The 44901-nt window shown below is 70.5% G+C and carries 44 protein-coding genes (1 of these 44 only partly in view); 15 read left to right on the top strand and 29 right to left on the bottom strand.

All coding sequences use genetic code 11. From position 1 onward, the window contains the following. Positions 1-139: 139 nt before the first annotated feature. Positions 140-1597, bottom strand: a complete 1458-nt coding sequence (locus AB6A66_RS13960) for a PLP-dependent aminotransferase family protein (protein ID WP_371056359.1) — start codon at positions 1595-1597, stop codon at positions 140-142. 120 nt (positions 1598-1717) lie between these two features. Beyond that, on the bottom strand, positions 1718-3109 hold the full coding sequence (locus AB6A66_RS13955; protein WP_371056358.1) for an aspartate aminotransferase family protein: 1392 nt from the start codon (positions 3107-3109) through the stop codon (positions 1718-1720). 420 nt (positions 3110-3529) lie between these two features. Between AB6A66_RS13955 and AB6A66_RS13950 the strand changes: the two genes are divergently transcribed. From AB6A66_RS13950 to AB6A66_RS13940, 3 genes are all read left to right on the top strand, one after another. Beyond that, positions 3530-4528, top strand: coding sequence for an ABC transporter substrate-binding protein (locus AB6A66_RS13950; protein ID WP_371056357.1), 999 nt, complete (start codon positions 3530-3532; stop codon positions 4526-4528). 174 nt (positions 4529-4702) lie between these two features. Then, positions 4703-5509, top strand: coding sequence for an ATP-binding cassette domain-containing protein (locus AB6A66_RS13945; protein ID WP_371056356.1), 807 nt, complete (start codon positions 4703-4705; stop codon positions 5507-5509). Further along, a complete protein-coding gene (locus AB6A66_RS13940) occupies positions 5506-6771 on the top strand; it encodes an ABC transporter permease (protein WP_371056355.1) in 1266 nt (421 codons plus the stop codon). The genes AB6A66_RS13945 and AB6A66_RS13940 overlap by 4 nt, the downstream gene beginning before the upstream one ends. Positions 6772-6783: 12 nt before the next feature. Here AB6A66_RS13940 and AB6A66_RS13935 read toward each other — a convergent pair whose 3' ends face one another. The 9 genes from AB6A66_RS13935 to hmgA all read right to left on the bottom strand — a co-directional run bounded on the left by AB6A66_RS13935 (position 6784) and on the right by hmgA (position 15353). Continuing rightward, on the bottom strand, positions 6784-7554 hold the full coding sequence (locus tag AB6A66_RS13935) for an aldolase/citrate lyase family protein (RefSeq protein WP_371056354.1): 771 nt from the start codon (positions 7552-7554) through the stop codon (positions 6784-6786). Positions 7555-7558: 4 nt separating this feature from the next. After that, positions 7559-8977: an aspartate aminotransferase family protein gene (locus AB6A66_RS13930; protein ID WP_371056353.1), complete on the bottom strand. Its 1419-nt coding sequence runs from the start codon at positions 8975-8977 to the stop codon at positions 7559-7561. A 62-nt stretch (positions 8978-9039) separates the two neighbouring features. Then, positions 9040-9675: a maleylacetoacetate isomerase gene (gene maiA, locus AB6A66_RS13925; protein WP_371056352.1), complete on the bottom strand. Its 636-nt coding sequence runs from the start codon at positions 9673-9675 to the stop codon at positions 9040-9042. After that, complete coding sequence (locus AB6A66_RS13920; RefSeq protein ID WP_371037227.1) at positions 9672-9878, bottom strand: DUF2783 domain-containing protein; 207 nt, start codon at positions 9876-9878, stop codon at positions 9672-9674. Before AB6A66_RS13920 ends, maiA begins: the two co-directional genes overlap by 4 nt. After that, positions 9875-11497: an FAD-dependent oxidoreductase gene (locus AB6A66_RS13915; RefSeq protein ID WP_371056351.1), complete on the bottom strand. Its 1623-nt coding sequence runs from the start codon at positions 11495-11497 to the stop codon at positions 9875-9877. The genes AB6A66_RS13920 and AB6A66_RS13915 overlap by 4 nt, the downstream gene beginning before the upstream one ends. Then, positions 11494-11694: a hypothetical protein gene (locus tag AB6A66_RS13910; RefSeq protein ID WP_371056350.1), complete on the bottom strand. Its 201-nt coding sequence runs from the start codon at positions 11692-11694 to the stop codon at positions 11494-11496. The genes AB6A66_RS13915 and AB6A66_RS13910 overlap by 4 nt, the downstream gene beginning before the upstream one ends. Continuing rightward, positions 11691-12641, bottom strand: a complete 951-nt coding sequence (locus tag AB6A66_RS13905; RefSeq protein WP_371037248.1) for an MBL fold metallo-hydrolase — start codon at positions 12639-12641, stop codon at positions 11691-11693. The genes AB6A66_RS13910 and AB6A66_RS13905 overlap by 4 nt, the downstream gene beginning before the upstream one ends. Before the next feature lie 14 nt (positions 12642-12655). Beyond that, positions 12656-13912, bottom strand: a complete 1257-nt coding sequence (gene fahA, locus AB6A66_RS13900) for a fumarylacetoacetase (protein WP_371056349.1) — start codon at positions 13910-13912, stop codon at positions 12656-12658. An 85-nt stretch (positions 13913-13997) separates the two neighbouring features. After that, complete coding sequence (gene hmgA / locus AB6A66_RS13895; protein WP_371056348.1) at positions 13998-15353, bottom strand: homogentisate 1,2-dioxygenase; 1356 nt, start codon at positions 15351-15353, stop codon at positions 13998-14000. 78 nt (positions 15354-15431) lie between these two features. Between hmgA and AB6A66_RS13890 the strand changes: the two genes are divergently transcribed. After that, on the top strand, positions 15432-15878 hold the full coding sequence (locus AB6A66_RS13890; RefSeq protein WP_371037223.1) for a MarR family winged helix-turn-helix transcriptional regulator: 447 nt from the start codon (positions 15432-15434) through the stop codon (positions 15876-15878). 7 nt (positions 15879-15885) lie between these two features. Here the strand turns inward: AB6A66_RS13890 and AB6A66_RS13885 are convergent, their stop codons facing one another. From AB6A66_RS13885 to ffh, 12 genes are all read right to left on the bottom strand, one after another. Beyond that, the gene (locus AB6A66_RS13885; RefSeq protein WP_371056347.1) at positions 15886-17001 is read right to left on the bottom strand and encodes a BLUF domain-containing protein; all 1116 of its coding nucleotides are present in this window, start codon (positions 16999-17001) and stop codon (positions 15886-15888) included. Between the two features lie 173 nt (positions 17002-17174). After that, positions 17175-17987 (bottom strand): division plane positioning ATPase MipZ, encoded by an 813-nt coding sequence (locus tag AB6A66_RS13880; protein WP_371037221.1) that lies wholly within the window; start codon positions 17985-17987, stop codon positions 17175-17177. 154 nt (positions 17988-18141) lie between these two features. Continuing rightward, positions 18142-18363: a 50S ribosomal protein L31 gene (gene rpmE / locus AB6A66_RS13875; RefSeq protein ID WP_371037220.1), complete on the bottom strand. Its 222-nt coding sequence runs from the start codon at positions 18361-18363 to the stop codon at positions 18142-18144. 11 nt (positions 18364-18374) lie between these two features. After that, positions 18375-18764, bottom strand: a complete 390-nt coding sequence (rplS, locus tag AB6A66_RS13870) for a 50S ribosomal protein L19 (RefSeq protein ID WP_371037219.1) — start codon at positions 18762-18764, stop codon at positions 18375-18377. A 50-nt stretch (positions 18765-18814) separates the two neighbouring features. Continuing rightward, on the bottom strand, positions 18815-19639 hold the full coding sequence (gene trmD, locus AB6A66_RS13865; protein WP_371056346.1) for a tRNA (guanosine(37)-N1)-methyltransferase TrmD: 825 nt from the start codon (positions 19637-19639) through the stop codon (positions 18815-18817). Further along, positions 19636-20142, bottom strand: a complete 507-nt coding sequence (gene rimM / locus AB6A66_RS13860; protein WP_371056345.1) for a ribosome maturation factor RimM — start codon at positions 20140-20142, stop codon at positions 19636-19638. The genes trmD and rimM overlap by 4 nt, the downstream gene beginning before the upstream one ends. Before the next feature lie 12 nt (positions 20143-20154). Then, positions 20155-20526 carry a 30S ribosomal protein S16 gene (gene rpsP / locus AB6A66_RS13855; protein ID WP_371037216.1) on the bottom strand — a complete coding sequence of 124 codons (372 nt, stop codon included), beginning with the start codon at positions 20524-20526 and terminating at the stop codon, positions 20155-20157. A gap of 39 nt (positions 20527-20565) precedes the next feature. Continuing rightward, positions 20566-20880, bottom strand: coding sequence for a chorismate mutase (locus tag AB6A66_RS13850; RefSeq protein ID WP_371037215.1), 315 nt, complete (start codon positions 20878-20880; stop codon positions 20566-20568). Further along, positions 20877-21482 (bottom strand): GNAT family N-acetyltransferase, encoded by a 606-nt coding sequence (locus tag AB6A66_RS13845; RefSeq protein ID WP_371056344.1) that lies wholly within the window; start codon positions 21480-21482, stop codon positions 20877-20879. The genes AB6A66_RS13850 and AB6A66_RS13845 overlap by 4 nt, the downstream gene beginning before the upstream one ends. A 28-nt stretch (positions 21483-21510) precedes the next feature. Then, positions 21511-22065 carry a GNAT family N-acetyltransferase gene (locus AB6A66_RS13840; protein WP_371056343.1) on the bottom strand — a complete coding sequence of 185 codons (555 nt, stop codon included), beginning with the start codon at positions 22063-22065 and terminating at the stop codon, positions 21511-21513. Then, a complete protein-coding gene (locus AB6A66_RS13835; protein WP_371056342.1) occupies positions 22062-22619 on the bottom strand; it encodes a GNAT family N-acetyltransferase in 558 nt (185 codons plus the stop codon). The genes AB6A66_RS13840 and AB6A66_RS13835 overlap by 4 nt, the downstream gene beginning before the upstream one ends. After that, a complete protein-coding gene (ffh, locus tag AB6A66_RS13830; RefSeq protein ID WP_371056341.1) occupies positions 22616-24112 on the bottom strand; it encodes a signal recognition particle protein in 1497 nt (498 codons plus the stop codon). The genes AB6A66_RS13835 and ffh overlap by 4 nt, the downstream gene beginning before the upstream one ends. A gap of 334 nt (positions 24113-24446) precedes the next feature. On the opposite strand from ffh, the gene AB6A66_RS13825 reads away from it, so the two are divergent. Beyond that, on the top strand, positions 24447-25328 hold the full coding sequence (locus AB6A66_RS13825; protein WP_371056340.1) for a LysR family transcriptional regulator: 882 nt from the start codon (positions 24447-24449) through the stop codon (positions 25326-25328). After that, entirely contained in the window at positions 25325-26233 is a 909-nt protein-coding gene (locus tag AB6A66_RS13820; protein WP_371037209.1) for a DMT family transporter, read from the top strand. Before AB6A66_RS13825 ends, AB6A66_RS13820 begins: the two co-directional genes overlap by 4 nt. Here the strand turns inward: AB6A66_RS13820 and AB6A66_RS13815 are convergent. Further along, the gene (locus AB6A66_RS13815) at positions 26224-26574 is read right to left on the bottom strand and encodes an ArsR/SmtB family transcription factor (protein ID WP_371037208.1); all 351 of its coding nucleotides are present in this window, start codon (positions 26572-26574) and stop codon (positions 26224-26226) included. The genes AB6A66_RS13820 and AB6A66_RS13815 overlap by 10 nt on opposite strands. A 206-nt stretch (positions 26575-26780) precedes the next feature. Here AB6A66_RS13815 and AB6A66_RS13810 point away from each other — a divergent pair, with 206 nt between their 5' ends. The 5 genes from AB6A66_RS13810 (at position 26781) to AB6A66_RS13790 (ending at position 29390) form a co-directional block, all read left to right on the top strand. Next, positions 26781-27113, top strand: a complete 333-nt coding sequence (locus tag AB6A66_RS13810) for an AtpZ/AtpI family protein (protein ID WP_371037207.1) — start codon at positions 26781-26783, stop codon at positions 27111-27113. A 50-nt stretch (positions 27114-27163) separates the two neighbouring features. Further along, positions 27164-27871: a F0F1 ATP synthase subunit A gene (locus AB6A66_RS13805; RefSeq protein WP_371037247.1), complete on the top strand. Its 708-nt coding sequence runs from the start codon at positions 27164-27166 to the stop codon at positions 27869-27871. Positions 27872-27950: 79 nt separating this feature from the next. Further along, complete coding sequence (locus AB6A66_RS13800; protein ID WP_371037206.1) at positions 27951-28187, top strand: F0F1 ATP synthase subunit C; 237 nt, start codon at positions 27951-27953, stop codon at positions 28185-28187. A gap of 85 nt (positions 28188-28272) precedes the next feature. Further along, the gene (locus AB6A66_RS13795) at positions 28273-28827 is read left to right on the top strand and encodes a F0F1 ATP synthase subunit B' (RefSeq protein ID WP_371056339.1); all 555 of its coding nucleotides are present in this window, start codon (positions 28273-28275) and stop codon (positions 28825-28827) included. A 2-nt stretch (positions 28828-28829) separates the two neighbouring features. Next, positions 28830-29390 carry a F0F1 ATP synthase subunit B gene (locus tag AB6A66_RS13790; RefSeq protein ID WP_371056338.1) on the top strand — a complete coding sequence of 187 codons (561 nt, stop codon included), beginning with the start codon at positions 28830-28832 and terminating at the stop codon, positions 29388-29390. Between the two features lie 448 nt (positions 29391-29838). Here AB6A66_RS13790 and AB6A66_RS13785 read toward each other — a convergent pair whose 3' ends face one another. Continuing rightward, positions 29839-31050 (bottom strand): hypothetical protein, encoded by a 1212-nt coding sequence (locus tag AB6A66_RS13785; RefSeq protein WP_371056337.1) that lies wholly within the window; start codon positions 31048-31050, stop codon positions 29839-29841. Positions 31051-31175: 125 nt separating this feature from the next. Here AB6A66_RS13785 and AB6A66_RS13780 point away from each other — a divergent pair, with 125 nt between their 5' ends. After that, a complete protein-coding gene (locus tag AB6A66_RS13780; protein ID WP_371056335.1) occupies positions 31176-31472 on the top strand; it encodes a hypothetical protein in 297 nt (98 codons plus the stop codon). Here the strand turns inward: AB6A66_RS13780 and AB6A66_RS13775 are convergent. Further along, complete coding sequence (locus AB6A66_RS13775) at positions 31469-31924, bottom strand: GNAT family N-acetyltransferase (protein ID WP_371056334.1); 456 nt, start codon at positions 31922-31924, stop codon at positions 31469-31471. The genes AB6A66_RS13780 and AB6A66_RS13775 overlap by 4 nt on opposite strands. Before the next feature lie 202 nt (positions 31925-32126). Here AB6A66_RS13775 and smc point away from each other — a divergent pair, with 202 nt between their 5' ends. Beyond that, a complete protein-coding gene (gene smc, locus AB6A66_RS13770; protein WP_371056333.1) occupies positions 32127-35579 on the top strand; it encodes a chromosome segregation protein SMC in 3453 nt (1150 codons plus the stop codon). Positions 35580-35723: 144 nt separating this feature from the next. Further along, a complete protein-coding gene (locus AB6A66_RS13765; RefSeq protein WP_371056332.1) occupies positions 35724-37133 on the top strand; it encodes an FAD-binding oxidoreductase in 1410 nt (469 codons plus the stop codon). 18 nt (positions 37134-37151) lie between these two features. Here the strand turns inward: AB6A66_RS13765 and hemC are convergent, their stop codons facing one another. Further along, the gene (gene hemC, locus AB6A66_RS13760; RefSeq protein WP_371056331.1) at positions 37152-38102 is read right to left on the bottom strand and encodes a hydroxymethylbilane synthase; all 951 of its coding nucleotides are present in this window, start codon (positions 38100-38102) and stop codon (positions 37152-37154) included. A gap of 105 nt (positions 38103-38207) precedes the next feature. Between hemC and hemE the strand changes: the two genes are divergently transcribed. Next, complete coding sequence (hemE, locus tag AB6A66_RS13755) at positions 38208-39242, top strand: uroporphyrinogen decarboxylase (RefSeq protein WP_371056330.1); 1035 nt, start codon at positions 38208-38210, stop codon at positions 39240-39242. 10 nt (positions 39243-39252) lie between these two features. On the opposite strand, the gene AB6A66_RS13750 is transcribed toward hemE, so the two are convergent. Together AB6A66_RS13750 and AB6A66_RS13745 are read right to left on the bottom strand one after the other, a co-directional pair. Beyond that, positions 39253-43392, bottom strand: a complete 4140-nt coding sequence (locus tag AB6A66_RS13750) for a translocation/assembly module TamB domain-containing protein (protein ID WP_371056329.1) — start codon at positions 43390-43392, stop codon at positions 39253-39255. Next, positions 43389-44901, bottom strand: partial view of an autotransporter assembly complex family protein gene (locus tag AB6A66_RS13745; protein ID WP_371056328.1) — the 3' portion only. The gene runs 302 nt beyond the window's last position; only the last 1513 of its 1815 coding nucleotides appear in the window; its start codon lies off the right edge, out of view; it ends in the stop codon at positions 43389-43391. The genes AB6A66_RS13750 and AB6A66_RS13745 overlap by 4 nt, the downstream gene beginning before the upstream one ends.

Raw genomic sequence — 44901 nt, 5'->3', positions numbered from 1 at the left:
TCGGTGGTCATCTTCATGGGGGTCTCTCCTTGCGCGCGGCACCGACGCCGGTCCGGTCCGGCCATGCGCCGCCTGAGCGAAGTTACGGTTGCAGGGGGGCGGCCAATAGGGCCAACGGCGTTCGCCGGATATGGCCAGATCAGCCCAGCGCCCGGGCCAGGCGGGCGACGCCTTCGGGGATGCGTTCTGCCGGGATCGAGGACCAGGCGAGGCGGTAGAACTCGCCCGGCGCCTGCGGGGTGGCGAAAAAGGGCGCCCCGGGCTCGATCAGCACCTCCTCGCGCTCGAGCTTGCGGGCGAGGGCGGCGGTGTCGGTGCCGCGCGGCGCCCGCATCCAGAAGGACGAGCCGCCGAAGGCCCCCCGTCCCGCGATCTCGAGCCCGTGCTCGGCGACCGCCTCTTCCATCACCGTGCGGCGCTCGGCGAGCACGCGGCCCATGCGCCGTATCATCGCGTCGTAATGCCCGAGGCCCAGGAAATAGGCCGTGCTGCGCTGCACGAGGCCGGGCGGGTGGCGCAGGACGGAGGCGCGCAGCGCGCGCGCCTCGCGGATGAAGGGCTGGGGGCCGACCAGGTAGCCGAGGCGCAGGCCGGGAAAGAGCGGTTTCGAGAAGCTGCCGACGTAGATCACCCGCCCGTCCGTATCGAGCGACTTGAGCGCGGGCAGCGGCGTCTGGAGAAACGCCATCTCGAACTCGTAATCGTCCTCAACGATGAGCGCGTCGAGCGCGCGCGCGCTCTCGAGAAGCGCCTGGCGGCGCTCGAGCGGCATGGTGGCCGAGGTCGGGCACTGATGGCTCGGCGTGGTGAAGATCACATGCGTGCCCTCGGGCACCGCGTCGGGCGGCAGCCCGTCGGCATCGACCGGTACGGGCGAGATGTGACACCGCGACTGGGTGAGGATGTCGCGCAGCGCGTGGTAGCAGGGCGTCTCGATCGCGGCCCTGCGGCGCTGGGTCAGCAGCACCTGCGCGGTCAGCCAGAGCGCGTTCTGTGCCCCGAGCGTGATCAGGATCTCCTCCGGGCGCGCCTCGATCCCGCGGCGGGGCAGCGTGTGGCGCGCGAGAAATTCCACCAGCGGCGGGTCGTCCTGGTCGTAGAGATCATGCGCGAGGGCGGGAAAGTCCTTCGCGCCAAGCGCCTTCATCGCGCAAAGCCGCCAGTTGGCGTGATCGAAGAGCGACGGGTCGGCCTGGCCGTAGATGAACGGGAAGCGGAAGCGCGCCCAGTCGGGCCGCTTGCGCGGCGCGGCACCGCCCGAGAACCGCTGACCGAGCGCGCGCGTCCAGTCCACGGCGTCCTCGCGCGGGGGGCGCGCGGCCGGGAAGGCGGGCGGCTCGGGCGCGTTCGCCGACACGAAGTAGCCCGAGCGATCCTTTGACGTCAGGTAGTCGTTCGCCAGAAGCTCGTTGTAGGCCAGCGTCACGGTGATCCGGCTGACGCCCAGATGCGTTGCCATCCGGCGCGTCGAGGGCAGCCTGTCGCCGCGCCTCAGCCGACCGGAGAGGATCGCCTGCGCGATCATCTGCTGGATGCGCGCCTGCAACGTGCCCGTGCCGTCGGGATCGAGCGTGAAGCTCACCGCGGAGATGCCCATGGCCGGAAGCGTATCTGGCCCGGTCGCACCGTGCAAACTGGACTTATGGGCCGGGCCGGGCATTGCGCCCGCGCGCCGCATCGGACCGGGCCCCGGGCGCGCGCGCGCCCGGCCGCCGGGTCACCCGAAGACGCGGCCCAGCGCCTCGTCCACGGAGGCGGCGATGCGGTCGATGTCGTCCGCCGTGGCGATCAGCGCGGGCGAGAAGCAGAGCGTGTTGTTCTTTCCCGGCACCGAGCGGTTGGTCACGCCGATGATGACGCCCTGCGCGTTGCAGTCGCCCACCACCTTCTGGGCCAGCTTCTCGTCCACGGGCTCTTTCGTGGCGCGGTCGGCCACCAGCTCCGCCCCGCAGAAGAGGCCCGCGCCCCGCACGTCGCCCACGACGGCGTGCTTCTCCTGGAGCTCGTGCAGCCGCTCCATAAGCCGCGCGCCCATCGCCGTCGTGTTTTCCAGAAGGCCCTCCTCCTCGATGATGGCCATGTTCTCAAGCGCCGCGGCCGGCCCCGCCGTGCAGCCGCCGAAGGTGGAGATGTCGCGGAAATAGTCGAGCGGATCGTCGGGATCGGCCTTGAACATGTCGAACACCTCCTCGGTCGTGACGAGGCAGGCGATCGCGGCGTAGCCCGAGGCCACGCCCTTGGCCATCGTGACCATGTCGGGCTCGACGCCGAATTGCTGGTAGCCGAACCAGGTGCCGGTGCGGCCGACGCCGCAGACGACCTCGTCGATGTGCAGCAGGATGTCGTATTTCCGGCAGATCTCCTGCACCCGCTCCCAGTAGCCGGAAGGCGGCGGGATCACGCCGCCGCCCGCCGTCACGGGCTCCAGGCAGAGCGCGCCCACCGTGTCGGGGCCCTCTTGCAGGATCACCTTCTCGATCTGGTCGGCGGCCCAGAGGCCGTAATTTTCCTCCGGCGCGCCGTCCTGCTCGTGCTTGCGGTATTCGAGGCAATGCGGCACGCGAATGAAACCGGGCGTGAACGGGCCGTATTGCGCGTTGCGCTCGTCCTGCCCGCCGGCCGACAGGCAGCCGATCGTCGTGCCGTGATAGTCCCGGTCGCGGTAGAGGATCTTGTGCTTGCGGCCGCCGTAGCGCTTGTGGGCGATCTGCCGGACCATCTTGAAGGCCTTCTCGTTGGCCTCCGATCCGGAGTTGCAGTAATAGACGCGCGACAGGCCCGGCATCTTGTCGATGACCCGCTCGGCGAAGCGCGCGCCGGGGATCGTGCCGGCGGCCCCTGCGAAGTAGTTCAGCTTCACCAGCTGGTCGCGCACGGCGTCGGCGATCCGTTCGCGCCCGTAGCCCACATTCACCGTCCAGACCCCGCCCGAGACGGCGTCGAGGTGTTCCTTGCCGTGCTGGTCCCAGACCGACATGCCGCGCCCCTCCACGATCACGCGGGGCGCGCCCGTCTCGAAGGGCTTGTGCTGCACCAGGTGATGCCAGACATGGGCGCGATCGGCCTCGACGATGCCGCTGAAATCGTTCTCTCTGGGGGTGCCGTCCATGATGATGCGTCCTTGGAATTGCGCGGGCGGGCGGCGGGGCGGCGCCGGCGCGCGGGAATTGTCTGCGGCAACGCTAGCCTGAGCTTGGATGATCAGCCACTTTTTTCGCCGCTTGTTAGGGCCAGTTGATCCGGCCCGGTAAGTCCACCCTTTCGCGGAGAGGATCCGCGCCCGGCCCACGGGCGTCATTCAAGGCGGCGGAAAGTCTTGCAAAATTCCTGCAGATCGCGTGGCGGCGGCATGTTCCGGCCGCGCGGCGCGGTCCGGGATTTCGGAAAATCCATTGATCGGAATCGCCTTTTCGGATCGGATTCGGGCACGGGCGCGCCGTCGGGCGCCGCTCCGGGCGACGGTGCCGCCTCAGAATTGCGCCGCGCCGAACCGCCGCGAATCGCGGCTGCCAGCAAGGGATGACGGAAGATGATGACAAGACGAAAGCTGATGGGGGCGGTTGCCGGTGCGGCGATGCTCACCGGTGCGCAGGCCGCGGCGCAGGAGATCACGGTGGCCTATTTCCTCGAATGGCCGATGCCTTTCCAGTACGCGAAGGCCACGGGGATGTACGAGGACGCCATGGGCATCGACATCAACTGGGTCAGTTTCGACACGGGAACCGCGATGTCGGCGGCGATGGCCTCGGGGGACGTGCAGCTTTCCGTGAGCCAGGGCGTGCCGCCCTTCGTGGTGGCGACCTCGGCCGGGCAGGACCTTCAGATCCTCGACGTGGCGGTCAGCTACTCCGACAACGACAATTGCGTCGTGCGCGCGGAACTCGAGATCGACAAGGACTCGGCGGACGAACTCGAGGGCAAGAAGGTCGCGGTGCCGCTGGGCACGGCGGCGCATTACGGCTTTCTCGAGCAGATGAACCATTTCGGCGTGGACATCTCCACGATGGATGTCGTCGACATGGCGCCGCCCGACGGCGCCGCGGCCATCGCGCAGGGCGCGGTGGACATGGCCTGCGGCTGGGGCGGGGCGCTGCGCCGCATGAAAGAGCACGGCAACGTGCTGCTCACGGGCGCCGAGAAGGAGGATCTGGGCATTCTGGTCTTCGACGTGACCTCGGGCCCGGCGAACTGGGTGGCGGAGAATTCCGACATCGTGGCGCAGTTCCTCGCGGTCACGGCCGAGGCCAACGCGATGTGGAACTCGGGCGAGAACACCGAGGAGATGCTTCCGGTGATCGCCAAGGACGCGGGCATGGATCTGGAGGCCACGCGCGAGACCATCGCCACCTTCGTCTTCCCGCCGGTGGACGAGCAGCTGACCGCCAAGTGGCTTGGCGGCGGTGCGCAGGAGTTCATGCAGGGCGTGGCCAACGTCTTCGTCGAGGCCGGCAGCATCGACGCCGCGCTCGACAGCTACGCGAACGCCGTGAACGCCGCCCCGCTGGAAAGCGCCGCCGGCGGCATGTGACCCGGCCCTCCGGCGGCGCCGGAGGAAACGGGAAAGGACGTCCCGGGCCTGCTGCGGCAGGCCCGGGGCCCTTGGGCGCGGGCCCGGACACGCAGGGCGCTCGAGGCGACAGAAGACCCTCGCAGGAGGGCGATTGCGACGCAGGGAGACAGGGAAGACCATGAGAGACGACGCATGAGCGGGCTCGACATCGAGCGGCTTTCGATGCGCTTCGACCTGCCCAATGGCAGCTCGGTCCAGGCGCTGCAGGATGTCACGCTACACCTCGCCGAGGGCGAGTTGCTGAGCGTTCTGGGCCCCTCGGGCTGCGGCAAGACCACGCTGCTCAACATCGTGGCGGGGTTTCTCGCGCCGACCTCGGGCAAGGTGGTGATGAACGGCCACGAGGTCACCGGCCCCGACGCCGAGCGCGGAATGGTGTTCCAGCAGGGCGCGCTCTTCGAATGGATGAGCGTGCGCCAGAACGTGAGTTTCGGCCCCCGCATGGCCGGCCGGCGCGAACGCGACTGGGCCGGCACCGTCGATCACCTTCTCGACGTCACGGGGCTCGCCGATTTCCACGACAAGGCGATCTACGAGCTTTCGGGCGGGATGCAGCAGCGCGTGGCGCTCGCCCGGTGCCTGGCCAACGACCCAGACGTGATCCTGATGGACGAGCCTCTGGGCGCGCTCGACGCGCTCACGCGCGAGAAGATGCAGAGCCTGGTGCTCAGGCTCTGGAAGGAGACGGGCAAGACCATCATCCTCATCACCCATTCGGTGGAAGAGGCGCTGCTGCTCGGCGAACGGCTTCTCGTGATGGCGCCGCGGCCGGGGCGCATCCACACCGAATACCGGCTGCCTTTCGCCGATCTCGGTGTCGGCGCGGACCTCCGCGAGGTCAAGCGCCATCCCGATTACAGCCCCAAGCGGGAAGAGATCCTTTCGATGATCTGGGACATGGAGGAAGAGATCATGGGCCGCACGGAGGCCGCGCAATGATCATCTTCCTCATCTATGCGGCGATTTTCACCGCCTCCTTCTTCCTCGTGAAGCTCGTCGTCCACCAGACGCGCACCGGCCTTACCGCCCGCAAGACGGTGACCTTCGGCGACGAAAGCGCCGTCACGCCGAACCGCATCGCGAGTGTCATCTCGGTGGCCACGATCTTCCTGCTCTGGGGCGCGTTCACGGGCTCGGCCTGGGTGCCGGGCTTCCTGCACGCGCCGGGCCCGTTCCTGGGCGAGACCCGGTTCGACTACACCGTCGCCACGCCCGACGGGCAGCGCGACACGGCGACGGTCACGGTCCTCGTGCATCCGGTGCAGCAGGACGCGGAAGCCCCCGAGGTGGACCCGGGCGAGGGCTGGGCCAAGAACGACAGCGCCACCGTCGGCGCCTGGCGCAGCACGCTCATCCGGGTGGACCGCAACGACGAGCTGGGCCGCGACGCGGGCGCCGAGGTCGTCGAGGTCGACGGCCAGCCGATCGCCCCCGGGGGATCCGTGCGCATCGCCGACGGGCGGGTCGGCATGACGCCCAAGGGCACGCTCAACTTCGAGCCGGCGAAGGGCTGGCAGATGGAGCCGATCTGGCTGCCCCCGCCCGAGGCCGTCGTGGCCCGGATCGGCGAGGTCGCGAGCGACGGCTACCGCGACAGCACCCTCTGGGAGCATCTGGGCTGGTCGCTCTTCCGCGTGATCGTGGGGTTTCTCTTCGGCGCGGCGGTGGGGATCCCGCTGGGTTACGCCATGGGGCTCTCGGACTGGTTCCGCGGCTGGTTCGATCCGATCGTGGAGTTCATGCGCCCCGTGCCGCCGCTCGCCCTCATTCCGCTGGTGATCATATGGGCGGGGATAGGCGAGGTCGGAAAGATCATACTGCTCTTTCTGGCGGCGCTCTGGATCATGGCGATCTCGGCGCGCTCGGGCGTGTCGGGCGTGGCTATCTCGAAGGTGCACGCGGCCTATTCGCTGGGCGCCTCGCGCTGGCAGATCCTGCGCCACGTCATCATCCCGAACTCGCTGCCGGAGATATTCACCGGCGCGCGGGTGGCCATGGGGGTGTGCTGGGGCACGGTGGTCGCCGCCGAACTCGTGGCCGCCGAGCAGGGCGCGGGCATGATGATCATGGTCGCCTCGCGCTTCCAGCTTACCGACATCGTGATCATGGGGATCATCCTGATCGGGATCATCGGCTTCGGCATCGACATGGCCATGCGCCGGATGGAGCGCTGGCTGGTGCCGTGGAAGGGCCGGGCCTGAGCGCGGGCGCGCTCAGCCCGAGGACCAGCGGCGGGCGCGGTCGCGGAGCGCGCCGGCCAGCAGCGTGACGTCGATCCCGACGGCGACGAAGCGCGCCCCGGCCTCGAGATGCGCGGCGATCTCGTCGTCGTCGACCGACAGGATCCCGGGCGCCTTCCCGGCCGCCGCGATGCGGCCCAGCGCGTCGCGGATCGCCGCCCGCACCTCCGGCGCCTGCGGGTCGCCCGGATATCCCATGTCCGCCGAGAGGTCCGTGGGCCCGATGAACACGCCGTCCACGCCATCGACGGCGAGGATGTCGTCGAGCGCGGCGAGGCCCGCCCGCGTCTCCACCTGCACGAGCAGGCAGATCTCGGCGTTGGCGGTGGTCGCGTAATCCGCGATCTCCGAGAAGCGCGAGGCGCGGGCAAGGGCGGCGCCCATGCCGCGATGGCCGTCCGGCGGGTAGCGGGTGGCGCGCACCAGACGCTCTGCCTGTGCGGCCGATTCCACCAGCGGGATCAGCAGGGTCTGCGCGCCCGCGTCGAGCGCCTGCTTGATCGCCCAGTCCTCGCCCATGGGCAGGCGGACCACGGCTTGCGGCGGCAGCGGGTCGATCACCTGGAGCTGCGCGGCGATGGTGGGCAGGTCGTTCGGCGCGTGCTCGCCGTCGATGAGCAGCCAGTCGAAGCCCGCGCGCGCGGCGATCTCGGCGGCGTAGGGGCTGCAGAGCCCGAGCCAGCAGCCGAACCGGGGGCGGCCCTGGGCGAGGGCGCGCTTGAAGCTGTTCTCGGGGGCGGGCATCGGCTCAGTCCTCCTGTCGCAGGCGGTCTGCGGTGGCGGTGATGGCGTCGTAGGCGGCGTCCATGTCCGCCGCGGTCGTGAAGACGGAGCCCGCCTGGAACCGGATGACGGGCCGCCCGTCGATCACCGTGCGGGTGAGGTAGATGCGTCCCTCGTCGTTGATCGCCGCGAGCAGCCGCTCGGTCGCGGCATCGGCGTCCGCGCCCGGCGGCGCATGGCGGAAGGTGAAGAGCGAAAGCACCGGCTCCGTCACGATCTCGAAGCCCGGCGTCTCTCGCAGCCGCTCTGCCAGCCCCCGGCTCCACGCGACATGATCGCGGATCATGGCGCGCAGTCCTTCTAGCCCCTCGGCGCGCAACAGGAACCAGAGCTTGAGCGCCCGGAAGCGCCGCCCGAGCGGGATCGACCATTCAGAGTAATCCACCACGCCGTCCGCGCCCTGGGTCCTGAGGTATTCCGGCCGGATCGCCAGCGTGCGGGTGAGCGCGGCCGGGTCGCGCAGGAAGTGCGCCGAGCAGTCGAACTGCGCGCCGAGCCACTTGTGCGGGTTGAAGACCACCGAATCCGCCTTCTCGACGCCGGCCCAGAGCTCGCGGAACTCCGGGCAGATCATCGCCGCGCCGGCCCAGGCCGCGTCCACGTGAAGGTAAAGCCCCTCGGCCCGCGCCACCTCGGCCACGGCGGCGAGGTCGTCGGACGCGCCCATGCCCGTGGCGCCCGTGCAGGCGACGATCCCGGCCGGAAGATGCCCCGCGGCACGGTCGTCGGCGATGGCGCGGGCCAGCGCGGCCGTGTCCATGGCGCGGCGCGGCCCCGTTACCGGCAGGCGCACCAGGTTCGCCGACCCGATGCCCGCGATCCAGATCGCCCGGTCGATGGAGGAGTGCACCTCGCCCGAGCAGTAGATCCGCAGCCGCGGCGCGCCCGAAAGGCCCTCGGTATTGCCCGCCCAGTCCAGCGCGCGCTCGCGCATGGTCAGCACCGCCGCCAGCGTCGCCGAGCTCGCGCTGTCCTGGATCACGCCGTGGAACGCGTCGGGCAGGCCCACCGCCCGCGCGAGCCAGCCCATCATCCGCGTCTCCATCTCGGTGGCGGCGGGCGAGGTCTGCCAGAGCATGCATTGCGGCGCGACGGTGGCCACGAGGTATTCGGCCAGCACCGAGGCGGGCGCCGCGTTCGCCGGGAAATAGGCGAAGAAGCGCGGGTGCTGCCAATGGGTCAGCCCCGGCATCACGATCTCGTGGAAGTCGCGGAGGATGTCCTCGACGGGCTCCGCCGCCTCGGGTGGGGCTTCGGGCAGGCGCGCGAGCGTCGCGCCCGGGGTCAATGGCGCGCGCACCGGCCGGTCGCGCAGCGTTGCGTGATACTCTGCCGCCCAGTCGGCCACCGCGCGGCCGTGTTTGGGAAATTCGCTCCAGTCCATGCCGCCTCCCTCCGCGTCGCGCCGTCGTCCCGCGCGGGCCCCCCGGTGTCAAGGGCGGCGGGTCAACCGGGCGCGTGCCGGTCGGGATGGGCCGCGGCGAAGGCCGGGTGCGCGTCCAGCGCGGCCTTCACCGTCAGGATGCGCGGGCAGTCCGAATAGTCCGCGCCCCAGCGGTCGGCGTTGTAGAGCTGCGGCATGAGGCAGATGTCGGCCAGCGAGACGGCCGCGCCCGTGCAGTAGGGCGCCTGCTCCCACCGCGCGAGCAGCGCCTCGAAGGCAGCGAGCCCCGGCGCGATGAAACGGCGCATCCACATCTCGCGCGCCTCCTCCCGCCCCGAAAGCTCGACCGCATAGGCCGCGACAGAGACGTTGCAGACCGGGTGGACATCCACCGCGACCGAGTGGGCGAGGGCGCGGACATGGGCGCGCTCGGCGGGCTCGGCCGGCAGGAGACTCAGCCCGCGCGTCTCGTCGAGGTAGTCGAGGATCGCCAGCGACTGGGTGAAGCGGTCTCCGTCGATCTCCAGTACGGGGACGAGGCCCTGCGGGTTGCGCGCGACATGCTCGGGCGTCTTGTGCCGGAGCGTCGGCAGATCGACCGGCACCGGGCGGGTGTCGATCCCGGCGAGGGCGAGCGCTATGCGCAGACGGTAGCTCGCCGAGCTGCGCCAGAAATCGTAAAGGACGGCCTCGCTCACCCCGCGGCGTCCCGCCCGGGCGCGCGGGCGGCGTCGAGCGCCTGCGACAGCACCGCGCGATCGCCGATGTGGTTGGCGAGAAGGAGGATGAGGCGCGCGTTGAGCGCGTCGCTTTCCGCCTTCGTCAGCCCTTCATGGGCGGCGAGAAGCTCGGCGTAGAAATCGTCCGGCCCCGCGATGTTGGGCGCAAGCGTCAGGGTCATTGGCGCATCTCCCGTGCCATGGCGCGGCGGAGCGCGGCGCGTGCGGCGCTCTCGTCGAAGGCGGGCCAGCGCGCGGCGACGTGCTGGTCCGGCCGGACGAGATAGACGGCCGAGGCCGCGTCGCCGAGATAGCGCGCCGCGAGCGCGCCCGAGGGATCGTCGGCGGCGGAAAGCGCGATACACGGGGCAGCGACGCCGTCCTCTTCCAGCCGCTCGGGTGCGTCTGCGTCGATGCAAAGCAGCGCGAAGCCCCCGGTGAGACGGTCGAGCAGGAAGCCGTTGCCGACGGGCGCGTCGGGGCAGGGGCTGCCGGGGCGCGTGCGCGCGGGGCCCTCCGGCAGCGCGTCGGGCGTGTTGAGCGGGGACCCGTCATAGGTGCAGGGCACGGAGAGCCGCCCCGAGTTCACCAGCGGCCGGGCGAAGGCGTAGTGCTCTGACAGATCGAGCACCGCGTCGCGGAAAAGCCGGCTCGTCTCGGATTTCGGCGTGATGAAATCGGTGGAGCGGCTCGAGTTCAGAATGTTCTCGTCCGCGCCGTGGATACGCTCGGCGTCGTAGCTATCGAGCAGCCCTTCGGGCGCCTTGCCCTCGATCACGAGCTTCAGCTTCCAGGCGAGGTTGTCGGCGTCCTGAACGCCCGAGTTCGCGCCCCGCGCGCCGAATGGGCTGACCTGGTGGGCCGAATCGCCGGCGAAGATCACCCGGCCGTGGCGGAACCGTTCCATCCGGCGGCACTGGAAGGTGTAGATCGAGACCCATTCGAGCTCGAAGGACACGTCGTCTCCGAGCATGGCCTTCAGCCGCGGGATGACGTTCTCGGGCTTCTTCTCTTCCTCCTTGTCGATGTCCCAGCCCAGTTGCAGGTCGATCCGCCAGACCCCGTCGGGCTGCTTGTGCAGGAGCGCCGACTGGCCAGGGTTGAAGGGCGGGTCGAACCAGAACCAGCGTTCGGTGGGGAACTCGGCGTCCATCACCACGTCGGCGATGAGGAAGTTGTCCTCGAACACCCGTCCCACGAAGTCGAGCCCCATCATGGAGCGGATGGGAGAGCCCGCGCCGTCGCAGGCCACGAGCCATTCCGCCTCGACCGCGTAGGGGCCCTCGGGCGTGTCGAGCGCGACCGCCACGTGATCGCCCGCCTCCGCGACGGAGGCGACCCGTGTGCCGCCCCGCAGCTCGATCGGCGCGCCCGCGGCCTGCATCTCGCGCACGCGGTCCACGAGGATGCGCTCGAAATGGTATTGCTGAAGGTTCACGAAGGCCGGGCGCCGGTGGCCCTCCTCGGGCAGCAGGTTGAAGTCGTAGACCTTGCGCTCGCCGAAGAAGACCTTGCCGAGGTTCCACCGCACGCCCTTCTCCACCATCGGCTCGCCGCAGCCGAGGCGGTCGAGGATCTCGAGCGGGCGCTTGGCGAAACAGATCGCGCGGGAGCCGAAGCTCACCTTGTCGTTCTCGTCGACCACCACGACCGGAACGCCGCGTCCGGCGAGGTCGATGGCGGTGGCAAGGCCCACCGGGCCCGCGCCGACCACGATCACCGGATGGCGCACCGGCGCGGGCGCGTCCTGGTCCGGCGCGCGGGTGTAGGGGTAAAGCGGCGTCTCGAAGATCTTGTTCATGTCCGGGTCTTCCCTGTGAGCTTCCAGATCGTCCAGAGCGCGGTGCCGCCGAAAAAGGCCCCGCCCACGCCGGCGATCTCGATCCAGGCGGGGCTCGGCCCGCGCAGCAGCAGGGCCGCGGCGATCGCGCCGAGCCCGAAGAGGGAGAAGGCGAGGCGGAACCACAGCTCGCCGCGGGTGGGGCCGAAGCGGCTCATCCCTGCAACGCCTCCCACATCTCCTTGTCGCGCGCGGCGGTCCAGATTCGCGGCGTCTCGATGCCGCGCGCCTCGTCATGGGCGCGGGCCACGTTGAAGGGCAGGCAATGCTCGTAGATCGCGAAGTCCGAGAACTTCGGGTCGCATTCGGCGCGCACGGCGTCCCACGCGTCCTTGAGCGTGCCGCCGCGTGCCGCCACGCGGGCGGCGGGGCGGTAGGTGCTTTCCAGGAAGTCGCGCGTGCTCTCGATGGCGGCGTTGACCATCTCCCGGCCCACCAGCGCGTCGCCGCGGCCGGGCGCGATGGCGTCCACGTCGAACCAGCGGATCGCGTCGAGCGTCTCGCCCCACTCGGCGAAATGCCCGTCGCCGCAGTAGCAGGCGGAGTGGTATTCGACGATGTCGCCCGTGAACATCACGTTCTGGTCGGGGACGTGGATCACGATGTCGCCTGCCGTGTGCGCGCGGCCGAGGTGCATCAGGTCCACTCGCCGGTTGCCGAGATAGACGGTCATCCGGTCGTTGAAGGTGGTCGTGGGCCAGGTGAGGCCGGGGATCGACTCGTGGCCCTGGAAGAGGCGCGGAAAGCGCTCGAACTCGCTCTCCCAATCCTCCTGGCCGCGTTCGGCGACCATGCCGCGCGCCATCTCGGACATCACGATCTGATCGGCGCCGTAGGCCGAGGCGCCGAGAACGCGCACCGCGTGGTAGTGGGTGAGCGCGAGATGGGTGATCGGCTTGTCGGTCACCTCGCGCACCTTCTCGATGACCTTGTTGGCGAGGCGCGGCGTAGCCTGCGCCTCGACGATCATCACGCTGTCGTCGCCGATGATGACGCCCGAGTTCGGGTCGCCCTCGGCGGTGAAGGCCCAGAGCCCCTCGCCGATCTCGGTGAAGCTGACCTCTTTTTCGGTCATGTCGCCCTGCGACGCGAATGCCTTTGCCATGTCCTGCCCTCTTCTCAGCGTTTGTAGGGATCTTCGAGCGCCGGCAGCAGCTGCCCCGCGCAGGGCCCGAAGCCGATGGTGTAGCCGTCCCCGCGCGCGGCGGCATAAAGCGTGACGGTGTCCCCGTCCTCGAGGAAGCTGCGCGCCTCGCCGGTGTCCAGCGTCACGGGCTCCTTGCCGCCCCACGAGAGCTCGAGCAGCGAGCCGCGCTGCGTCTTCTCCGGCCCCGAGACCGTGCCCGACCCCAGCAAATCGCCGGGCGTCATCGGGCAGCCGCTGGTCGTGTGATGGGCGAGTTGCTGGGCCGAGGAATAGTACATCTCGCGGTAGTTCGTCCGCGCGATTTCCGTCGCGGCCTCGCCCTCGGGCGCGAGCGTCACGCGCAGCTCGATGTCGTAGAGCATGGGGCCGGCATCGGCGAGATGCGGCAGAAGCGGCACCTCGCGCTCCGGCGCGGGCGCGCGGAATGGCTCCAGCGCCGCCCTGGTGACGATCCACGGTCCGATGGTCGTGGCCGTGGCCTTGGCCTGGAAAGGGCCGAGCGGCTGGTATTCCCAGGCCTGGATGTCGCGCGCCGACCAGTCGTTCAGCAGCACGTAGCCGAAGATCATCTCGTCGGCCTCGGCGACCGTGACCGGCCCCTCCGACGCCTGGCCCACCACCGCGCCCACCTCGAGTTCGAGGTCGAAGCGGCGCGAGGGCGCGAAGCGGGGCGCGGCATCCTCCGGCCCCTTGAGCTGGCCCCAGGGCCGCCGGACCGGCGTGCCCGAGACCACCACCGAGGAGGCGCGGCCATTGTAGCCGATCGGGATGTGCAGCCAGTTGGGCGGCAGCGCGTTCTCGGCGCCGCGGAACATGGTGCCGACATTGGTCGCGTGATGCCGGCCGGCGTAGAAATCGGTGTACTCGGCCACGAGGAAGGGCATGTGCATCTCTGCCCCGGCCTGCGGCACGAGCAGCGGCTCCACCCTGTCCCGCTCTGGCGCGCCGCGCGCGAGGAGCGCGGTCAGGCGCGCGCGCAGGGCGGCCCAGACCTCGGGGCCTTCCTCGAAGAGCTCGTTCCAGAACGGCACGTCGAAGAGCGGCCCCGCCCCGACCTCGACCAGGCCCTCCGCCTCGGCGCGGGCGAGATCGAGGATCATGTCGCCGATGGCCACCCCGCAGCGGGGATCCAGCGTCTCGGTGGAGAAGACGCCGCAGGGCAGGTTGTTGAGCGGGAAGGGGTGATCGGGCGCGTTCGCGCTTTCCACCCAGCTCGGCATCAGCGACATGGGGCTCCTTTCCGTGGCGGGGGCGGCCGGGTGCCAAGGCTTTTCGAAAAACCTTGGCGCAAGAGACCTGGCGGTCTCTTGCGCGTCACTTCACACCCGGCGTTCCGTCGAACTTCTTCTCGAGGCTGTCCCAGCAGTCGATGTAGTCGTCCTGCAACGGCGCCTCCTTCGCCGCGAAGGCGGTGAGGTGCTGCGGGAACCTCGTCTCGAACATGAAGGACATCGTGTTGTCGAGCTTCTCCGGCCCCAGCTCGGCGTTGGAAGCGCCTTCGAAGGCGCTTTTGTCCGGCCCGTGGGGCAGCATCATGTTGTGCAGGCTCATGCCGCCCGGCACGAAGCCCTGCGGCTTGGCGTCGTACTGGCCGTAGATGTTGCCCATCAGCTCGGACATGATGTTCTTGTGATACCAGGGCGGGCGGAACGTGTCCTCGGCCACCATCCACCGCTCGCGGAAGAGCACGAAGTCGATGTTTGCGGTGCCAGGCACCCCCGAAGGCGCGGTCAGCACGGTGAAGATCGACGGGTCCGGGTGGTCGAAGAGGATCGCGCCGACCGGGCAGTAACTGCGCAGGTCGTACTTGTAGGGCGCGTAGTTGCCGTGCCAGGCCACCACGTCGAGCGGGCTTTGCGCGATCTCGGTGACGTGGAACTGGCCGCACCACTTGACGGTGAGGGTCGAGGGCGTCTCCCGATCCTCGAAGGCGGCGACCGGCGCCTTGAAGTCGCGCGGGTTGGCCATGCAGTTGGCGCCGATCGGGCCCCGGCCCGGGAGCTCGAACTTCTGCCCGTAATTCTCGCACACGAAGCCGCGGCACGGGCCGTCGAGCACCTCAACGCGATAGACGAGGCCGCGCGGCAGGATGGCGATTTCCTTGGGCTCCACATCGATGATGCCGAGCTCGGTGGCGAAGCGCAGCCGGCCTTCCTGCGGGACGACGAGAAGCTCGCTGTCGGCGGAGAAGAAATACGCGTCCTTCATCGACTCCGTGACGAGGTAGATGTGGCTCGCCATGCCGACCTGGGTGTTCACGTCGCCCGCCGTCGTCATCGTGCGCATGCCGGTGAGCCAGGTGAGCGCCTCGTCGCCGTGCGGCACCGGATCCCAGCGATACTGGCCGAGCGAGATCACGTCCGGGTCCACGTTCGGCGCCGACTTCCAGTAGGGCAGCTCCAGCTTCGTGTAGCGCGAGGAATGCTTGACCGAGGGCCGGATGCGGTAGGTCCAGGTCCGTTCCGGCGGGTTGGCGGTGAAGGCCGTCCCCGAAAGCTGCTCGCCGTAAAGGCCGTAGTTGCATTTCTGCGGCGAGTTCATGCCCTGCGGCAGCGCGCCCGGCAGTGCCTCGGTCTCGAAGTCGTTGCCGAAGCCGGGCATGTAGCCCTGCTGCGTGCCTGTGGGCGTGGTGGCCTGCGTGAGGCCGACGGGATCGGTGCGACGATTCATGGTTCAGGCTCCTCCCTCCCGAATTCGGTTGCGGTGTTAACGGTTGAATTTGTAACTAACAAGAGTCGGGAGGACGCGATGGACGGAAAAGACGGATTCGATCTGCAGGAATTCCTGCCCTATCTTCTCAATCAGGCGGCCGAGGAGGCGAGCCTCGCCTTCCAGCGTCATTACAAGGCGCGCTACGGAATGCTGCGCACCGAGTGGCGGGTGCTCTTCCACCTGGGGATCTACGGCCGGATGACGGCGGGCGGGATCGGCGCGCGCGCCCGGATGCACAAGACCAAGATCAGCCGCGCGGTGGCCCGGCTCGAGGCGCGGCGCTTCCTGACGCGATGCGCCGATCCCGCGGACCGCCGCCGCGAAGTGCTGGAACTCACGCCGGCGGGGCAGGCGGCCTACCGCGACCTGCGCGAGGTCGCGCGCGACTACGACGCCGCGCTCGCCGCGCGCTTCGATCCCGAGGACGCGGCCGCCCTGCGGCGGATGCTGCGCGCGCTGGCCGGGGGCGACGATCCGGGCTGACCTTGCGTCAGTGAACCCGGTGATGCGTCGCGGGGGCCGCCCCGGCGGCGGCCCCCGCGACCTTTCCGAAGGCATCCGCGCCTTGCGATTTCGCGCGCGCCACCTGTGCCCAGAGCCGTTGCGCCGTGGCCGACAGCGCGTGGCCGCCCCGCCCGCCGGTGAGCACGAGCGTCCCGGGCAGGGCCGCGCGCAGGTGCTGGCCGAGTTCGGTCATCCGCGCCTCGACCAGTCCCGAAAGCAGGCGACTGCCGGACAGAAGCACCGGCGCGGTCCTGTTGGCGCGGGCCGCGGCCTCGATATCCGACGTCTCGGCATCGAGCAGCAGGCTGACCGACCAGCCCGAGGCGCGCAGGATGTCGGCCTTGATCACCGCGCCCAGGAAATGCGGGTTGCCGGGCTGGTTCGCGACGATGGCGTGCCCGACCGGCTGCACGGGGTCCGCGGTTTGCGGCGCCTGCCACAGCAATGACTGGAAGCGCCCCAGCGCCACTGTGACCTGCGCCATGGACCAACGGTCGGCCATCCAGCCGTCGCCGAGCGCGCGCGCCACGGCCTCGTACCCCTCCGCGCGGCCCGTCGCCGTCGACAGCCTGGGCGCGAGGCGCTGCGCCACGATCACATCCTCTCCGGGGGCGATCAGCGCCTGCGCGAAGGCCTCGGCCTCGGCGGGCGAGACGACCGGGCCCGGCCCGCGCTGCGAGAGGCCCTTCGTGACCATCGCGAGCGCCGATGCCCAGTCGGCGCCGGCTTCGGGCAGCGGAGCGCCGAGGACGACGGCAAGCGGCGACAGCGCAAGATCCCCGGGGGTCTGGAAGAGCTGCATGTGCCAGCCGGCAAAGGTGCGCCGGTCGATCGCGGCGTTCTCGATGAGGTTCATGTCGGCGTGGCGCGGATCGTCCTGAAGCCGCCCCATCAATGCGTTGATGACGCCCGCGGGTCCCTCCAGCCATTGCTGGTAGCCGACACCGGCGGAGACCAGCGCGCCGGTGATGCCGTGTCCCGCGTTGAACCGCGCCGCGCCTTGCACGAGCGCGCCGATCTCGCCGGCATCGAGCGGGCGGGTCGCACGGCTGCGGTAGCAGACGCGGCGCAGATCGCCCGGCATTTCCTCGCTGGTTCGCATCGCCCGCCCCTTCCGAATTGCGACGGGGATCGCCCGTCCGGCTTTCCGCGATGGCGCGGTCCGCTTGGAGCGCAGGGCACTGCGTCGGCAGGCGCCGGACCATCCCCCTCAATATGATCTGACAGGCCAAAATGTCTAGAAAAATTTACACACGGATCGCATGTCGCCGGTGTTCAGAAATCCACGTCGACGCCCGGGAGGTTCAGCGCCCGCAGCAGATCGCGCAGTTCCTGCCGGGCGGCGATGTTGGACAGGCTGAACTGCGTCACGCCGATGTCGGGCAGGTCGAGAAGGGTCAGGCCCCTCGGGAAAAGCTCCCGGAACACCACGCGCTCGTGAAAGCCGGGCGCGGTGCGGAAGCCGATCCGGCGCGCAAGGGCATCCAGCGCCGCCTGCATCTTGGCCTTGTTGACCATCGCCTGCGCGCCAAGCCGGTTGCGGATCACCAGCCAGTCGAGCGCCGGCAGCCCGGCCTGCGCACGCAGCTGCCGCGCCGACCAGACCATCTCGGAATAGACCGACGGCCCGAGAACCTTCTGACCGTCTTGATCGGTCCGCGCCAGCAGATCGAAGTCCACGAAGCTGTCGTTGAGCGGCGTGATCAGCGTATCGGCGAGCGAGTGGGCGAGCTGGCTGAGCCGGGTGTGGGAGCCGGGACAGTCGATGACGAGGAAGTCGCAACTGCCCTCGAGCGCCGCCACGGCGGTGGACAGGCTGCGATCCTGCGGGTTCTCGTCGGGTTGCAGCGTGTCGGGATCGATCGTCGGCAATTCGTGGAACTGCGGGCTGGGAAGATGCGCCAGCCCCTCCGCGGCGAGGTAGCGCTGACGGTTCGACAGGTAGCGCCCCAGGCTTTGCTGGCGCAGGTCGAGGTCGAGCGCGCCGACGCGCTGGCCGCACCGCGCAAGGCCCGTCGCCACATGCATCGAAACGGTGGATTTGCCGGCTCCGCCCTTCTCGTTGCCGACGACGATGATGTGCGCCATGCCCTTCCCCCTCGTGCCGCGCGGCCGGTCCGGGCCACGCTTCGCCCACCGTCTATAGGGCGCACCCGATGCGAGGGAAAGCGCCCGAAACGGAACGCGCCGCCCGGAGGTCGGGCGGCGCGTCCTGGAAAAAAACCTGTAAGGGGATGCCGGCTCAGAAGCCGAGGCCCTCGTACTTCTTCTTGAACCTCGACACGCGGCCGCCGGTATCCATCAGACGTCCGCCGCCGCCGGTCCAGGCGGGGTGCACGGAGGGATCGACGTCGAGGGGCAGGGTTTCGCCCTCGCCGCCCCAGGTCGAGCGCATCTTGACGATATCGCCGTTCACCAGCTTCACGTCGATGAAGTGATAGTCGGGATGAATGTCCTTCTTCATGGCGCGGCTCCTCAGGCTTGGGCCCCGGCGCCCTTGGGCGCGCGGTAGTTGGTCTGCTCCGTGATCCGGGCCGACTTGCCGCGGCGCGAACGCAGGTAGTAGAGCTTGGCGCGGCGCACCTTGCCGCGGCGCACGACCGTGATGCTGTCGATGTTCGTCGAGTAGAGCGGGAACACGCGCTCCACGCCCTCGCCGAAGGAGATCTTGCGCACCGTGAACGAGCCATCGATGCCCTGGCCGTTCTTGCGGCTGATGCACACGCCCTCGAAGTTCTGCACGCGCGAGCGCGTGCCTTCCGTCACCTTGTAGCCGACGCGCACGGTGTCACCGGCCTTGAAATCGGGAATCTTCTTCCCGAGCGAGGCGATCTGTTCCGCCTCCAGTTCCGCGATCAGATCCATCTGATCCACTCCTATTCTCGCTCGCGGTGGCCCCGCGAAGGTGATGGCCCTCAGAGCTCTCGGTCGTCCTCCGGGTTCCTGCGATGCGCCTCGCGCCAGGCCCGCCAGAGATCAGGGCGCCGTTTCCTTGTCAGCCTTTCGGCCTCGGCCTGCCGCCATTCGGTGATCCGCGCGTGGTGCCCCGAAAGGAGAATTTCGGGTATCTCGCGCCCCTGCCAGACGGTGGGCCGTGTGTACTGCGGGTGCTCCAAAAGACCGTGCGAGAAGGATTCCTCCTCGACGGACGCCTGATTCCCGAGCACGCGGGGTATAAGTCGGACCGTCGCGTCGATCAAGGCCATCGCGGCGATCTCGCCGCCGGTCAGGACGAAATCCCCGATCGAGACCTCCTCGACCCCGTAATGGTCGAGCGCGCGCTGGTCGACCCCCTCGAAACGCCCGCAGATCAGCGTGACGCCCGGACCCTCGGCGAGGGCGCGCGCGCGGGCCTGCGTGAAGGGCGTGCCGCGCGGGCTCGGCGCGATGAGCGGGCGGCCCGCCGGCGCGGTGGCGCGCGCCTCCTCGATGGCGCGGCCCAGCACGTCGGCCCGCAGCACCATGCCCGCGCCGCCGCCCGCCGGCGTGTCGTCCACGTTGCGGTGGCGCCCCTCGCCGTGGCGGCGCAGGTCGACCGTCCGAAGCTGCCAGAGCCCCTCCTTGAGGCCGCGCCCGGTGAGCGAAAGCCCGAGCACGCCCGGGAACGCCTCGGGAAAGAGGGTGATGACCTGCGCGCACCACACGCCCGCCAGCGTCTCCTGCGCGGGCATGAGCTCGCGCGGGCCCACCGCGGCGCTGATCGACTTGCGGCCATGGGAGCGGGCGGGGGCATCGCTCATTCGAAGAGCCCCTCGGGCGGGTCGGCGACGATCCGTCCCGCCGCGAGGTCCACCGTGGGCACCGCCGCGCGGGTGAAGGGCAGAAGCACCGTCTGGCGCGCGCCCGGGACGATCACCTCCAGCAGCGCGCCGGCGCCGTGATCATGCACGGCCTTCACCCGTCCCAGCGCCGCGCCGCCCGTGTCGAGCACGTCGAGGCCGATCAGGTCGGCGTGGTAGAACTCGTCCTCGGGCAGATCCGGCAGCCGCGCGCGCGGAACGTAAAGGCGCGTGCCGCGCAGCGCGTCCGCCTCTTCCTTCGTGCGCACGCCGGACAGCCGGACGCGCAGCGCGTTCTTGACCCGCCCCAGCGGCGTGACCTCGAAGCGCCGCGCGCCGTCCTCCGTGACGAGCGGGCCGTAGGACGCGACGGCCTCCGGCTCCGCGGTGAAGCTTTTCAGCCGCACCTCGCCCTGCACGCCATAGGCGCCCGCGATGGCGCCCACACAGACCTGCCCGCTCATCGGCCGGCCGCCTTACTCCTGCGCCTCGGCGGGCGCTTCCGCGGCCTCGGCGGCCTTCGCCGCGCGCTCCTCGGCGCGTTCCTGCGCCTTCTTGCCCGGCGTGCCCTTCTTGGGGTTCGCGCGCGAGCGGGCTTCGCTGAGGCCCGCGGCCTCCAGCATGCGGCTCACCCGGTCGGTGGCCTGCGCGCCCTCGCCGAGCCAGTACTGCACGCGCTCGACGTTCATGCGCACGCGCTCCTCGCTGTCCTTGGGCATGAGCGGGTTGTAGGTGCCCAGCTTCTCGATGAAGCGGCCGTCGCGCGGCATGCGGGAATCCGCCGCGACGATCCGGTAGAAGGGCCGCTTCTTGGAGCCGCCGCGGGCGAGCCTGATCTTGATAGCCATGTGTGTTCTCCTTCGTCTGGCTGGTTGCGGGCAGGGGCGTCAGACGCCCTGCGCCTGGTGGCTTTCGTGGTGCTGGATGACCTCCTGGATGATGAAGGCCAGGAACTTCTTGGCAAATTCGGGGTCGAGATCCGCCTGACGGGCGAGATCCTCGAGCCGCGCGATCTGCTGCGCCTCGCGCTGCGGATCGGAGGGCGGCAGGTCGTGGCGCGCCTTGAGCCGGCCCACCGCCTGGGTGTGCTTGAACCGCTCGCCCAGCGTGTAGACCAGAATGGCGTCGAGCCGGTCGATGCTCTCGCGGTGCTCGCGCAGGACGTCGGCCGCGAGGGCTGTGGGATCGCTGGTCTCGGTCATGCGCTGGCCTCTTTCGCGGAGGAAAAGATCGGCCCCTCGAAGGACGCGATCTCCTGCTGGATCGCGTCCTCGATCTGGCTGCCGCGCAGCCGCTCCGGGGCGGGGTGACGATAGACGATGTCGTGCCCGTCGACCGATCGTGCCTCGGCGTCGCGCTTCGCGCCGAGGCGCTGGGCGAGCAGGATCGACTGGGTGTTGCGCGGGTCGAGATAGCTGACCGCGCCGGTCCATCCCATCCTGTCGTAGAGATGCCGCCGCACCGCGTCGGTGGCCTCGAGCGCGATGCCGCGCCCGGCCACCTCGGGCCAGATCACCCAGGCGATCTCGCGCTCGGGCCATTTGGCCGGGAACCAGCCCCCCGCCATGCCGAGGCTGCGGTCGGTCTCTCGGTCGTGGATCATCCACATGCCGAAGCCGCGGATCTGCCAGTGGCCGATCTCGGCGGCGTAGAGCATCCATGCCTCGTATTCGTTGAGCGGGCCGCCCATGAAACGCGCCCGGTAGGAGGTGAAGGTGGACTTGAAGTTCGGGTAATCCTCGGGCACCGGGCCGCGCAGGATCAGCCGCTTCGTCTCGATCACGGGGATGGAGGAGGCGGGCATCAGGCGGCCCTCCGGATGCTGGCGCGTGTCATGCGTAGGCCTCCGCGCCGCCGTCGGAGTCGAGTTCCCGCGGTCCGGGGTGGCGATAGAGCATGTCCTCGCCCATCGTCACGTTCTGGTAGGTGCGCTCGTAGCGCGCGCCCAGCCGCTCGGCCAGCGCGACAGAGCGCGCGTTGCCGGGCAGGATGTTCGAGGTGAGCGTCGTGAAACCGAGGTCCTCGTAGGCCCATTCGCGCGCGCGGAGCGCCGCCTCGCAGGCGATGCCCTGGCCCTCGAAGGGGGCGAAGACGAGCCAGCCCAGTTCCGGCTCCGGCCAGCCCTCGGGGTTCCAGATGCCGCAAAGCCCCGCGGGCGCCGCGTCCCGCGTCATCTCGATGGTGAAGTAGCCGTAGCCGTGGATGTGCCAGTGCCCGATGTTGGAGGCGAACCAGCGCCAGGCGTCGGGCCGCGTCTCGGCGCCGCCGAAGCCCCAGGCGCGGTCGGGATCGGCGAAGAACTCGGCAAGCGGGTCGAAGTCGCGCATCTCGGGACCGCGCAGCCGCAGCCGCCCGGCCTCTAGCACGGGGGCGGGCGTGAGGCTCATGCCGCGGCCTCCGCCGGGGCGGGGTGGCGGAAGACCCAGACCTCGGTCGCGTCGTCTTCCGACCCTTCCCCCACCGGAAGCCGCGCCTCCCGGTCGCGCACACAGCCGAGCCGCTCGGCCAGCGCGATGGAGCGGGCGTTGTCCGCGTCGATGTAGCTCACCGCCGTCGTCCAGCCGAGATCGTCGTAGGCGAAGCGACGCAGGCGCTCGGCCGCCTCGCAAGCGTAGCCCTTCCCCTCCGCTGAGGCGTGCCAGAGGCTCCAGCCGAGTTCGCACTCCGCCCAGCCGTTCGGGTACCATGGGCCGACGGATCCGAGGAGCGATCCGCTCGCCTTCTCTTCCAGCACGAATTGGCCGTAGCCGCGCAGTACCCAATGCCCGACAGCATGTCCGAAGACGCGCCAGGCGGCCGTCTGCGTGTACGGCCCGCCGATGAAGCGCGCGCGATCCGAGACGAGGAATGCCGCCGCGGTCTCCCAGTCGCGCGCCTCGGGCGCGCGCAGGATCAGCCGCTCGGTCTCGAACCGCGGCGTATCGGCCAGCGTCACCGTCATTTCTTCTTGCCGAAGCCGGAGAGCCCCGGGGGCAGGGACATGCCGCCGCCGCCCATGCCGGGCATCCGGCCCGCGCCCATCTGCTTGGCCGCCTGCTCGAGCGCCTTCTGGTCCATGCCCTCCATGCCCTCGGGCGCGCCGCCCTTGCCGAGCATGCCGCCCATGGCCTTCTTCAGCATGCCGCGTCCGCCCTTCTTGCCGAGCCTTTTCATCATGTCGGCCATCTGGCGATGCTGCTTGAGCAGCTTGTTGAGCTCCGCGACCTCGAGCCCCGCGCCCGCGGCGATGCGCTTCTTGCGGCTAGCCTGGAGGATCTGCGGATTGGCGCGCTCCTTCTTCGTCATGGAGTCGATGAGCGCGATCTGGCGCCTGAGCACCTTGTCGTCGATGCCCGCCTCGGCCATCTGGCCCTTCATCTTGCCCATGCCGGGCATCATGCCCATCAGCCCCTCCATGCCGCCCATCTTGAGCATCTGGTCGAGCTGCGTCTTGAGGTCGTTCATGTTGAACTGACCCTTGGCCATGCGCTTCATCATGCGCTCGGCCTGTTCGGCCTCCAGCGTCTCCTGCGCCTTCTCGACGAGGGCCACGATGTCGCCCATGCCGAGGATGCGGCCGGCGATGCGCTCGGGCTCGAAGGTCTCGAGCGCGTCCATCTTCTCGCCCGTGCCCACGAAGCGGATCGGCTTGCCGGTGACCGCGCGCATGGAGAGCGCCGCGCCGCCGCGCCCGTCGCCGTCCATCCGGGTGAGAACGACGCCCGAGACGCCGATCTTGTCGTCGAACTCCTGCGCGACCTCCACGGCGACCTGGCCGGTCAGCCCGTCCACCACCAAAAGCGTCTCGCGCGGGCTGACCACGTCGCGCACCTCGGCGGCCTGGCGGATGAGCTCCTGGTCGATGTGGAGCCGGCCCGCCGTGTCGAGCATGTAGACGTCGTAGCCGCCGAGCGCCGCCTGGGTCCTGGCGCGCTTCGCGATGGCGACCGGGTCCTCGCCCTTCACGATGGGCAGGGTGTCCACGCCGACCTGCCGGCCGAGGATCTGAAGCTGCTCCATCGCCGCGGGGCGGTTCACGTCGAGCGAGGCCATGAGGACGCGCTTGCCGTCGCGATCCTTCAGGCGCTTGGCGAGCTTCGCCGTCGTCGTCGTCTTGCCCGAGCCCTGAAGGCCCACCATCAGGATCGGTGCGGGCGGGCTGTCGATCTTGAGCGCGCCGGGGTCGGCGTCGCCTTTCAGCACGTCCACCAGCTCGTCGTGGACGATCTTGACGACCTGCTGGCCCGGCGTGACCGACTTCGTCACCGCCTGGCCCGTGGCCTTCGCCTGCACCGCCTTCACGAAGTCGCGCGCCACGGGCAGCGAGACGTCGGCCTCCAGCAGCGCCACGCGCACCTCGCGGAGCGCCGTGCGCACGTCCTCCTCGGACAGCGCGCCCTGCTTCGTCAGCCGGTCGAAGACGCCGGAGAGACGCTCGGACAGATTTTCGAACATGGCCCTCTGGCTCCTTCTGCGATACGGACATGCACCTCCGAGATGGGAAGCGCGGCTCAAATGCCAAGCGCCCCCGTGGGCGCAACGCGCTGACGGGGAGCGATCCCGGGCCCAAGCCCATGGGACCGGAAGCGATTACGCACTTCCGGGGACAGGCCGGGCATAGGCCGCGGCCCTCACGGAGTCAAGCCGGTCGTCGCCGCGCCGCGGCGCAGCGGGGCGATGCCGGCCCGTCCGTCAGGCAGCCCGCCCGGACATTGCCCTTGCGCCGCCGAACGCAACCTGCCCAGTGTTGGCGCCGTGTGCGATGCCGCACGGTCGCCGGGGGAGTGTCATGGAGAGCTGGGACGAGATCCGCACCGCCTATCACGTCGCGCAACGCGGCACGGTGAGCGGCGCGGCCGAGGCGCTGGGCGTCCATCACGCCACGGTCATCCGGCATGTCGACGCGCTGGAGGCGCGGCTGGGCGTGAAGCTGTTCCAGCGCCATGCCCGCGGCTACACGCCCACCGAGGCGGGCGAGGACCTGCTGCGCGTGGCCCAGGCCACGGACGAGCAGTTCGGCCAGCTTCTCGGGCGCATGAAGGGGCGCGGCGCGGACGTGTCGGGCGAACTCGTGCTGACCTCCATCGTGGGGTTGTCGCCGCTCCTCGCGCCCGTCCTGCGCGACTTCCAGGACCGTTATCCGGCGGTCACCCTGCGCTATCTGACCAGCGAGAGGATCTTCCGGCTGGAATACGGCGAGGCGCATGTCGCGGTGCGCGCGGGCCCCGCCCCGGAGGAGCCCGACAACGTCGTCCAGCCCTTCCTGCGCCAGCGCATGGGGCTTTACGCCGCGCCCGCCTACGTCGCCGCCCGCGGCGTGCCCGCAAGCCTCTCGGCGCTCGACGGGCACCGGTTCGTCGGCCATGATGGCGAGATGCCCCGCGCCCCGTTCGATCGCTGGCTGCAGGCCGAGATCCCGCGCGGGCAGGTCGCCTTCCGAAGCCCCGACCCCCGGGCGCTGGAGGCCGCCGTGCTCGCCGGGGCGGGCATCGGGTTCCTGCCGCCCTGGACGGTGGCGGCGCATCCCGAGCTGACCGAGGTCGCGCCCCCGCGCGAGGCGTGGACCGCGCCGCTCTGGCTCGTCACCCACGTGGACCTGCATCGCAGCAGCAAGGTCCAGGCGCTGCTCCGCGCGCTCAAGGCGTATGCCAAGGGGCTCGAGGACGCATGACGGAGGCGGCGCGCGGACACTTCGCCATGCTGCTTTTCTCGGGGCTCGTCGCGGGTTCCTTCTCGCTCGGGGGGCTCGTTGCGAACGAGATCGCGCCCGCCGCGATCACCGCGGTGCGCTTCGCGCTCGCCGCGCTCGTCATGGGCGCGGTCGTCTGGCTGGGCGGCCGGGCGGAGCGACGGGCGCTCGCCGCGCCCTGGCGCTATCTCGTGCTGGGCGCGCTCTTCGCGACCTATTTCGTGCTCATGTTCGAGGGGCTGAAGACCGCGCCGCCGGTCAGTGCCGCGGCGGTCTTCACGCTGACCCCGCTGATGGCGGCGGGGCTGGGCTGGGTGATCCTGCGCCAGGTGACGACGCCGCGCATGGCGCTTGCGCTCGCCATCGGTGCGGCGGGGGCGCTGTGGGTGATCTTCCGCGCGGACTGGCAGACCTTGCTCGGTTTCGACGTGGGGCGGGGCGAGGTCATCTATTTCTGGGGCTGCTTCGCTCATGCGGCCTACACGCCGATGCTGCGGCGGCTGAACCGCGGGGAATCCCCCACCGTGTTCACCCTGGGCGTGCTGGTGGCCGGCACGGTCGTTCTGGGGCTGTGGGGCTGGCCCGAGATACGGGCCACGGGCTGGGCGGCGCTGCCCGCGATCGTCTGGGTGACGATCCTCTACCTCGCGATCTTCGCGTCGGCGGCGACCTTCGTCCTGCTGCAATACGCCACGCTCCGGCTGCCCTCGGCAAAGGTCATGGCCTACACCTATCTCACGCCGTCCTGGGTGCTCGTGTGGGAGCTTGCGCTGGGTAATGGCGCGCCCCGCCCGCTCGTGCTGGCGGGGCTCGGGCTTACCGTGGCGGCGCTCCTGCTGCTTCTCAAGGACGAGGAGGCGCCGCGCCGGGTGGCGGGTCAGTCGTGATGGTCGGGGCAAGCCCCCCGGCCGCCCAGCTCCTGCCGGAGAAATCGCTCGAAGGCGTCGAGGTTGACGGGCTCGAACTGGCCGAAGCCCTGCATCCACACGCTCGCGTCGCGAAGCGCGTCGGGCTCCAGCTTGCACCATTTGACCCGTCCGCGCCGCTCCTGGCTGATGAGACCGGCGCGGCTGAGGATCGCGAGGTGCTTCGAGATGGCGGCCAGCGACATCTCGAAGGGTTCGGCCACATCGGTCACCGCCATGTCATCCTCGAGCAGCATGGCGAGGATCGCCCGCCGCGTGGGATCGGCGAGCGCGGCGAAGACGGCATCGAGTCTGTCGATCATCCTGCCTCTTCGCCCGTCGCGCCCGGAAACTCAACCGTTCAGTTGAACGAGAGTCCTGGCCCGTCCGCGCGCCGCCTGACCTTGTCCGGCGTTGCGAGGCCCTGAATTCCTTCACGAATTACAGCCACTTGACCGTCGCACGGCCGTGCTTGACTCGCGCTGTGCTGCAGCGTAGCACCCTACGCGACGATCCGCGGGGAGCCTTGGTGCCTGACGCCGACCACAAGCGCCAACTCGAGCAGCTTGAAAAGCGGCTGGCCGTCCTGAAAGCGGCGCAGGAGCCCAAGCCCCGCGCGGACGAGCATTATTCGCAGGCGCAGCTCGCGTGGCGGATGGTGATCGAGCTGGTGGCGGGCCTCGGGATCGGGTTCGGCATCGGGTACGGGCTGGACAGCCTCTTTGGCACCCTGCCCGTGCTTCTGGTGACGTTTACGTTGCTGGGCTTCGCGGCGGGCATCAAGACGATGCTGAGAAGCGCGCGGGAAGTCCAGAAGGACGCGGAAACCCGCGCTGGCGGGCACGAGGACGGGAGAGACTAGGCGTGGCGACGGATGCGGCAGGCGAAGGCGGCGGGCTGGCGTTCAACCCGATGGACCAGTTCCTGGTGAAGCCCCTTTTCGGGGACGGGCCGGTGCACTGGTACACCATCACCAACGCGACGCTCTGGATGGCGCTCGCGGTGGTCGGCGTGACCGCGCTTCTCGTGATCGGCACATCGCGCCGCGCGATCATCCCCTCGCGCAGCCAGTCCGTGGCGGAACTCGCCTACGGGTTCGTCTACAAGATGGTCGAGGACGTGGCCGGGAAGGACGGTCTCAAGTACTTCCCGTACATCATGACGCTGTTCATGTTCATCGTCTTCGCCAATTTCCTCGGCCTGATCCCGATGTCCTTCACGACGACGAGCCACATCGCGGTGACCGCCGTGCTCGCCATGGCCGTCTTCCTGACCGTGACGGCGATCGGCTTCATCAAGAACGGCACGAAGTTCCTCGGGCTTTTCTGGGTGCAGGAGGCACCGCTGCCGCTGCGGCCGGTCCTCGCGATCATCGAGCTCATCTCCTATTTCGTGCGCCCGGTGAGCCACTCCATCCGTCTTGCCGGCAACATGATGGCGGGCCACGCGGTTCTGAAGGTGTTCGCGGGCTTCAGCCAGGTCGCGGCGATCGCGCCGATCTCGATCCTGGCCGTGACGGCCATCTACGGCCTCGAGGTGCTGGTGTCGTTCATCCAGGCCTACGTCTTCACGATCCTCACCTGTGTCTATCTGAAGGATGCGCTGCATCCGAGCCACTGAGACATCCGGGCCGGGCGAAAGCCCGGGCCGAACCGCACACCCCTTAATCAGCCATCTTCCAACCGTAAGGAGAAACGACATGGAAGGCGATATCGCAAACATGGGTCAGTTCATCGGCGCAGGCCTCGCCGCCATCGGGTCGGGTGCGGCCGCGATCGGTGTGGGCCACGTGGCCGGCAACTTCCTTTCGGGTGCGCTGCGCAACCCGTCGGCTGCGGCAAGCCAGACCGCCACGCTCTTCATCGGCATCGCCTTCGCCGAAGCGCTGGGGATCTTCTCGTTCCTCGTCGCGCTTCTGCTGATGTTCGCCGTCTGATCCGGGGAACGATCCTTACGGACGGGGCGTCGGCCCGCTTGATGCAGGCCGCGCCCCCAAGGATTTGACACCGACGGAGGGCCGAATGGCGACCGATACCGAAGGCGCAGGCGCGCAAGGCATGGACGGCGGGGCGGAGGCCGGCGCGACCGGGCTTCCGCAACTCGACTTCTCGACCTTCCCCAACCAGATCTTCTGGCTGGTCGTCACGCTGCTCGCCATCTACTACATCCTGACGCGGATCGCGCTGCCGCGCATCGCGTCGGTTCTCGCCGAGCGCTCGGGCAGCATCACCAACGATCTCGCTGCCGCCGAGGACCTCAAGGCCAAGGCCGCCGAGGCCGAGAAGGCCTACGAGAAGGCGCTCGCGGACGCCCGGGCCGAGGCACAGAAGATCATCGGCGAGGCGAAGGCAGAGATCCAGGCCGATGTCGATGCCGCGACACGTCGCGCCGACGCCGAGATCGCGGAAAAGACCGCGGAGTCGGAGAAGGCCATCGCCGAAATCCGCGAGAACGCGGCCCAGAGCGTTCAGGACGTCGCGCGCGACACCGTGGGCGCGGTGCTCTCCGCGGTCGGGGCGGACGCCGACGACGCCGAAATCGAGAAGGCCCTCGCGGCCCGGGCCAAGGGGGCATGACCATGCGGAAGTTCACCGTTCTCGCCGCCACGCTGGCTGCCGCCAGCCCGGCCCACGCCGCGAAGGGTCCGTTCTTCTCGCTCGCGAACACTGACTTCGTGGTCCTGATTTCGTTCCTCGTGTTCATCGGCGTCCTCGTCTACTTCAATGTGCCGACGCTGCTGAGCGGGATGCTCGACAAGCGCGCCGAGGGAATCAAGAGCGAGCTTGACGAGGCCCGGTCGATCCGGGAGGAAGCGCAGAAGCTTCTGGCCTCCTACGAGCGCAAGCAGCGCGAGGTCGCGGAGCAATCCGATCGCATCGTCGCGCATGCGCGCGAAGAGGCCGAGCTGGCCGCGGAGCAGGCGAAGAAGGATCTCGAGACCTCGATCGCCCGCCGCTTGAAGGCCGCCGAAGAGCAGATCGGCCAGGCCGAGGCGCGCGCCGTGCGCGACGTGCGCGACCGCGCAGCGGAGATGGCTGTCGCGGTGGCGCGGGACGTGATCGCGGGGCGCATGACCGCCGCGCGCGGCAACGAGCTGATCGACGCCTCCATCGAGGAAGTGGGCCAGAAGCTTCACTGACCCTTTCGGCACGGCCCGGAAAGACCTGCATGTGACGGCCCCGGTCCAGCTGGGGCCGTTCGCGTTTTCGCCAGCAAGTTATGGTTCGGCGACCCGTGGAGATGCAAGTTCAACGCGTCGCCGCGCGCGCTCCGCATGACGTGCGCGGCGGCCTTCCGTCGCGGACCTCGGGCTCCCGCCGCTGCGCGGAGCCCGGCCCAAGGATACCGGGATGGACGTCTGATGCGGCGGCCGCGCAGGGACCGCAGGCGCTGCTGCTTGCCACCGCCGCGCCTGGGTTCGCGGTTCCAGCCGCCGGATGCTTGTCGCACCCTCGACCATGGCGTGGGGCCAGTCTCTGACCGGGGCTTCGGGCCAATGCGGCTTCGGGACGATCGCCGCTTCGGGGCAGCGAAGGCTAAAAGGGCGCGCCGTCCGGGCGCGCCCTTTCAGTTGGTGGATACGGCGGTCATTCGGCCGGGACGGCGGCCCGTGCGGCGGGGGTGAAATGCTGCCGGTTGAGCCGGAGCACGAGCGCGATCGCCACCACCTGCGCGACGAGTGCCACGGCCGTCAACGCCCAGTACCCGGCAGAGAACTGCGTGACGACGCCGGCGCCGACCAGGCCCTTGTTGATGAAGAACTGCCCCATCACGGAAAGCGCCACCGCCGGACAGACCAGCGCGTAGGAACCGGGCGAGGTCCTAGGCCCGATCACGAAGTCTGCGAAGTAGCCCTGGCGCAGCAGCACGGCCAGTCCGAGCGCGAAGAACACGATCTGGACCGTCAGGAGACGTGCGAGGAACACCAACGTCTCGCCCGGGTTCTCCTCGGCTCCGAAGGCGGTATGCAGCCCGTGCTCCTGGCGCAGGAAGAGAATGCCGAGGACCGTCATGATCGGCACCACCACCATGAGCGTCGGGCCGGCCTCCTTGGCGGTGCCATGCTGCAACATCGAGTTGAAGGCGATGATCGCGGCGATCGCTGCGTAAAGCGCCGCGGTCACGCCGAAGAAAGTGGACAGCACGAGGCTCGTGCCGACGGTGAGGGTCGTGCCGCTCATCGCCGCCGGGGCGGCGAACCCCACCCCCACCATGGAGAGCGCGAAGGCGGGCAGAAGCTGCGCGAAGGAGTTGTTGGCCGTCACGTCGAACACGCCGCCCTCGCTGAGGACGCGGCCGAGAAAATCGCCGATCTGGCGGAACGCCAGCACCCCCACCAGCAGGAAGGCGACCATCGCCGCGGGAAAGAGATACTCCACCACGGTCCAGAGCCCCGGAACGAAGACGAGGCCGAGGATGAACCCCACATTGATGCTCATGGCGAGGGCGAGCGGCATCGCCAGCAGCGTCGTCTCGGCATTCGTGGCACGCAGACGCCCGTAGTCCTCGGTCTGCCGGAAAGCGGCGAAGGCGCGCAGGTTCCAGACGAGCGACTTCAGGTTCAGGAAGGCGAAGGCCCCGATGCCCGACAGCGCGGCGACGATGGCGGTCTGCATGGCAAGGCCACCGTTCGCGAAGGCCGTGGCGATGTCGCCGAAGACCGGAACGGGCTGTCCCGGATGGGGCACCCAGAACATCAGGAACATGAAGAAGGTGACGGTAATGCCCCCCGCGCCCAGTGAGGCGAGGAAATAGAGCGGAGAGTAGTTGTCCGCAGGTCTTGCGACGTGATCCGGCATTGGTGAACTCCCATACGTATTCCAGAACTGGAATATAATATGCATCCGGATTTCGGAATGTAAATGGTCGCGTCGACCCCTTGGCAGTAACGCTGCGTTAACCATTTGTCGCTCTGATCGCGCCGATGCTGATAAGATCGATTTCCTGCGCGGCCCTTTGCCTGGCCGCGGCCTGCGACACGCCGGGGCGGGGCTTCATGGGACAGCCCGCGGAACGCGTGGCGGCCGGCGGGCATGTCTTCGACGTGCGCGTGCGCGGCGACCGTGCGGAAGCGATTCGCCTCAACGCCGCCGTCTTCCCGAGCTATGGCGAGATCGGGCCCGCCGCGGCGCTTGCGATTCGCCGTGCGACCGGCTGCGAACCGCAGGCGCTGACCGGCGATCCGTCCGTCGTCCACGCCACGCTGGCGTGCGCCGGCTAGGTCAGCGGCTTTTCCATGAAGACGCTGCTGCCGTTCGCCGCGTAGTCGCCGAACGGCTCGCACCGAACGAAGCCCGCGCTTTCGTAAAGCGCCATGGCCTCGGTCAGCGCATCGCCGGTCTCCAGCCGCAGGCACGGCATGTCGAGGTGGCGCGCCTCGAGCTCCAGCCGGTCGAGCAGGCGGCGCGCGACGCCCTGGCGGCGCACGAAGGGTGCGGTGAACATCGCTTTCACTTCGCCGTAGCCTTGACGTTGCGCAAGCGCGGCACATCCAAGCGTCGTATCCCACTCGCGCGCGACGAAAAATCGAATGTCCGGCCCGCGCAGTTCCTCGACGCCCAGGTGATGATTGTGCTCCGCCGGGAAGAGACGCGCCATGAGCGCATGACCCTCTTCGATAAGGGACCGCACCTCTGGCGTCCGCGGGTCGCCGGGTTCCACGATGACGGTCATGGCTTCTCCCTCGCTTGGCCGGAGGCGCCAGTTTGCTCAGATGGCGCGGACGGTCAAGCGGCTGCATGAGTTGGGCGGGCCGCTTCAACATCTTGTGGAAATCTCAGGGTTGCATCCCCAGATGCGGGGTCCTGCATTGACAGGGCCGCCCGACGCCCCGCAGAATGACGCTACGCGCTGAATCACCGGAGGCTCCCCGCCCTTGCGCTTCAACCGCCTCAGACTGTCCGGCTTCAAGAGTTTCGTGGATCCCACGGAACTCGTCATCGCCGAGGGGCTCACGGGCGTCGTCGGCCCCAACGGCTGCGGCAAGTCCAATCTGCTGGAAGCGCTGCGCTGGGTGATGGGCGAGAACCGGCCGACCGCCATGCGCGGGGGCGGCATGGAAGACGTGATCTTCGCCGGCACCGCCTCGCGCACGCCGCGCAACTTCGCCGAGGTCAGCCTGCAACTCGACAATTCGGAACGTCTGGCGCCGGCGGGCTTCAACGACAGCGACCTGCTCGAGATCACCCGCCGCATCACGCGCGACGTGGGCTCCGCCTACAAGGCCAACGCGCGCGAGGTGCGCGCGCGCGACGTGCAGATGCTCTTCGCCGATGCCTCCACCGGCGCGCACTCGCCCGCACTGGTCCGGCAGGGCCAGATCTCGGAACTGATCAACGCCAAGCCGCAGAACCGGCGGCGCGTTCTCGAGGAGGCGGCCGGCATTTCCGGCCTCTACCAGCGTCGCCACGAGGCGGAACTGAAGCTGCGCGCGACCGAGGCGAACCTCGCGCGCGTCGACGACGTGGTGGAGCAGCTGGCGGGGCAGCTTTCGCAGCTCGCCCGGCAGGCGAAACAGGCGGCGCGGTACCGCGCGCTCGGCGCCGAGCTCCGGCAGGCCGAGGGGCTGCTGCTCTACCGGCGCTGGCGTGACGCGGATGAAGCACGCAAGGCCACGGCCGAGGCGCTGCGCACGCGCGTGGCCGAGGCCGCCCGCGCCGAGGCCGGGGCGCGCCAGGCCGCTGCCGCGCGGGAGGCGGCCGACGCCGCGTTGCCGCCGCTGCGCGAGGAAGAGGCGATCGCGGCCGCCGTGCTGCAACGCCTTGTCGTGGAGCGTGACCAGATCGCCGAGGAGGAACGCCGCGCGCGCGCCGCTGTCGAAACGCTCACCGCGCGGATCGCGCAGCTTGCCCGCGACATCGACCGCGAGGCGGGGCTCAACCGCGATGCGGGCGAGACCATCGCCCAGCTTGAATGGGAAGCCTCCGAGCTCGCCCGCGCCGGGGAAGGGCACGAAAGCCGGCTGGAGGAGGCCGCCGCCGCGGCGTCGGCGGCAGCGGAGGCGCTGCGCGACCGCGAGGCGGCGCTCGAGGATCTGTCCGAGGCCGTGGCGCGGCTTTCGGCCCGGCATCACTCGGCGACCCGGGCGGTGGAGGACGCGCGCAAGACCGCCGAACGCAGCGAGGCGGCCGCGGCTTCCGCCGCCGAGGAAGCCGCGCTGCACGAGGACAGGCTGGCGCGCGCGGCGCGTGGCCTCGAGACGGCCGAGGCCGAGGCGCGGGCGGCGACCGCCGCGGCGGAGCGTGCCGAGACGGCGCTGGCCCGCGCGGACGAGGCGCGCGCCGAGGCCGCGTCGAAGGAGGCCGATGCCCGCGCCGAGCGCAGCGCCGCGGAGGGCGAGGTGGCCGCACTCGAGGCGGAGATCACGGCGCTAGCCCGGCTGGTGGCGCGCGACACCGCGGAAGGCGGCCAGATCCTCGACCGGCTCCAGGTGGAGCAGGGCTTCGAGCGCGCGCTCGGGGCCGCGCTCGCCGACGATCTTCGCGCCGCTGAAGTGCAGGATGGCGGCTCCGGCTGGGTCGCGATGCCGCCCTACGACGCGGCGCAGCCGCTGCCCGACGGCGTGACGCCCCTCAGCCACCATGTCTCGGTGCCCGACGTGCTTTCGCGCCGCATGGCGCAGATCGGCCTCGCCACGCCGGAGGACGCCGAGCGCCTTCAGCCGCTTCTGCGGCCGGGCCAGCGTCTCGTCAGCCCCGAGGGCGATCTGTGGCGCTGGGACGGCTTCCGCGCCCGCGCCGAGGATGCCCCCACCGCCGCCGCGCTGCGTCTTCAGCAGCTCAACCGGCTGGAGGAACTCAAGCAGGACAAGGCGCGCGCCGACGCCCGCGCGGATGGCACCCAGCTCGCCCATGAGCGCCTGACGGCGCAACTGAAGGAACTGACCGCCGCCGACCGGGCTGCGCGGGACGCGCGCCGCGATGCCGACGCGGCCGCGGCCGAGGCGGCCCGCGCCATGAGCCGCGCGGAGGCCGAGCGGAACCTTTCCGAGGGCAAGCTCGAAAGCCTGACGATGGCCGCCGAACGCCACGGGGAGGAGGCCGAGAGCGCGCGCGCCCGCCTTGCCGAGGCCGAGACCGCGCTCGCCGAGCTCGAGGATCTCGACGCGGCCCGCGCCCGGGCCGAGGCCGCCAAGCAGGACGTGGAGGACGCGCGCCGCGCGAGCCTCGCCGCACGGGGCGCGCACGACCAGCTCAAGCGCGAGGGTGAGGCGCGCACCGCCCGCGCGCAAACCGTGCGCAAGGACCTTTCCGGCTGGCGCCACCGGCTCGAGACCGCGGAAGCGCGCAGCGCCGAACTGACCGAGCGCCGGGCCGAGGCGGAAGCCGAGCTCGCCGGCGCGCGCGACCGCCCCGCCGCCGTGGCGGCCCGGCGAGAGGAACTGGCCCGGTCCATCACCGAGGCCGAGGCGCGGCGCACGGCGGCCGCCGATGCGCTTTCGGCCGCCGAAGGCCGCCTGCGCGAGGCGGTGCAGGCCGAACGCGAGGCCGAGCGCCTCGCCGGCGCCGCGCGGGAGGCGCGCGCCTCCGCCGAGGCCCGCGCGGAGGCGGCCGCCGAAACCGTGACCGCCGCCGCCGAACGGATCGCCGAGGAGCAGGAGACGACGCCAGGCGCGCTTCTTGAACGCCTTGGCGCGGACCCCGACGCCATGCCCGCCGCCGATGCGCTGGAGACGGAGATCGGGCGGCTCAAACGCCAGCGCGACGCGCTGGGTGCGGTGAACCTGCGCGCCGAGGAGGACGCGCGCGAGGTGCAGGCCGAGCATGACGAACTCGTGCGCGAGAAGGCCGATCTGGAAGAGGCGGTGCGCGCGCTGCGCAACGGGATCGCGAGCCTGAACCGCGAGGGGCGCGAGCGGCTGCTCACGGCCTTCGAACAGGTGAACGCCAACTTCACGCTGCTTTTCACCCATCTCTTCGGCGGCGGCGAGGCACGGCTCGTCATGGTCGAATCCGACGACCCGCTCGATGCCGGGCTCGAGATCATGTGCCAGCCGCCGGGCAAGAAGCTGTCCACCCTCTCGCTGCTCTCGGGCGGCGAGCAGACCCTGACCGCGCTCGCGCTCATCTTCGCGGTCTTCCTCGCCAATCCCGCTCCGATCTGCGTGCTCGACGAGGTCGACGCGCCGCTCGACGACGCCAACGTGACGCGGTTCTGCGACCTGCTGGACGAGATGGTGCGCCAGACCGAGACGCGGTTTCTCATCATCACTCACCACGCGGTGACCATGGCGCGGATGGACCGGCTTTTCGGGGTGACGATGGTGGAACAGGGCGTGAGCCAACTCGTCAGCGTGGACCTGCGCCGCGCCGAGAAGCTCGTGGCCTGAGCGGCGCCATCGTCCACGGCGCGCGCGCAGGAACCGCCCGGCGCGTGCCACAGGGGACGGGGTGCGCATCCCTCTACGTTCCCCAAGGGCCCGGCGCTTGCACCGCGGGCGGCCGCGCGCGAGAAGGGCCGCAAGGGGGACGCCATGACCATCCTGTCGGAACTCAAGGCGATCGTGGGCGACGGCCATGTGCTGACGGGCGACGACGCGCGGCCTTTCGCGCATGATTGGACCGGGCGTTACCGGTCTGCCCCGCTGGCGGTGGCGCGGCCGGGATCGACGGCCCAGGTCGCGGCGATCCTGCGGCTCGCCACCCGCAACCGCACGCCGGTCGTGCCGGTCTCGGGCAACACCGGGCTCGCGGGCGGCACGGGGGGCGCCGACGGCGCGATCCTGCTCTCGCTCGCCCGGATGAACCGCATCCGGGAGATCAATCCGCGGGCGCGGGTCGCCGTGGTCGAGGCGGGCGTGGTGATCGAGACGCTTCAGCGCGCGGCCGAGGACGAGGATCTCGTCTTTCCGCTGAGCTTCGGGGCGCGCGGTTCTGCCATGCTGGGCGGCGCGCTCTCCACGAACGCCGGCGGAGCCAACGTGCTGCGCTACGGCAACGCGCGCGATCTCTGCCTCGGTCTCGAGGCGGTGCTGCCGACCGGAGAGGTGGTGGACCTGATGCGCGCGCTGCGGAAGGACAATTCGGGCTACGACCTGCGCCACCTGATGATCGGCGCCGAGGGCACGCTGGGCGTCATCACGGCGGCGGTGGTGCGGCTTTTCCCCGCGCCGCGCGCGCGGGCGACGGCGATGGTGGCGCTGCCCGCCCTCGACGGCGCGCTTGCGCTGCTCAACCGGCTTCAGGACGAGACGGGCGGCGCGGTCGAGGCCTTCGAATACATGCCGCGCCGCTACCTCGAGGAATATCTTGCCCGGACGCCCGGCGCGCGTCCGCCCTTCGACGACGCGCACCCGGTGAACGTTCTGGTGGAGCTGGCCGCCACCGCGCCGCGAGACGCCGTTCCGGGGCCGGACGGCGCGGTTCCGGTCGCCGCGCAGCTGGAAACGGTGCTGGCCCGCGGCCTCGAGGCCGGAGACGTGGCCGACGCGGTGGTGGCGCGCTCGGAGGCAGAGCGGGCCGAGATGTGGGCACGCCGGGAGGCCGCGGCCGAGGTCTGTCTGGCCGAGGGCCGTGTCGTCAACAACGATATCGCCGTGCCGCTCGACCGGGTCGCGGCGTTCCTCGACCGGGCCGGCGCGCGGGTGGCCGCGCTCGATCCCGCCGCCGTGCCCCTTGTCGTGGGCCATCTCGGCGACGGGAACCTGCATTACGCGGTGCGGCTGGGCAACGAAGATGCGGAGCTTGCCGACGCGGTGATGGACGCGGTGGAGGACGTGGTTCTGGCCCTCGGCGGCAGCTTTTCCGCCGAGCACGGGATCGGCATGACCAAGCGGCCTTCCATGACGCGGCGGAAGGACCGCGGCGCGCTTCACGCGATGCGCGCGATCAAGGCCGCGCTCGACCCGGCGGGGGTCATGAATCCCGGAAAACTGCTGCCCTGAGCGCCCCGGGGCGCGCCGTCAGGCGGTGCGCCAGTCGAAGAAGCCCGGACCCGCCTGGCCAAGCAGTTTCGCGCCCATCTCCTCGCCAAGCGCGGCGCCGTCCTCGACAGGGGCGCTGGCCTCGTCCGAAAGGCATTCCGAGCCATCGGGGCGCAGGATCTCGCCGCGCAGCCGGAGCGTGCCGCCGTCGAGTTCGGCAAGGCCCGCGATCGGCGTCTCGCAGGAGCCGTCGAGCCGGGCCAGGAACGCGCGTTCCGCGGCGAGGCGCTTGGCGGTCTCGACATCGTGGATCGCTTCGAGCATGGCGGCGGCGCGGCCGTCGTCGGCGCGCCGCTCGATCCCGATCGCGCCCTGCGCCACGGCGGGAAGCATGTCCTCGGGGGCGATCGGCCCGCGCGACACATGCGCCATGCCGAGACGGTTGAGCCCCGCCATCGCGAGGAAGGTGGCGGCGGCCACGCCGTCCTCGAGCTTCTTCAGCCGCGTCTGCACGTTGCCGCGGAACTCCACCACCCGAAGCTCGGGCCGGCGCCACAGAAGCTGCGCGCGGCGGCGCAGCGACGAGGTGCCCACGACCGTGCCGGCGGGAAGATCGGCGAGCGCCGCGTGGGCATGGCTCACGAAGGCGTCGCGCATGTCCTCGCGCGGCAGGTAGGTGTCGAGGGCGAGGCCCGCGGGCTGCGCCACCGGCATGTCCTTCATCGAATGCACCGCGAGGTCAATCTCGCCCGAAAGGAGCGCCTCCTCGATCTCGCGGGTGAACAGGCCCTTGCCGCCGATCTCCTTCAGCGGGCGGTCGAGGACGCGGTCGCCCGTCGTCTTGATCACGACGATCTCGAAGGCGTCCTCGGGCAGGTCGAAGGCGGCGGCGAGGCGGCCGCGGGTCTCGTGCGCCTGCGCGACGGCAAGCGGCGAGCCACGGGTGCCGATCTTCAGCGGTCGGGCGGGGGAGGGAAGGTCGATGCTCATGTCCTCCGTCTAAGTCTGTCAGGCGCGGCTGACAAGCGCCTGTCGGCTTGACAACCCCCTTCCCGGCGGGGAGGCATTGCGGGAACCATTGTCGAAAGGGTGGAAATGTCGGAGACCAAGACGATCCTGAAGTCGCTCGCCGGAGAGGCGCAGCCGGTGCCGCCGATCTGGATGATGCGGCAGGCGGGGCGCTACCTGCCCGAATACCGCGAAACGCGGGCCAAGGCGGGCGATTTCCTGTCGTTGTGCTACAACCCCGAGCTCGCGGCCGAGGTGACGCTGCAGCCGATCCGGCGCTACGGGTTCGACGCGTCGATCCTTTTCGCCGACATCCTGCTCTTGCCGCAGGCGCTGGGCGCCGATCTGTGGTTCGTGACCGGCGAGGGACCGCGGCTTTCCACGCTGACCACCGAGGCGGAGTTCGACGCGCTCAAGCCGGCCGAGGCGGTGCACGAGACGCTGAACCCGGTCTACGAGACGGTGCGCATCCTGTCGCGCGAGCTGCCCGCCGAGACCACGCTCATCGGTTTCGCCGGCGCGCCCTGGACCGTAGCGACCTACATGGTCGCCGGGCGCGGCACGCCGGACCAGGGCCCCGCCCACGCGCTCAAGAACGAGAACCCGGCACTTTTCCGGCGGCTCATCGACCGGCTGACGGACGGGACCATCGAGTATCTCGCCGCGCAGGTCGAGGCCGGGGCCGAGGTGGTGAAGATCTTCGACAGCTGGGCGGGATCGCTTTCCGGCGAGGATTTCGACACCTACGCGCTGGAGCCGTGCCGCAAGATCACCGCGGCGCTCAAGGCGCGGTATCCGGGCCTGCCCGTGATCGGGTTCCCGCGCGGCGCGGGCGAGCGCTACGTGGGCTTCGCGAAGGCGACCGGGGTGGATTGCGTGGCGCTCGACCAGGGCGTGGATCCCGACTGGGCCGCGCGCGAGGTGCAGCCGGAGGGTTGCGTGCAGGGCAACCTCGATCCGTCCCACCTCGTCACCGGCGGGGAGGCGCTGGAGCGCGAGACGCGCCGCATCGTCGAAGCGTTCCGGGGCGGGCCGCACATCTTCAACCTCGGCCACGGCATCACGCCGGACGCCGATCCCGAGAACGTGCACCGGATGATCGCCGCGGTGCGCGGCGCCTGACCGGAACGGGTCAGTAGTCGCGCTCGAAGAAGATGCCGAGGCTGGAACTGCCCTCGTTGTCCGCGCCGCCGCGGACGGTGAGGCTGCGGGTGATGTCGAGGTTGAGGTTGAGTTCCGTGGTGCCGTCGCTCTCCACCACCACGTCGGTGTAGATGTTCTCGCTGATATACTTGCCGGCGCGCACGGCGGTGGTGCCCTCGTCGGTCTGGCTGACGTCGAGATCGTCGAGGCCCGCGCCCTCGCGCAGCCCCGAGACGAGCCCCGGACCGCCGCCCGTCAGCTCCGAGACGGCGCTGGCCAGCTGGATCGCCTGGAACGGTGAAAGCTCGGAAAGGCTGCGCCCGAAAAGCAGCTTCGCCAGCACCTCGTCCTCCGGCAGGTCCGGGGTGGAGGTGAAGCGGAATTCGGGCTCCGACACCTCGCCCACGACCTCGATCGCGATCGCGAGGCCGTCGGCCTCGGTCTCCGCCACCAGCCGCACCCACGGGTCCAGCCCGCCCTGAAGCCGCACCTCGCCGTCCGTCAGCGCGAATCGCTGGCCGAGCAGGTCGAGCCGCCCGCGGATGAGGTCGAAACCGCCCTCGGGGATGAGGGTGTCCGAGGTGCCGAGCAGGCGCAGCTCGCCGCCGAACTCGGCGTCGAGGCCGCGGCCCCGGATGAAGATGCGCGCCGGCGAAGAAATGGTCAGGTCGAGCTCGAATGGCGCCGCGCGACGCCCGGCCGGCGCGTCCTGCCCGTTCCCGCCCGTCTCGAGCAGTCCCGCGTAGCTCAGCGTGCGGCGGACCGCAGGCGAGGGCGCGACATGCTCGATCGGGGGGATCTCGCCCAGCAGGGTCACGCCCGAGGAGGGCACGCGCAGCTCCGTGTCTGCGAGCGCGATCCGCCCGGCGATGCGCGCCCCGCCGGCAAGAGGGCCCGCGACGGTGATGCGGCCGTTGGCCCTTGTGCTATAGAGCCCCGGATCGCGCAGCACGGCGCGTTCCAGCGCGAGGGCGAGATCCGCGGCGAAGGGCGGCGAAATTGCGACCGGTCCCGAGACCGTGACGCGCCCCCCGGCGGCGGGCCGGGCGCGTGCCGCGATCTCGGCGCGTGCGTTCCGCAAGGTGATCGTCGTGTCGATATCCTCGATCACGCCGAGGGCGGAGGGATCGGTGAAACGCGCGCCGCTGGTCGAGACCGTGCCCGAAACCGCGTCCAGGCCCGGCGGGCCGGCGATGGCCAGGTCGAAGCGGGCGGTGCCCGAGATGCGCCGTGGCGCTAGCGCCGTGTTGGCCAGCGCCAGGGGCGCGCTGCCGCGGGCGGTCAGGTCGAGCCGCCCGCTGTCGGCCACCAGCCCGGCGACCGTGGCGGCGATCCCGCCGGGACCGGTCGCGTCGGCCGCGACACGCCAGCCTGCCGCTTCCGCGCGCGCCGTGCCCTGCACCGTCGCCGGGCCGGGCAGGTCGGCCACGACGCGGCCCAGATCCGCGACGCGCAGCGAATAGCTCACCGCCTGCAGGTCGCCATCGGCCCGCGCCGTGACGTTCGCCCCGTCGAAGGACAGGCGCGGAACCAGAAGCCGCCCGGCCGCGTTGCGCCGCGCCTCGAGCGCCAGCGTGCTGGAGCCTCCGATCAGCCCGTCGAGCGCCGCGTCGCCAAGCGAGAGGTTCGCGACGCGGCCGTCGGCGGTGACGTCGAAGGTGCCCTCTGCCGGGTCCGCGCTGCCGGCGAGCCGCAGATCGGCGGCGCCGCGGATCGGCCGGCCGAGAAGCCCCGAGAAGCGCGCGAGGCTCGCGGCGGACAGCTCGGCCTCGAACCGCGCGGCGAGGTCCCGGACCGGTGCCGCGACCTCGCCGGAGCCCGAAAGCCGCACCCCGCCCGCGTCGAGGCGCAGGCCCGAGAGGATCGCCGGGCCGTCGCGGGTGTAGTCGACGCGCCCCTCAAGCGCGACCTCGCGTCCGAGCGCCTGCGAAAGCGCGGCGTCGTCGGTCAAAAGGCCCGTCGCGGAGGCCGAGATGTCGGCGGTCACCCGGTCGGGCGCGCCGCCGCTTTCGGGTTGGGCGAAGGTGCCGCGCGCGTCGAGGCTCAGCGTTTCCGCCGACGCCCCGGCCGCGCTTGGCTCCACAAGTTCGGTGCGCAGGCTCCAGTCCTGGCCGGTCTCGGCGTTGAAGGTGGCCTGAAGTTCGGCGCCGCGGGTCACGAGCCGCTCCTCCCCGAGGGGCAGGATCGCCGGCCCGTTCTCCGCAGCGAGCCGTCCCGACGCGGTGAGCCCCAGAAGCCGCGTGCCCGCGAGGGTCACGCTGCCCGTGATCCGCGCGTCGCCGCGCCCGTCGCCGGTCGGCGACAGCAGGCCCAGATCGGTGATCCGGCCGCTGTATCCCAGCCGGCTCGTGCCGCTCGACACGGTTCCGTCGGCCGCGAGGACGAGGCCCCGCGACCTGACATTCAGGGTCCGGAGTTGCACGCCGGTCTCGTCGCGCAGCACGGCGATCTCCAGGTCGCTGCGCCCGGCCAGCAGACGCTTGCCGAGCGGATCGCCCGGATCGAGGTCGTCTCCGGTACCTGTGACCTCGAGGTCGAAGGCGCCCGACAGCGGGGCCACGCGCCCGTCCAGCACGACCTCGGCGGCGCCGCCGAGCTCGGTCCCGGCGAGGCTGCCGAAGCGGCCCAGATCCCAGGCGCGAAGCCGCACGTCGAAATCGGATTCGAGCCCCGTCTCGAGCCCCGCGAAGCTTGCGCTGCCCACGACCCCGTAATCCTCTCCGGCGAGGTCGAAGGCGTCGAGCCGCAGCGGCTGGCCGGGGACGTAGTCGAGCGCGACGGTGCCGGACAGCGCGCGGCCGAGCGCCTCGGCCAGTGCCGCATCCGCGGGGTCGAGCCCCTCGGCGTCGAGTTGCATCTCGGCGGTCGCCCGGCCGGCGCCCCCCGGGGAGATGATGCCGCCGCCCCGCAGGCGCATCGCCTCCGCCTGAAGCTCCGGCGTGTCGAGGCCCAGAAGGCTTGCCGAGCCCGTCCACATCTCGCCCGCGGCTTCGTCGTAGTTGATCGCGACGATGGCGCGGCGCAGGCGCGTGTCGCCGCCCGCCACCGGCAGCGTCACCGGGCCATCGCCCTCGGGGTCGGCGATGCGGAGCGTGATCGCCATGAGGCGCGGCCAGCCCGACGCGTTCAGCGTGACATCCCCGTGCAGCCGAAGCGCGCGCGACGAAAGGGCGAGGTCGTTCACGCGGGTTTCCCCGCCCGTGGAGCGCGCGACCTCTGCCGAGAAACGGACCTCCCGGCCGAAGAAGCTGCCCAGTTCCGGCGCGAAAAGCGGCGTCACGTCGCCGCCCAGATCGGCAAGCACGCGCCAGTCGGTGTCGTCGGTGTCCTCGGCGGCGCCCAGCAGCGTGACCGTGCCGGTCAGGCGCGGCGTGCCGTCGGTGGCCAGCGCGATCCGGGTGACGAGATCCCGCGTCGCGCCCTCGCCCTGCACGCGCATCTCGAGAGAGGGCGCGCCGGGCAGATCGAGCGCCTTCGCGGCAATGCCGCCGGGCCCTTCTTGCAGGATCAGGTCGATGCGCGCGGTCTCCTCGGCGGCGTCGTAATTCGCGGCGAAGCGGAACAGCCCCGCCGCGTCGTCCGTGCGCTGCGCGGCGAGGTCGATATCGGCCGAGCCGCCCCCCTCGGCCAACCGGGCGGAACCGGTGAGCGACAGCACCGCGGCCTGCCCCAGCACCGAACGCCCGAGATCAACCTCGGGGGCCGCGATCCGGCGGATATCCACGGAGACGGGAAGCTGCGGCAGGCTGAAGGGTTCGGCCTCCGGTTTCGGCAGCGCGGCCACGCCCTCGGGCGGCACGGGCGGGCGCGACACCTCGATCCGCTCGGCCGCGAACTCGTTGACCGAGATCCGCCCGCGCAGGACCTGCGCGCGGTTCCAGTCGAGCACGATGCCTTCCATCGAGAGCCAGACGCCCTCGTCGTCGGCGATCGTCAGCCGCTCGATGGTGGCCTTGCTCGACAAGGCGCCCCGGAAGCCCTGCACATCGACCGTCCGCCCGGCCCCGGAAAGCGAGTCCTGCAGGAACCGCGTGAGCACGCCCTTGTCGTCATCGGCGTCCTGGGCGGCCCCGGCCAGGGGAGAGAGCGCCGCCGTGCAGGCGACGAGAAGAACGCGCAGCAGTCTCAAAACGCCTGTCCGATCCCGATGTAGAAGAAGATGTCCTCGCCGGCCTTGGGTCCCGTGGTGGGCACCGCGAGATCCACCCGGATGGGGCCGATGCCGGTGTTGTAGCGCAGCCCGATCCCGGCGCCGGCCTGGTTGGCGCTGCCGCCGTCCGGAAAGCTTTCGTCGCTGACATAGCCGAGATCGTAGAACCCCACCACGCCGAAGGCGCCGCGCAGCTTGGCGCGCACCTCCGCCGACAGCGCGAGGAACGAGCGGCCGCCCACCTCCTCGCCGCCGGGCAGCGTGACGCCGAGCGACTGGTAATCCTGGCCCCGCACCGTTCCGCCGCCGCCGAGGTAGAACAGGTCCTCGGGCATCACCTCGGTGATGTCGGGCCCCATGACGGAGCCGAACTGAAGACGCCCGGCCAGCACCACCCGATCGTCCTCACCGAGCGCGCGATAGGCGCGGGCGTCGGCGGTCAGGCGCAGGCCCGATTCGGTGCCGTTCAGCCCGGCGAAGGGCATCGTCTCGACGTTCAGGTAATAGCCCCGCGCTGGGTCCAGGAAGTCGTCGCGCCGGTCGAGCTTCGCCGTCACGGGCAGGATGATCTGCGAAAAGTCCCGCGATCCGAGATCGTCCCGCGTGGAGGCGTAGCGATAGCCAAGCGACGCCGACGCCTCGAACTCGTCGCCGAAGGTGTGGATCAGTCCGGCGAGGATCTGGCCCTTGTCGCTTTCGAAGAGCGGGTCGTCGATGACCTCGAACCCCGCGCCCGCGAAGAAGTCGGTGTCGCTGTCGATCACCGCGGGGCGGCGAAAGCGGAATTCGACGAGGTAGTCCTCCCCGTCATCCTTGGTCCCGGTGCCGATGCCCGAGATTTCCGCGCCGACGCGGAACCGCTCGGCGCCGCCCAGAAGGTTGCGGTGCAGCCAGTAGGCCGAGACGGTGCCGCCTTCCTCGCTGGACAGCTCGGCGCCGAACCCGAACCGGCGCGGCGGGTTTTCCTGAAGCTGCACGGTGACGTCCAGCGTGCCGTCGGGCGAGGGCGTGTCCGCCTCGGTGACGGCGACGGAGCTGAAGGTCCCGGTGCGGCGCAGCCGCGCGACCGCGCGGTCCAGATCCTCGGGGTCGAAGACCGAGCCCTCGGGCAGGCCCGCGATCTTGCGGATGCGCTTTGCCGAAACGGTCTCCGCCCCGGACACAAGAAGCCGCCCGAACCGCAGCCGCGGGCCCGGGGCAAGGCGAAGATCCGCGTTCAGCCGCCTTTCGGGCTGCATGGCGACGATCCGCTGCTCGGACAGTTCCGCCTTGGCGTGGCCGATATCGCGCCACGCGGTGATTCCGCCGCGCGCGGCTCCCCGCATGACCGAAAGGCGCGCGCGCTCGCCGGTGCGAAAGCTTTCCCGCGGCGAGACGCCGGGCGGCAGGGGGGCGATCTCGGCCCGTCCGAAGCGGAAGCGCGGCCCCGGCGTCACCTCGACCTCGAGGGTGGCGATCCGGGCGGGCGCCTCGAAGGGCGACAGCGTC

The organism is Rhodosalinus sp. K401, from assembly GCF_041365735.1.
Lineage (GTDB): Bacteria > Pseudomonadota > Alphaproteobacteria > Rhodobacterales > Rhodobacteraceae > Rhodosalinus.
This window is presented reverse-complemented; position numbering and strand designations above follow the sequence as displayed.

Coding starts and splice junctions, on each gene's coding strand:
- rplS (WP_371037219.1), bottom strand. CDS start 18,764: ATGGATCTGATCGCGGAACTGGAGGCGGAACAGATCGCCTCGCTCGGG.
- AB6A66_RS13840 (WP_371056343.1), bottom strand. CDS start 22,065: ATGAGCCTCACGCCCGCCCCCGTGCTAGAGGCCGGGCGGCTGCGGCTG.
- AB6A66_RS13820 (WP_371037209.1), top strand. CDS start 25,325: ATGACGGAGGCGGCGCGCGGACACTTCGCCATGCTGCTTTTCTCGGGG.
- AB6A66_RS13825 (WP_371056340.1), top strand. CDS start 24,447: ATGGAGAGCTGGGACGAGATCCGCACCGCCTATCACGTCGCGCAACGC.
- AB6A66_RS13950 (WP_371056357.1), top strand. CDS start 3,530: ATGATGACAAGACGAAAGCTGATGGGGGCGGTTGCCGGTGCGGCGATG.
- AB6A66_RS13790 (WP_371056338.1), top strand. CDS start 28,830: ATGCGGAAGTTCACCGTTCTCGCCGCCACGCTGGCTGCCGCCAGCCCG.
- AB6A66_RS13775 (WP_371056334.1), bottom strand. CDS start 31,924: ATGACCGTCATCGTGGAACCCGGCGACCCGCGGACGCCAGAGGTGCGG.
- hemC (WP_371056331.1), bottom strand. CDS start 38,102: ATGAGCATCGACCTTCCCTCCCCCGCCCGACCGCTGAAGATCGGCACC.
- AB6A66_RS13780 (WP_371056335.1), top strand. CDS start 31,176: ATGCTGATAAGATCGATTTCCTGCGCGGCCCTTTGCCTGGCCGCGGCC.
- AB6A66_RS13945 (WP_371056356.1), top strand. CDS start 4,703: ATGAGCGGGCTCGACATCGAGCGGCTTTCGATGCGCTTCGACCTGCCC.
- AB6A66_RS13960 (WP_371056359.1), bottom strand. CDS start 1,597: ATGGGCATCTCCGCGGTGAGCTTCACGCTCGATCCCGACGGCACGGGC.
- AB6A66_RS13930 (WP_371056353.1), bottom strand. CDS start 8,977: ATGGACTGGAGCGAATTTCCCAAACACGGCCGCGCGGTGGCCGACTGG.
- fahA (WP_371056349.1), bottom strand. CDS start 13,912: ATGTCGCTGATGCCGAGCTGGGTGGAAAGCGCGAACGCGCCCGATCAC.
- ffh (WP_371056341.1), bottom strand. CDS start 24,112: ATGTTCGAAAATCTGTCCGAGCGTCTCTCCGGCGTCTTCGACCGGCTG.
- AB6A66_RS13800 (WP_371037206.1), top strand. CDS start 27,951: ATGGAAGGCGATATCGCAAACATGGGTCAGTTCATCGGCGCAGGCCTC.
- AB6A66_RS13835 (WP_371056342.1), bottom strand. CDS start 22,619: ATGACGGTGACGCTGGCCGATACGCCGCGGTTCGAGACCGAGCGGCTG.
- hmgA (WP_371056348.1), bottom strand. CDS start 15,353: ATGAATCGTCGCACCGATCCCGTCGGCCTCACGCAGGCCACCACGCCC.
- AB6A66_RS13910 (WP_371056350.1), bottom strand. CDS start 11,694: ATGAGCCGCTTCGGCCCCACCCGCGGCGAGCTGTGGTTCCGCCTCGCC.
- AB6A66_RS13935 (WP_371056354.1), bottom strand. CDS start 7,554: ATGCCCGCCCCCGAGAACAGCTTCAAGCGCGCCCTCGCCCAGGGCCGC.
- AB6A66_RS13805 (WP_371037247.1), top strand. CDS start 27,164: ATGGACCAGTTCCTGGTGAAGCCCCTTTTCGGGGACGGGCCGGTGCAC.
- AB6A66_RS13765 (WP_371056332.1), top strand. CDS start 35,724: ATGACCATCCTGTCGGAACTCAAGGCGATCGTGGGCGACGGCCATGTG.
- AB6A66_RS13815 (WP_371037208.1), bottom strand. CDS start 26,574: ATGATCGACAGACTCGATGCCGTCTTCGCCGCGCTCGCCGATCCCACG.
- AB6A66_RS13785 (WP_371056337.1), bottom strand. CDS start 31,050: ATGCCGGATCACGTCGCAAGACCTGCGGACAACTACTCTCCGCTCTAT.
- rimM (WP_371056345.1), bottom strand. CDS start 20,142: ATGAGCGGGCAGGTCTGTGTGGGCGCCATCGCGGGCGCCTATGGCGTG.
- hemE (WP_371056330.1), top strand. CDS start 38,208: ATGTCGGAGACCAAGACGATCCTGAAGTCGCTCGCCGGAGAGGCGCAG.
- AB6A66_RS13845 (WP_371056344.1), bottom strand. CDS start 21,482: ATGCCCGCCTCCTCCATCCCCGTGATCGAGACGAAGCGGCTGATCCTG.
- rpmE (WP_371037220.1), bottom strand. CDS start 18,363: ATGAAGAAGGACATTCATCCCGACTATCACTTCATCGACGTGAAGCTG.
- AB6A66_RS13905 (WP_371037248.1), bottom strand. CDS start 12,641: ATGGCAAAGGCATTCGCGTCGCAGGGCGACATGACCGAAAAAGAGGTC.
- AB6A66_RS13795 (WP_371056339.1), top strand. CDS start 28,273: ATGGCGACCGATACCGAAGGCGCAGGCGCGCAAGGCATGGACGGCGGG.
- AB6A66_RS13920 (WP_371037227.1), bottom strand. CDS start 9,878: ATGACCCTGACGCTTGCGCCCAACATCGCGGGGCCGGACGATTTCTAC.
- trmD (WP_371056346.1), bottom strand. CDS start 19,639: ATGAGCGATGCCCCCGCCCGCTCCCATGGCCGCAAGTCGATCAGCGCC.
- AB6A66_RS13915 (WP_371056351.1), bottom strand. CDS start 11,497: ATGAACAAGATCTTCGAGACGCCGCTTTACCCCTACACCCGCGCGCCG.
- AB6A66_RS13890 (WP_371037223.1), top strand. CDS start 15,432: ATGGACGGAAAAGACGGATTCGATCTGCAGGAATTCCTGCCCTATCTT.
- AB6A66_RS13940 (WP_371056355.1), top strand. CDS start 5,506: ATGATCATCTTCCTCATCTATGCGGCGATTTTCACCGCCTCCTTCTTC.
- rpsP (WP_371037216.1), bottom strand. CDS start 20,526: ATGGCTATCAAGATCAGGCTCGCCCGCGGCGGCTCCAAGAAGCGGCCC.
- AB6A66_RS13850 (WP_371037215.1), bottom strand. CDS start 20,880: ATGACCGAGACCAGCGATCCCACAGCCCTCGCGGCCGACGTCCTGCGC.
- AB6A66_RS13955 (WP_371056358.1), bottom strand. CDS start 3,109: ATGGACGGCACCCCCAGAGAGAACGATTTCAGCGGCATCGTCGAGGCC.
- AB6A66_RS13885 (WP_371056347.1), bottom strand. CDS start 17,001: ATGCGAACCAGCGAGGAAATGCCGGGCGATCTGCGCCGCGTCTGCTAC.
- AB6A66_RS13880 (WP_371037221.1), bottom strand. CDS start 17,987: ATGGCGCACATCATCGTCGTCGGCAACGAGAAGGGCGGAGCCGGCAAA.